Below are 57,671 nucleotides of genomic sequence, written 5' to 3'. Positions count from 1 at the left end.
CCGGGCCGGGGAGGAGTCCACTCGTTCGGAGGCAGCGGTGAGCCCCCTCCGCTTCGGAGGGGGCTCACCGGTCTGTCCCGTCAGTGCGCGTGGCCGCTCGGCGCGGGTGCCGCGTTCTTGACCGTCAGGGGCAGCAGCTTCTTGCCCGTCGGGCCGATCTGGATGTGGGTGTCCATCTGCGGACACACCCCGCAGTCGAAGCACGGCGTCCAGCGGCAGTCCTCGACCTCCGTCTCGTCGAGGGCGTCCTGCCAGTCCTCCCAGAGCCAGTCCTTGTCCAGGCCCGAGTCGAGGTGGTCCCAGGGGAGGACCTCCTCGTAGGTGCGCTCGCGGGTGGTGTACCAGTCGACGTCCACGCCGAACGGCTCCAGCGCCTTGTCCGCGCACGCCATCCAGCGGTCGTAGGAGAAGTGCTCGCGCCAGCCGTCGAAGCGGCCGCCGTCGTCGTACACCGCGCGGATGACCGCGCCGATGCGGCGGTCGCCGCGGGAGAGCAGGCCCTCGACGATGCCGGGCTTGCCGTCGTGGTAGCGGAAGCCGATGGAGCGGCCGTACTTCTTGTCGCCGCGGATCCTGTCCCGGAGCTTGGCCAGGCGGGCGTCGGTCTCCTCGGCGGAGAGCTGCGGGGCCCACTGGAAGGGCGTGTGCGGCTTGGGGACGAAACCGCCGATCGAGACCGTGCAGCGGATGTCGTTCGAGCGGGAGACCTCGCGGCCCTTGGCGATGACCTTCGTCGCCATGTCGGCGATCTGCAGGACGTCGTCGTCGGTCTCGGTGGGCAGGCCGCACATGAAGTACAGCTTCACCTGCCGCCAGCCGTTGCCGTAGGCGGTCGCGACCGTGCGGATCAGGTCCTCTTCCGAGACCATCTTGTTGATGACCTTGCGGATGCGCTCCGAGCCGCCCTCGGGGGCGAAGGTCAGGCCCGAACGGCGGCCGTTGCGGGTCAGCTCGTTGGCCAGGTCGATGTTGAAGGCGTCCACCCGGGTCGACGGCAGCGACAGGCCGATCTTGTCGTCCTCGTAGCGGTCGGCGAGGCCCTTGGCGATGTCACCGATCTCGCTGTGGTCCGCGGAGGACAGCGACAGCAGGCCGACCTCCTCGAAACCGGTCGCCTTCAGCCCCTGCTCGACCATGTCGCCGATGCCCGTGATCGAACGCTCCCGGACCGGGCGCGTGATCATGCCGGCCTGGCAGAAGCGGCAGCCCCGGGTGCAGCCGCGGAAGATCTCCACGGACATGCGCTCGTGCACCGTCTCGGCCAGCGGGACCAGCGGCTGCTTGGGGTAGGGCCACTCGTCCAGGTCCATGACGGTGTGCTTGGACACCCGCCACGGGACACCGCTGCGGTTGGGCACCACCCGGGCGATACGGCCGTCGGGCAGGTACTCGACGTCGTAGAAGCCGGGCACGTACACCCCGCCCGTCTTCGCCAGGCGGAACAGCAGTTCCTCGCGGCCCCCCGGGCGGCCCTCGGCCTTCCAGGCGCGGACGATCGCGGTGATCTCCAAGACAGCCTGCTCACCGTCGCCGATGACGGCGCAGTCGATGAAGTCCGCGATCGGCTCGGGGTTGAACGCGGCGTGCCCGCCGGCCAGGACGATCGGGTCGTCCAGGCCGCGGTCCTTGGACTCCAGCGGGATGCCCGCCAGGTCCAGGGCCGCCAGCATGTTCGTGTAGCCGAGCTCGGTGGAGAAGGACAGGCCGAGCACGTCGAACGCCTTCACCGGCCGGTGGCTGTCGACCGTGAACTGGGGGACGCCGTGCTCGCGCATCAGCTCCTCCAGGTCCGGCCACACGCTGTACGTGCGCTCGGCGAGGACGCCCTGCTGTTCGTTCAGGACCTCGTACAGGATCTGGACGCCCTGGTTGGGCAGACCGACCTCGTAGGCGTCCGGGTACATGAGCGCCCAGCGGACGTCGCAGGACTCCCAGTCCTTGACCGTGGAGTTGAGCTCTCCGCCGACGTACTGGATCGGCTTCTGCACATGCGGGAGCAGAGCTTCGAGCTGCGGGAACACCGACGCAGCGACTTCGGCAGGCATGTCGCGCACCTTCGTGAGCTGGACTTAACTGACAGGGGTGACCATCCAGCCTAACGCGGCCACGGAGCACCTCCGTACGCCGCGAGGCTCACAGGCCCGCCGCCGCGCCCCTGACCTCCTCCCACAGCCCGGGCAGCTCGGCCTCCGTGCGCAGGGCGCGCTGCTCCTCGCGCTCGTGGAGCAGGCCGTAGGTGAAGGCGCTCTCGCCCGCCGCGTGGGCGACCGCCGACAGCTCGCGCAGGGTCTGCCGGGCCATCACGCTGTCCTGGTGCTCGCCGAGCAGCTTCTGCAGCGACTTCATGGACTTGAGCACGGTCCTGGCGGGCTTGCCCAGGGCCGGCTCGGCCACCTCCGCGGCGTAGCGGGCGCGCTTGGCCTTCTTGCGGGCCTCGTGCACGGCGACGTCCCGCTCGGTGCCGGGCTCCAGCTCCAGCGCCCGCTCGACCAGCCGGGACACCTTGCGGAAGTCCTTCTTCACGGCCTCGGCGAGCGGCTTGCCGGGCTTCTTCCCGGCCGCCTTCAGCAGCGGCGGTGCGGCGATCAGCGCGTCCAGGGTGTCGAGCAGGGCGAGGTGGCGGCGGGAGTCCAGGATCCCGAGGAGCCGGCCGCGGGCCGTGTGGTGCTCGGCGCTCGACCAGTCGCGCAGCCGCTCGGCCACGGGTCCGCGGACCAGGCCGTCGGGCACCTCGTCCAGGGCCGCCGTCAGCCGTGCGGCCAGCACCTCGCGGTCACGGTCCAGGCCCAGCTCCCCGGCCAGCCATTTCAGTTCGTCGGCGATCGGGTCGGTGACGGCCCGGTCGAGGATGTCCCGGAACGACTTGAAGGTGCTGCGCAGCCGCCGGGTGGCCACGCGCATGCTGTGCACGGAGTCCTCGGCGTCGCGGCGGACGGCCGGGTCGAGCGCGACGATCGCGTCGCGCTGCTCGCGTACGTACGCGAGCACGTGGTCCGCGGCGGTCACCGGGTCCCCGGCGTCCGCGGACGGGCGCCGCTCCTCGGGTGCGGTCTCCGCCAGGGCCCGTGCCAGCTTGGACGGCGACTTCGAGGGCCGCACCCCCGCCTTGCGCAGCCGCTTCTCCACCCGGTCGAGGAAGGCCGGGTCGCCCCCGTCGGCGAGCTCGACCTCCAACTCGGTCCACTGCGCCTCGCCCCCGCCGGCCGTGAGCCGCTCGGCGTGCACGGCGTCCACGCTGACCTCGGCGAGCAGTCGTCCCCCGGCGTCCACGAGGTGCCGTACGTCGCGCTCGGAGCGCAGCCGGACCAGGGGGACCAGCTCGCCGTCGCGGACGCGGGAGCGGACGAGTCCGGCGAGTTCGCCGGGGAGGGTGTCGGAGAGCGGGGCATGGATCTCGTCCCGGGTGTCCGGGCCGACCGGGAACTTCAGGTGCCAGCCCGCGTCCGAGCCGCCGGTGCGGCGGCGCAGGGTGACGGATGTCGCGGCGAGCCGCTCGTCGGCGGTGTCGTAGTAGGTCGCGTCGAGATGGGCCACCCCCCTGTCGACCACGTTCGCGACTCCGGCCACGCCGGTCAGGTCCGGCAGCCCGCCGTCCTCGGCCTCGTACTTCCGCTCGATCTCACGCTTGGTGTCCGCCATGAACCGAATCTAGTCGGCCGGGGCGCGGGGCGGCAGAGGGCCACCCCGCGCGGTGTCATGCCGACATCGGCCGCTGCACCCGGATCGACTGCAGCAGTCCCACCGCTATCCACACGGAGAACATCGAGGAGCCGCCGTACGAGACGAACGGCAGCGGCAGGCCCGTGACCGGCATGATGCCGAGGGTCATGCCGATGTTCTCGAACGTCTGGAAGGCGAACCAGGCGACGATGCCGGCGGCCACGATCGTGCCGTACAGGTCGGTCGTCTCCCGGGCGATCCGGCAGGCCCGCCACAGCACGATGCCGAGCAGCAGGATGATCAGGCCACCGCCGAGGAAGCCCAGTTCCTCCCCCGCCACGGTGAAGACGAAGTCCGTCTGCTGCTCGGGCACGAACTGGCCGGTGGTCTGCGAGCCGTGGAAGAGGCCGGAGCCGGTCAGTCCGCCGGAGCCGATGGCGATGCGGGCCTGGTTGGTGTTGTAGCCGACGCCGGCCGGGTCCAGCTCGGGGTTGGCGAACGCGGCGAAGCGGGCGATCTGGTAGTCGTCGAGCACACCGAGCTGCCAGACGGCGATCGCGCCGGTGGCGCCCGCGCCCAGCAGGCCGAACACCCACCGGTTGGTGGCGCCGGAGGCGAGCAGCACGCCGAGCACGATGATGACCATGACCATCACCGACCCGAGGTCGGGCATGAGCATCACGATCACCATGGGCACGGCGGCCAGGCCGAGGGCCTGCACGACCGTGCGGTGGTCGGGGTACTGCTTGTCGCCCGCGTCGACCCGGGCCGCCAGCAGCATCGCCATGCCCAGGATGATCGTGACCTTCACGAACTCCGAGGGCTGGAGCGAGAAGCCGCCGGGGAGTTTGATCCAGGAGTGGGCGCCGTTGATCGTCGAGCCGAGCGGGGTGAGCACGAGCAGGATCAGCAGCACCGAGAAGCCGTACAGCATCGGCACGGCCGTGCGCAGGGCGCGGTGGCCGAGCCAGACCGTGGCGGCCATCAGCGCCAGGCCGATGCCGGTGTTCAGCAGGTGCCGGACGAGGAAGTAGTACGGGTCGCCCTGGTTGAGCTCCGTGCGGTTGCGGGTGGCCGAGTAGACCAGCAGCGTGCCCATCAGGGACAGGGCGAGGGCCGCCAGCAGGATCGGCCAGTCCAGCCGTCGTGCCACCGAGTCACGGGCCAGCAGGCGCGTCCAGCCGGAGCGCTCGGGCCCGTAGCCGGAGACCTGGAAGCTGTTCACACCGCCGGTCATGTCGGCATCCTCCGGCTTCCCCGCCGGCGCCGGCGCCTTCGGGTGTCACGGTTCTCGGGCGTCGGCGGGGCCGCCGTCGCCGGCTGGAGCGGGTCGGCCGGGGCGTTGGGGTCCTTCTTGTTCGCCTGCTGGTCCTTGGCCGGGTCCTTGGACAGCTTCGGGGAGGCGATCGTGCCGTCGACCTTGACCTTCGGGAGGCTCTTCTGCGGCGTCGGCAGCAGGGCCTTCTTCCGGTCGATGTCGCCGTCCGGGGACACGCCGTACAGCGCGTTGTAGATGTTGCGCACGGCCGGACCCGAGGCGCCGGAGCCCGTACCACCCTGGGAGATCGTCATGACGACCGCGTAGTCCTTGGTGTACGTGGCGAACCAGGAGGTCGTCTGCTTGCCGTAGACCTCGGCCGTACCCGTCTTGGCGTGCATCGGGATCTTGTCCTGCGGCCAGCCGCCGAACCTCCAGGCGGCCGTACCGCGGGTGGCGACTCCCGCGAGGGCATCGCTTATCTCGCTGCGCGTCTTCTGGCTCATGGGGAGCTTGCCGTGCGCCTGGGGCTTGATCGGCGTGACGGTCTTGCCGTCGGCGCTGATGACGGCCTTGCCGACGGAGGGCGTGTACATCGTGCCGCCGTTGGAGATGGCGGCGTAGATGGTGGCCATCTGGATCGGCGTGACGAGCGTGTCGCCCTGGCCGATGGAGTAGTTGACGGAGTCACCGGCGCGCAGGCGGTTGCCTTCGAGGCAGTTCTCGTAGGCGATCTTCTCGGCGTAACTGCCGTTGCGCTTGCCGGTGCGGCACCAGACGTCCTTGTTGGCCTTCCAGTAGTCGAGCTTCCACTGGCGGTCGGGGACGCGGCCGGTGACCTCGTTGGGCAGGTCGATGCCGGTCTCCTTGCCGAGGCCGAACTGGTGGGCGGTCTTGTAGAACCAGTCGTTGGCGTTCTTCTTCGGCTTGGTGCCGCCGTCGCGCTTCCACTCCTCGTGGGAGAGGCGGTAGAAGACCGTGTCGCAGGAGACCTCCAGGGCGCGGCCGAGGCTGATCGCCCCGTAGCCCTTGGACTCGAAGTTCTTGAAGACCTGGCCGCCGATGGAGTACGAGCTGGAGCACTCGTAGGGGCCGTTGAAGGAGTAGCCGGCGTTGACCGCGGCGGCGGTCGGGATGACCTTGAAGATGGAGCCGGGCGCCGACTGGCCCTGGATCGCGCGGTTGAGCAGCGGGTAGTTGGACTTCTTGCCGGTGAGCCTGGCGTAGTCCTTGGCGGAGATGCCGCCCACCCAGGCGTTCGGGTCGTACGTCGGGTTCGACGCCATGGCGACGACGCGGCCGGTCTTGGCCTCCATGACGACGACGGCGCCGGAGTCGGCCTTGTAGTTCGTGCCCGTGTTGCGGTCGTGCTCCTTGCGGGCCTGCTTCATGGCCTCGTTCAGCTCGTACTCGGCGATCCGCTGGACGCGGGCGTCGATGCTGGTGACGAGGTTGTCGCCGGGGTGGGCGGGGTCGGCCTCGGCCTGGCCGATGACGCGGCCGAGGTTGTCGACCTCGTAGCGCGTGACGCCGGCCTTGCCACGCAGCTGCTTGTCGTACTGGCGCTCCAGGCCGGAGCGGCCGACCTGGTCGGAGCGCAGGTACGGCGAGTCGGTGTTCTGCGCCTTCTTGATCTCCTCGTCGGTGACCGGGGAGAGGTAGCCGAGGACCTGGGCGGTGTTGGCCTTGCCCGGGCTGGGGTAGCGGCGCACGGCCTGGGGCTCGGCGGTGATGCCGGGGAAGTCCTCGGCGCGCTCGCGGATCTGCAGGGCCTGCTTGGGCGTGGCCTCGTCGGTGATGGGGATGGGCTGGTACGGCGAGCCGTTCCAGCAGGGCTGGGGTGTCTTGGCGTCGCACAGCCGGACCTTCTCCATGACCTCCTCGGGGGTCATGCCCAGGACGCCGGCGAGCTTGGTGAGGACTCCCTTGCCGTCGTCCTTCATCTTCAGCAGGTCCGTGCGGGAGGCGGAGACCACCAGGCGCGTCTCGTTGTCGGCGAGGGCCACGCCGCGGGCGTCCAGGATGGAGCCGCGGACGGCGGGCTGGACCACCTGCTGGACGTGGTTGCCCGACGCCTCCTTGGCGTAGGCCGCGCCCTCACGGATCTGGAGGTACCACAGGCGTCCGCCGAGGGTGAGCAGGAGGGACAGGACCAGGACCTGAATGACGACGAGCCGGATCTGGACCCGTGGGTTCCGCCCGGTCTCGGGAATGTTGGTCACTGCGGCTGCCTCCCCCTCTCCCTGCGTGTACGGATGTGCGAGTACGACGGTCTGTCCGGACACGTGTGTGCGGTGACATGTGGGGAACGAAGGGCCCACACGCCGGCGTTCCTGCCGGACCGCCCCGTTCCGGTGAACTTCCCCGGCTTCACAGCCGCTTGACCCCCTTGATCCGCCCGGCCCGCGCCATCCGGGCCCGGGCCGCCTTCACCCGCAGCCCGTTGCGCTGGCTGCCGATCCTCAGGCCGGTGCCGCCGGCGAGCCAGCCGGAGGAGATGTCCGTGGCCTTGGCGGCGGCCGACGTGGACTCGGCGAGCGGGTCGTTGTCGGCGCGCCGGGCCAGGGCCATCACCCCCGGCACCACGAACGGGGCGAGCAGCAGGTCGTACAGGGCGGCCGTGAACAGCAGGCTGCCCAGGCCCACGTGGCGGGCGGCGGTGTCCCCGACGAGGGCCCCGACCCCGGCGTACAGCAGGGTCGAGCCGACCGCTGCGGCGGCCACCACGACCATCGGGCCGGTCGCGGACTTCAGCTGGCCGTTCTCGGGCTTCACCAGGCCCGCGAGATAGCCGATGAGGCACAGCACCAGGGCGTACCGCCCGGCGGCGTGGTCGGCGGGCGGGGCCAGGTCGGCGAGCAGGCCCGCGCCGAAGCCGACGAGGGCCCCGCCGACGTGCCCGTACACCAGCGCCAGGCCCAGGACGGTGAGCAGCAGCAGGTCGGGCACCGCGCCCGGCAGATGCAGGCGGGCGAGGACGCTCACCTGGATCACCAGGGCGACGACGACCAGGGCGGAGGAGAGCAGGATCCGGTTGACGCGCATGGGGTGACAGCTCCTACTGCTCTTGCTGGTTCTGGCCGTCCACGGGGGCCCCGGCGGACGGCGTCACGGTCACCGTCACCGTCGGCCTCGGGGTCGGCTTGGGCTTGGGCGGGAGCACCGTGTCACGCGGGTCCTTCTTCGGGGACTGGACCACGACACCGACGATGTCGAGCTTGCTGAACGCGGCGTAGGGCGTGACGTAGAGCGTGCGGGTCAGGCCGCCGCCGGAGGGGTCGACGCGGGAGACCACGCCGACCGGGACGCCGGGCACGAACGGCCGGTCGGCCTGCGAGCCGAAGGTGACGAGCCGGTCGCCCTTCTTCACCTCGGCCTTGCCGTTGAGGAGTTCCACGCGCAGCGGGCGGTCGCCCTGCCCGGAGGCGAAGCCGAGTTCGTCGCCGGACTCCATGCGGGTGCCGACCGTGAAGTCGGGGTCGCTGGCGAGCAGCACGGTGGCGGTGTTGGGGCCGACGGTGGTGACGCGGCCGACGAGCCCGTCGCCGTTGAGGACGGTCATGTCGCGCTTGATGCCGTCGTTGGCGCCGACGTCGATGGTGATGGTCCAGGAGAAGCCCTGGGCCGCTCCGATGGCGATGACCTCGGCGCCCTTGATGCCGTACTGGCCCTGCCCGGCGACCTTCAGCAGCTTGTCGAGCTGCTTGAGGCGGCTGCGGGCGCGGTCGTCGCTGCCCAGGCGGGCCTTCAGGGCCGCGTTCTCCTCTTCCAGCGCGGCGAGCCTGTCGTGCCGTTCGCCGGAGTCGCGGATGGCGGAGACCGCGTTGCCGACCGGGTCGACCGCGGACGACACGCCGCTCTCGATCGGGCCGAAGACCGTCGCCGCGGCCTGCCGGGCACCGTCGACGGGCGAGTCCTCCCCACCGCGGATGTCCACCGTGATCAACGCGAACGCGATGGCGATCAGCAGCACCAGGAGCAGCCGGCTCTCTCGTGTGTCCCTCACGTGCGGCGGCCGTGCCCTTCCTCATAGGAATTCGGGAAGCCCCAGGGAATACCGAGGGGCTGCTTTGTGGGAGCTTATGCCTCTATATCAACGATCCGCCGTACGAGAGGAGATCGTCCCGTACGGCGGAATCGAAGAGTTATGTCATCTGCGCGGCTGGGCGTCCAGAACCTGCTGCAGCGCCTCGAACTCCTCGACGCACTTTCCGGATCCGAGCGCCACGCTGTCCAACGGGTCCTCGGCGATGTGGATCGGCATGCCCGTCTCCCGGCGCAGCCGCTCGTCCAGGCCCCGCAGCAGCGCCCCGCCGCCGGTCAGAACGATTCCTCGGTCCATGATGTCGCCGGACAGCTCCGGCGGGCACTTGTCGAGGGTCGTCTTGACGGCGTCGACGATGGCGTTGACCGGTTCCTCGATCGCCTTGCGGACTTCGGCCGCGGAGATGACGACGGTCTTCGGCAGGCCGGAGACCAGGTCCCGGCCGCGGATTTCGGTGTGCTCGTCGGTGTCGAGGTCGTACGCCGAACCGATCGTGATCTTGATCTGTTCGGCCGTCCGCTCACCCAGCAGGAGGGAGTACTCCTTCTTGATGTGCTGGATGATCGCGTTGTCCAGTTCGTCGCCGGCCACCCGGATGGACTGGGCGGTGACGATGCCGCCGAGGGAGATGACCGCGACCTCCGTCGTACCGCCGCCGATGTCGACCACCATGTTGCCCGTGGCCTCGTGGACCGGCAGGCCGGAGCCGATGGCCGCGGCCATGGGCTCCTCGATGATGTGCACCTGGCGGGCGCCGGCCTGGGACGACGCCTCGATGACGGCACGGCGCTCGACGCCCGTGATGCCCGAGGGCACACAGACGACGACCCGCGGACGAGCCAGATACCGCCGCTTGTGGATCTTCAGGATGAAGTAGCGGAGCATCCGCTCGGTGATCTCGAAGTCGGCGATCACGCCGTCCTTCAGCGGACGAACGGCAACGATGTTGCCGGGCGTGCGCCCGATCATCTTCTTCGCTTCGGCGCCGACCGCGAGGATGCCACCGGTGTTGGTGTTGATCGCGACAACGGACGGCTCGTTGAGTACGATCCCGCGACCCCTGACGTACACCAGCGTGTTGGCGGTCCCGAGGTCGACAGCCATGTCACGGCCGATGAACGACATTGAGTTCCCCATCAGGATTCGTCTGGCCTTCCCATGAGCTTTTGAGGGCTTTTCAGGTCGGCAAAGGTGGGTGCTGTGACGTGAAGGCTTCCATGGTAGACGCGCCTTCGCGAACACTGCGGGAGGGTCTCCGCCATTGTCAGCAGATGCCGTGCGCGTTCGCTTGTGGAGACGGGCGTTCGGGGGCGATCGTTCCCTCGTACGCCACGCATATGCCGCAAAGCCCGGGGGCGGCGCCCCCGGACCTGCCGTATGTGCTGATGACGTGCGGACGCTACGCCCGGCCGGGGAAGAAAATCTTCACCTCGCGTTCGGCGGACTCCTCCGAGTCGGAGGCGTGGATCAGGTTCTCCCGGACGATGACGCCGAAGTCGCCGCGGATGGAGCCGGGCGCCGCGGCGATCGGGTCGGTCGGACCGGCCAGCTGACGCACGCCCTCGATGACCCGCTCCCCCTCGACGATCATCGCCACGACCGGACCGGAGGCCATGAAATCCACCAGCGGCTCGTAGAAGGGCTTGCCCTTGTGCTCGCCGTAGTGCTGCTCCAGCGTGTCCTGGTCCAGGGTGCGCAGCTCCAGCGCGGTGATCGTCCAGCCCGCCTTGCGCTCGATGCGGCTGATGATCTCGCCGGTCAGGCCACGACGGACGGCGTCGGGCTTGAGGAGGACGAGGGTGCGCTGGGTCACGACGGGGCTCCTTATGCGTGAAGGCTGTGCGGTGATGCGGTGATGCGGTGATCCGGTGGGACGAGATTACCCGGCGTGTCGGGGCGCCTGTTACGCAGCGTCAGGTGTGGAGGAGCCGGCCTGGGCGGCGAATCGCGCCTTCGCCTCGTCCACCTTCCGCCCGTAGTGCACGGACGCCCACCACAGGGCCGCGAAGATCGCGCCGAGGAAGAACATGGTCGGCACGATGAAGCCGGACGCGATCAGCGCGATCTGCAGCGCCCAGCCGAGGGCGACCCCGCCGGGCCGCGTCACCAGGCCGCACAGCACCACGCACAGGAACATGGCGATGCCGCTGACCGTCCACACGGTGGTCATGGACAGGTCGGGATCCTTCATGGCGACCAGCCCGGCGAAGCCGATGACGAAGAACTCGCCGATCAGGGTGGAAGAACAGAGCGTACGCATGGGTTCTCAGCCCCTCCCCAGGAGCAGTCGGGCCTCGCCGACGGTGATGACCGAACCGGTGACGAGCACACCGCCGCCCGCGAACTCGCCCTCCTCCTCGGCCAGCGTGATGGCGGCCTCCAGCGCGTCGGGCAGCCGCGGCTCGACCTGGACGCGCTCCTCGCCGAACACCTCGACGGCGATGCCGGCCAGTTCGTCGGCGTCCATCGCGCGGTGGCTGGAGTTCCGCGTGACGACGATTTCGGCGAACACCGGCTCGAAGGCCTCCAGCAGCCCCCGCACGTCCTTGTCACCGCTCGCACCGACCACGCCGATGAGGCGGCTGAACTGGAAGGCCTCCCCGATCGCCTCGGCCGCCGCCCGGGCGCCCGCGGGGTTGTGGGCGGCGTCCAGCACGACCGTCGGGGAGCGCCGCACGACCTCCAGCCGGCCCGGCGAGGCCACGGCGGCGAACGCCTTGCGGACCGTGTCCAGGTCGAGCGGGTCGGGCCGCTGCGCGCCGACGCCGAAGAACGCCTCGACGGCGGCGAGCGCCACGGCCGCGTTGTGCGCCTGGTGCGCGCCGTGCAGCGGCAGGTACACCTCCCGGTACTCGCCGCCCAGCCCGCGCAGCGTCAGCAGCTGCCCGCCGACGGCCACCTGCCGGTCCACGACACCGAACTCCAGCCCTTCCCGGGCCACCGTCGCGTCCACCTCGACGGCCTTCTTCAGCAGCACCTGCGCCGCCTCGACCGGCTGCTGCGCCAGGATGACGGTGGCGTCCTGCTTGACGATGCCGGCCTTCTCCGTGGCGATCTCGGCGTGCGTGGTGCCGAGCCGGTCGGTGTGGTCGAGGTCGATGGGCGTGACGACGGCGACGTCCCCGTCGATCACGTTCGTCGCGTCCCAGGAGCCGCCCATGCCGACCTCGACGACGGCCACGTCCACCGGGGCGTCCGCGAAGGCCGCGTACCCCATGGCCGTGAGCACCTCGAAGAACGACAGCCGGTAGTCCTGCGAGGCGTCGACCATCTCCACGTACGGCTTGATGTCCCGGTACGTCTCGATGAACCGCTCGGGCGAGATGGGGGCGCCGTCCAGGCTGATGCGCTCGGTGATCGACTGCACGTGCGGCGAGGTGTAGCGGCCGGTGCGCAGCTCGAAGGCGCCCAGCAGGGCCTCGATCATGCGGGCCGTGGAGGTCTTGCCGTTGGTGCCCGTGATGTGGATCGACGGGTACGACCGCTGCGGCTCTCCGAGCACGTCCATCAGGGCGGCGATCCGGGCGACCGAGGGCTCCAGCTTGGTCTCGCCCCAGCGCGTGGCGAGCTCCGCCTCGACCTCGCGCAGGGCCTTGTCGACCTCGGGGTCGGCGGGCCGGGCCGGGATGTCGGCCTCCGGGGGGCCGCCCTGGGTGCGCAGGGTCCGGCTGCCGGCCTCGATGACCGCGAGGTCGGGGTCGCGGGTGGTCTCCTCCGCGATGATCTCGTCGAAGGCGGTGAGGGGGTCGGGCTGGTCGTCGGCGCTGTGGTCTGGAGGGAGCTCGCTCACGGGGCCAGTCTACGGAGGCGGAGTGACATCGGTCGGGGGTGGTTTGTGTCGTCGTCGGCGCGGGCCGTCCGCGGCTTGTCGCGCCCACGCGGCGGAGCCGCATACCGATGACTGCCCCGCGCCCCTGGAAAGCGGGTACGCGTAAGGCCCCGGTACCCAGTGGCACCGGGGCCTGCACTGCTGCGAACGGGCTACGCCTGCGGCAGCCTCTCCAGCTGGACCTGGATGCGGGCGATGTCCTCCTCCGCCTTGGCGAGGCGGGTGCGGATCTTGTCCACGACGTGGTCGGGGGCCTTCGCCAGGAACGCCTCGTTGCCGAGCTTGGCGCCCGCCTGGGCCTTCTCCTTCTCGGCCGCGGCGAGGTCCTTCGCCAGGCGCTTGCGCTCCGCCGCCACGTCGATCGTGCCGGAGAGGTCGAGGGCGACCTCGGCACCGGCGACCGGGAGGGTCGCCGTGGCCGTGAAGGACTCGCCCTCCGGCTGGAGGCGCAGCAGCTGGCGGATGGCCGCCTCGTGCGGCGCGAACGGCGTGCCGTCCAGGGTGAGGCGGGCCGGGACCCGCTGGCCGGGCTGGAGGCCCTGGTCGGCGCGGAAGCGGCGGACCTCGGTGATGACCGACTGGAGCGACTCGATCTCGCGCTCGGCGTCGGCGTCCCGGAAGCCGCCCGGTGCGTCAGCACCGGGAACGGCCACAGCCTTCGGCCACTCGGCGATGACGACCGACTCACCGCCGGTCAGCGTCGTCCACAGCGTCTCGGTGACGAACGGGACCACCGGGTGCAGCAGCTTCAGCGTGACGTCGAGGACCTCGCCCAGGACGCGCTTGGAGACCTCGGCCGCCTCGCCGCCCGCCTGGAACGTCGTCTTGGACAGCTCGACGTACCAGTCGAAGACCTCGTCCCACGCGAAGTGGAACAGGGCGTCGGACAGCTTCGCGAACTGGTAGTCGTCGTAGTACGCGTCGACCTCGGCGACGACCGAGTTCAGGCGGGAGAGGATCCAGCGGTCCGTCGAGGACATCTTCGACGGCTCGGGCAGCGGGCCCTCGACGGTGGCGCCGTTCATCAGCGCGAAGCGCGTGGCGTTCCAGATCTTGTTGGCGAAGTTGCGCGAGCCCTGGACCCAGTCCTCACCGATCGGCACGTCGACGCCCGGGTTGGCGCCGCGGGCGAGGGTGAAGCGCAGGGCGTCGGAGCCGTACTTGTCCATCCAGTCCAGCGGGTTGACCGCGTTGCCGAAGGACTTCGACATCTTCTTGCCGAACTGGTCGCGGACCATGCCGTGCAGGGCGATGGTGTGGAACGGCGGGGTGCCGTCCATCGCGTACAGGCCGAACATCATCATCCGGGCGACCCAGAAGAAGAGGATGTCGTAGCCGGTGACCAGGACGGAGTTCGGGTAGAACTTCGCGAGCGACTCGGTCTGCTCGGGCCAGCCGAGCGTGGAGAACGGCCACAGGCCCGAGGAGAACCAGGTGTCGAGGACGTCGGTGTCCTGGCGCCAGCCCTCGCCGCTCGGCGGCTCCTCGTCGGGGCCGACGCAGACGACCTCGCCTTCGGGGCCGTACCAGACCGGGATGCGGTGGCCCCACCACAGCTGGCGCGAGATGCACCAGTCGTGGAGGTTGTCGACCCAGTCGAAGTAGCGCTTCTCCATCTCCTGCGGGTGGATCTTGACGCGCCCGTCGCGGACGGCGTCACCGGCCGCCTTGGCGAGCGGGCCGACCTTGACCCACCACTGCATGGACAGGCGCGGCTCGATGGTGGTCTTGCAGCGCGAGCAGTGGCCGACGGAGTGGACGTACGGGCGCTTCTCGGCGACGATCCGCCCTTCGGCGCGCAGCGCGGCGACGATCGCCGAGCGGGCCTCCAGCCGGTCCTGGCCCTGGAAGGGGCCGTGCGCGGTGATGACCGCGTGCTCGTCCATGATCGTCAGGGCCGGGAGGCCGTGGCGCTGGCCGATCTCGAAGTCGTTCGGGTCGTGCGCCGGGGTGACCTTGACGGCACCCGTGCCGAACTCCGGGTCGACGTGCTCGTCCGCGACGACCGGGATGGAGCGGTCGGTCAGCGGCAGCTTGACCAGCTTGCCGACCAGGTGCTTGTAGCGCTCGTCCTCGGGGTGGACGGCGACGGCCGTGTCACCGAGCATCGTCTCGGCACGGGTGGTGGCGACGACGATGGTGTCGTCCCCGTCGCCGTACTTCATGGAGACGAGCTCGCCGTCGTCGTCCTGGTACTCGACCTCGATGTCCGAGATCGCGGTCAGGCACCGGGGGCACCAGTTGATGATGCGCTCGGCGCGGTAGATCAGCTCGTCGTCGTAGAGCCGCTTGAAGATGGTCTGGACGGCCTTGGAGAGGCCCTCGTCCATCGTGAAGCGCTCGCGCGACCAGGCGACGCCGTCGCCCAACCGCCGCATCTGGCCGCTGATCTGGCCGCCGGACTCGCCCTTCCACTGCCAGACCCGCTCGACGAAGGCCTCACGGCCCAGGTCGTGCCGGGACTTGCCCTCCTTGGCCAGCTCGCGCTCGACGACGTTCTGCGTGGCGATGCCGGCATGGTCCATGCCGGGCTGCCACAGCGTCTCGAAGCCCTGCATGCGCTTGCGGCGGGTCAGGGCGTCGATGAGGGTGTGCTCGAAGGCGTGCCCGAGGTGCAGGCTGCCCGTGACGTTCGGCGGCGGGATGACGATGGTGTACGGCGGCTTCTCGCTCTTGGCGTCCGCCTCAAAGTAACCCCGCTCCACCCAGCGCTCGTACAGCGGCCCCTCTACGTCGGCCGGCGCGTACTGGGTCGGCAGGTCGGTGCTGGGCGCTGGTGGCTGCTGCTGAGCGTTCTCGGTCACGGGGGTCAGTTTAGAGGTGTCACGACGCCGTCCCGAAACGCGTTTGTCTTGTAACGGTGGGGGGCCCGATGCCATGCACACGGCGGGGCTGCGCCAGGATGTCGGAAAGACCTGACCATCTGGAGGGGAACCCAGAAGATGAGCTACAACCAGCCGGGCCCGTACGGCGGGCAGCCCCAGCAGCCCGGACCGTACGGCCAGCCGGGCCCGTACGGCCAGCAGCCGCAGGCGCCCCAGCCCGGCTACGGCTACCCCCAGCAGGCCCCTTCGCCCCAGCCCGGTTACGGCTACCCGCAGCAGCCCCCGCAGGGCGTCCCGCCCCAGCAGGCTCCCTACGGCCAGCAGCCCCCGTACGGCCAGCAGCCGCAGCCGCCCTACGGCCAGGCCCCGTACGGCATGCCGCAGCCCCCGGCGCCGGGCGGCGGCAGGAAGAAGACGGGCATCGTGATCGGCGCGGTCGCCGTCGTCGCCGCGATCGGCGTGGGCGCGTACTTCGTGCTCGGCGGGAGCGGCGGCGCGGGCGCGCTGGAGGACGACGGGCCGCACAAGCTGGCGACACCGGCGAAGGTGCTCACCGACTACAACCGCACCACCAAGGACGGGCAGACCGCCGGCGGCGACTCGACGGCGGAGCTGGAGAAGAGCGGCGTCAAGAACGCCAAGACGGCGGCGGGCCTCTACTCCACGGTCGACCTGAGCGACTACGACCCCGACGATCCGTCGTCCGCCGCGAAGATGGCCACGGCCAAGACCCTTTCGGTGGCCGGTGCCTACGGCGAGATCTCCGACCCGGAGAAGACGCTGGACCTGTTCTTCGCCAACTTCAGGAAGTCGGCCGAGAAGGAGTCCTCCACCGGGTCCGGCAAGCCCGAACTGGTCGGCGAGCCGGAGTCGGCGGACCTCGACGGCGCGGTCATGAAGTGCCAGTCGGTCAAGGGCCAGGACCAGGTGACGAAGAAGGAGAAGACCAACTGGTTCTGCGCGTGGGCCGACTACAGCACCATCGCCCTCATCTCGCCCGGTGACGCGGCGCAGGGCGTCACCAAGGACGTGGCGATCGACCTCACCACGAAGGTCCGCAGCGAGATCCGCGTGAAGGCCTGACCCCAGGAACGACCAAGGCGCCCGGCGATGTCGCCGGGCGCCTTCTGTGTGCCGGGGGCTTCTGTGGCCGGGGGTGAGGCCTAGGCCGTCTTCTGCTCGCCCGGCCCGCGGCCCCGCGCATCGCGCGGGATCAGGGTCGGGTTGACGTTCGACTGGACGACGTCCGCCGTGATGACGACCCGGGCCACGTCCTTGCGGGACGGGACCTCGTACATCACGCCCTGGAGGACTTCCTCCATGATGGCGCGCAGGCCGCGGGCGCCGGTCTGGCGGAGGATGGCCTGGTCGGCGATGGCCTCCAGCGCCTCGCGCTCGAAGTCCAGCTCCACACCGTCGAGTTCGAACAGGCGCTGGTACTGCTTGACGAGCGCGTTGCGCGGCTCGACGAGGATCTGCAGCAGGGCCTCGCGGTCCAGGTTGTGGACCGAGGTGATGACGGGCAGGCGGCCGATGAACTCGGGAATCATGCCGAACTTGACCAGGTCCTCCGGCATGACCTCCTGGAACTGGTCCTTGGACTCCATCTCGCGCTTGGAGCGGATCTGCGCGCCGAAGCCGATGCCCTTGGCGCCGGCCCGGGACTCGATGATCTTCTCCAGACCGGCGAAGGCACCGCCCACGATGAACAGCACGTTCGTCGTGTCGATCTGGATGAACTCCTGGTGCGGGTGTTTGCGGCCGCCCTGCGGCGGGACCGACGCCGTGGTGCCCTCCAGGATCTTCAGCAGGGCCTGCTGGACACCCTCGCCCGAGACGTCGCGCGTGATGGAGGGGTTTTCACTCTTCCTCGCGACCTTGTCGATCTCGTCGATGTAGATGATCCCGGTCTCGGCCTTCTTGACGTCGTAGTCGGCGGCCTGGATCAGCTTCAGGAGGATGTTCTCGACGTCCTCGCCGACGTAGCCGGCCTCCGTCAGGGCCGTGGCGTCGGCGATCGCGAAGGGGACGTTCAGCATGCGCGCCAGGGTCTGCGCGAGGAGGGTCTTGCCGGAGCCCGTGGGGCCGAGCAGGAGGATGTTGGACTTCGCCAACTCGATGGCGTCGTCGCGGCCGCTCCCCCCGCCGTTCTCACCGGCCTGGACGCGCTTGTAGTGGTTGTACACCGCTACGGACAGGGCCTTCTTGGCGGCCTCCTGGCCCACCACGTAGCCCTCGAGGAACTCGTAGATCTCGCGCGGCTTCGGGAGTTCCTCCCAGCGGACCTCGCTGGTCTCCGCCAGCTCTTCCTCGATGATCTCGTTGCAGAGATCGATGCACTCGTCGCAGATGTAGACACCGGGCCCTGCGATGAGCTTCTTGACCTGCTTCTGGCTCTTGCCGCAGAACGAGCACTTGAGCAGATCGCCGCCGTCACCGATGCGTGCCACGGTGTGCTTCCCCTTCGCCTGGGAGACTCCTGGACGTCGACGTCCAGCGGACTCCTGGTGCTGCCTTATGTCCGACGGTACCTTGCCGGGCCCCTCGTCCGGGCCCCCCTTGGCACGGTTCGCTTTGACGTGAACCGTGCCAAACCGTGCCAAGGGGCGGCAGACGATACAGCCTCACGCCTCAACGCAGGCTCGAGTTGTCCATCTTCCGGGTGGTGATGATCTGGTCGATCAGTCCGTAGTTCAGCGCGTCCTCGGCCGTGAGGATCTTGTCGCGCTCGATGTCCTCGCGGATCTTGTCGATCGCCTGGGTGGAGTGCTTGGCCAGCATCTCCTCCAGCTGCGTCCGCATCCGCAGGATCTCGTTGGCGGCGATCTCCAGGTCGGACACCTGGCCGCGGCCGGTCTCGCTGTAGGGCTGGTGGATCAGCACGCGCGCGTTCGGCAGGGCCATGCGCTTGCCCGGCGTACCGGCGGCCAGCAGGACGGCGGCGGCGGAGGCCGCCTGGCCCATGCAGACCGTCTGGATGTCCGGCTTGACGTACTGCATCGTGTCGTAGATCGCCGTGAGCGCCGTGAAGGAGCCGCCGGGGCTGTTGATGTAGACCGAGATGTCCCGGTCGGGGTCCATCGACTCCAGGCACAGCAGCTGCGCCATGACGTCGTTGGCGGAGGCGTCGTCGATCTGGACGCCGAGGAAGATCACGCGCTCCTCGAAGAGCTTCGCGTACGGGTCGTACTCGCGAATGCCCTGGGAGGTGCGCTCGACGAAGCGCGGGATGACGTAGCGGGACTCGGCCTGCGGGCCGGTGTAGCGGCCCTGCGAGGCGCTCACGTCCTGCACGGCCTGAGTGCGGTCGTAGATCCCACTGCCGGGGAATGCGTTCACGGTGTCTCCTGAAAGGGGCTGAGGCGGTCGGCTGGGGCTGCTGGGGCGTCCCGGGGCTCCGGGGCCCGGGCGGGGTCCTACGGGGCTCGTGGAGCCGCGTAGGACCTCTCAGGCCCCGGTGCCGCCGCCGCCCGGCATACCGGCGGCCGTGGGGATCACGTCGTCGATGAGGCCGTACTCCTTGGCCTCGAAGGCGTCGAACCAGCGGTCGCGGTCCGAGTCGCGGGTGATCTGCTCGACCGTCTGGCCGGTGTGCTGAGCGGTGAGCTCGGCCATGCGCTTCTTGGTGTGCAGCAGCCGCTCGGCGTGGATCTTGATGTCCGAGGCGGAGCCCGCCAGACCCGCGGAGGGCTGGTGGATCAGGATCTCGGCGTTCGGCAGAGCGAAGCGCTTGCCGGGGGTGCCCGCGCTGAGCAGGAACTGGCCCATGGAAGCCGCGAGACCCATGGCGATGGTCACCACGTCGTTCTTGATGAACTGCATCGTGTCGTAGATCGCCATGCCGGCCGTGATCGAACCGCCGGGGCTGTTGATGTACAGGTAGATGTCCTTGTCCGGGTCGGCGGCAAGGAGCAGCAGCTGTGCGGTGATCTTGTTGGCGATGTCGTCGTCGACCGGCTGGCCGAGGAAGATGATCCGCTCGTTGAGCAGCCGGTTGTAGACCTGGTCGCCGAGGCCACCACCGATGGAAGGCTCGCCGGCGGCTGAAGGCATCAGATTCGTCACGTATCCACCTGCTCGTCTTACGACGGCGCCGGGCCGTCTCACGTGTTCCCTGCGGGGCGGGAGCCGTATCGGAGACTCCACTGCCCTGGTATTCATGGACCCTAACGCGCGGGTCCCTTCGGGGAATCCCGGAGATGGGGGTGTTCGCCGGGGGCGTAGCGCGGCGGGCTCCGCCGGGGCGGCGTGCGGTCTCGTCGTGGGTGGTGCGGCGATCGCCGGGTTGCGGGCGGGTGGGGGCATGTCGCGCAGTTCCCCGCGCCCCTGAGGTGCGCTCGCCTTTCTGGGGGGCAAGAAGGCCCTGGGGCGTGCCCCAGGGCCTTCTCAGTCGCTCGTCGCTGCCGGGGCTCAGCCCTCGGTCTTCTCCTCGGCGGACTCGGCCGGGGTCTCCTCGGCCGCGGCCTCGGCGGACTCGGTCTCGTCCTCTTCGTCGTCGAGGTCGATGATCTCGCCGTTGGTGTCCTTGACCGTGGCCTTCTCGACCACGACGGCGAGGGCCTTGCCGCGGGCGACCTCGCCGACCAGGAGCGGAACCTGGCCGCCCTCGACGACCGCCTGGGCGAACTGGTCGGGGGACATGCCGGAGGAGGCCGCGCGGCGCATGAGGTGCTCGGTGAGCTCCTCCTGGTTGACGTTCAGCTTCTCCTGCTTGACCAGCTCGTCGAGGACGAACTGGGTCTTGATGCCCTTGACCGCGGCCTCACGCGTCTCGGTCTCGAACTCCTCCTCGGTCTTGCCCTGGATCTCCAGGTACTTCGCGAGGTCGAGGCCCATCTGGCCGAGCTGGTGGTGCTCCAGGTTGTGCTTGCGGGTGTTGATCTCGTCCTCGAGCAGCTTCTCGGGGACGGGCACCTCGACGAGCTCCAGCAGCTTCTCCAGGACGCGCTCCTGGGCCTGCGTGGCCTGGTCGTACTGCTTCATGTTCTCCAGGCGCTTGCGGCTGTCGGCGCGCAGCTCCTCGAGGGTGTCGAACTCGGAGGCGAGCTGCGCGAACTCGTCGTCCAGCTCGGGCAGTTCACGCTTGGCGACCTGGGTGACCCTGACGGTGACCTCGGCCTCCTTGCCGGCGGCGGAGCCGCCCTTGAGCTCGGAGGTGAAGGTGGCCTCGCCACCGGCCTCCAGGCCCTTGACGGCGTCGTCGATGCCGTCCAGCAGCTCGCCGGAGCCGATGGTGTAGGAGACGCCGCTCGCGACGCCGTCCTCCAGGACCTCGCCGTCGACCTTGGCCTCCAGGTCGATCGTCACGACGTCGCCGTCCTCGGCGGCACGCTCGACCGGGGCGGTGGAGGCGAAGCGCTCGCGCAGCTCCTCGACGGCCTTGTCGACGTCCTCGTCGGTGACCTCGACCGCGTCGACCTCGACCTCGATGCCGGAGTAGTCCGGGATCTCGATGGCCGGGCGGATGTCGACCTCGGCGGTGAAGTTCAGCGTCTCGCCGTCCTTCAGCTCCGTGATGTCGACCTCGGGCTGGCCCAGCGGGCTGAGCTCGGCCTCGTTGACCGCGTCGGTGTAGAACTTCGGAAGCGCGTCGTTGACGGCCTCCTCCAGCACGGCACCGCGGCCGAACCGCTGGTCGATGACCCGGGCCGGGACCTTGCCCTTGCGGAAGCCCTTCACCGTGACCTGCTGGTTGATCTTCTTGTACGCCGCGTCGAGGCTGTCCTTGAGCTCCTCGAAGGGCACCTCGACAGTGAGCCGAACCCGAGTCGGGTTCAGGGTCTCCACGGCGCTCTTCACGGTTCGGTCTCCTTGTGGCTGACTTCTTGGTTTCTGCCGGCGCCAGAACGGCCCGGCGGATTTCGCCGCCCGGAGGACTTCAGACGATGAGACACACGGGCGTGCAGCTTGCATAGTAACGGCAGCGACTACACCGCCCAAAAGGCGATCACGCGAGTGATCGGGAGACGATCACCCGGGGGGGCCGGATGAGGATCACCCGAGGTGGCCGATGACTGGTCGGGGTGGCGGGATTTGAACCCACGGCCTTCCGCTCCCAAAGCGGACGCGCTACCAAGCTGCGCCACACCCCGTCTGGTGCGACACGTAGGGTACATGCCGGCAGGCGGTGCGGCCGCCGTATTTCCACGGGGGCCGGGGCCGCGTCGGCGCGGGCCGGAAACGCGGCGTGCGTGGTGCGGTCCGGACCCGCTACCATGCCTTCAGTGCCGGGGTCGCTCCGACCTGCGGCGCGTGCTGTGCGGGCGTAGCTCAATGGTAGAGCCCTAGTCTTCCAAACTAGCTACGCGGGTTCGATTCCCGTCGCCCGCTCTTCTGGCCTCGGGCCCGGTTCCTCGGAACCGGGCCCGAGGTGCTTCTCCGGCCCGGTGCGCGCACGCAGGGCGGCCGCCGGGGGGCGTCATGTACACGCAGGTGGCGGAGGCGGTCGGGAGCCCTCACGCGCCTGGGCGGGCTCGGGCCGCAGGACGCCGGGTGGTCCGGCTTCGGCTGCCTCACGGGGGTGCTGCCCGCCGTCGGGGCCGAGGCGGTCATCGGTGCGGCGGCCGCTCCCCCTCGGGGGGCGGAGTCGTGCGGGCCCGGCCCCGTACGCGCGCGGACCCGTGCCGGCCGTCAGAAGCTGATGGAGTTGATGGTCTCCGCTATCGAGTTCAGGAACCGGTTGATCGACGGGGCCATGCCGGTCGAGGCGAGGAAGAAGCCGAAGAGGATCGCCACGATCGCGGGACCTGCCTTGATGGATCCTCCTCTCAGCAACACCACAAGGATGATCGCCAACAGCAGCACCACAGACAGTGAAATGGCCACAACTGATCACACCCTCGGTCGGTCCGCTCTCCCGGCCCGGGGACGCGACCCCGCGCACCCCGCCAGAACCATCGTGCCACCAACGCGGCCTGGCTATGCGGCGGCTGACGCATCGACCGCCTCCGTGTCGCCCGGAGGCGCACACGCCGCCCGGAGGGCGAGGGCTCAACGGCGGGTACTCGTACGGCATTTCGACGCGCCACCCGTGCGGGGAATTCGAGCGCGTCGTTTCCGTCTCCACACAACGCGTTCGCCATTAATTCGAATTGTCGCCAGGACCTCATCAACGACGCTGCGAGGCAGCCCTGAAGGGCGCCGAAGCGGACATTCCGCCGGAGTCCCCTGCTGGTCTTATGCACCGCTTAGTCCGGACGTATCCCGACAAGCAGGACCCGGTCGGTGCACACGATCCGTCATCGGGTGATGTGTTGGCCATCACTCGGATGGCGATGTCAACCACCCGTAATCCGGGGTACCCGGAGCGAATAGCCAGGATTCACATCCGGCGTTTTACGAATAGCTGCAGGGAACGCTAGGGTGCCTCAGATGTTCCACGCTGCCTCGTCCCCCGTCAGCGCAGCGAGGTCCCGGACCGTCTCCCCGAGCTCCTGGTGGGAGGGTCTGTGACGAACTCGCTGCGACCGAACGGCGACCGCAAGGCGCCACTTCCCCCGGCCCAGCCACCGGCCGACGGAGTGCCGAGCCCGCGCTCGCCGCACAGCCCGCAGAAGAAGCAGAACGGCAAGCAGCGCGACGCGTTCTTCGACAACGCCAAGTACCTCGCGATCGTGCTGGTGGCCATGGGCCACGCCTGGGAACCGCTCAAGGGCGACAGCCGCATACTCGAGGCCGCGTACCAGGTCGTCTACGCGTTCCACATGCCGGCGTTCATCATCATCTCCGGCTACTTCTCCCGCAGTTTCGACATGCGGCCGGACCGGCTGAAGCGCCTGATCACCGGCGTCGCCGTGCCGTACATCGTCTTCGAGACGGCCTACCCGCTCTTCAAGCGCTGGATCGACGACGACCCGGGGCAGGACATCAGCCTCCTCGACCCCTGGTACCTGACCTGGTTCCTGGTCGCGCTGTTCGTCTGGCGGGTCACCACCCCCATCTGGAAGCTGGCCCGCTGGCCGCTGCCGCTCGCGCTCGGCCTCGCGATGCTCGCGACCATCAGCCCCTCGATCGGCGACGACCTCGACCTGCAGCGCGTCCTGCAGTTCCTGCCGTTCTTCGTGCTGGGACTGTCGATGAAGCCCGAGCACTTCCACATGGTGCGCCGCCGTTCGGTGCGCATCGCGTCGGTGCCCGTGTTCGCGGCGGCGCTGGCCGTCAGCTGGTGGGCGGTGCCGCGGATGAACACCGCGTGGTTCTACCACCGCGACTCCGCGCAGGAGCTGGGCGCCCCGTGGTGGACCGGCCCCGTGATGGTGCTCGCGCTGTTCGGCTGCTCCCTGGTGCTGACCGCGTGCTTCTTCGCCTGGGTGCCGCGCCGCCACATGTGGTTCACCGCCCTCGGCGCCGGCACGCTCTACGGTTACCTGCTGCACGGCTTCCTGGTGAAGGCCGGCGACTACCAGGGCTGGTTCGAGGCCTCCTGGCTGCACCACCCGGCCGGTGAGATCGCCGTCACCGTCCTCGCGGCCGCCGTCGTCACCGTGCTGTGCACCAAGCCGGTGCAGCGCGTGTTCCGGTTCGCGATGGAGCCGAGGATGGAGTGGGCCTTCAAGCGGGACGCGGCCGAGCTCGCCCGCGAGCGCCAGAGCGCCGAGCGGCGCGAGCGCGAGCGCGAGAAGGTCGACGCCTGACCCTCACCCGGCTCAGCCGGTCAGACCGAGAAGTGCGCGCATCCGCGCGTACTTCTCGGTCAGTCTTTCGCGAGTCGCCTCGTCGAGGACCGCGAGACGCGCCGGGTCCGCGTTGTGCGCCAGGTCCGCCTCCTTCACCAGCAGCGCGCCGGGCGTGGCGAGGATGCGGGCGGCGTACGTCTCGGGCGGCTCGCCCGTCCGCTTGGTGACCGCCCGCACGATGGCCTTCGTCCGGCTGCTCAACGCGGCCTCCCGCAGCCACCGCTCCGAGAGGGCGTCGTCCTCGACGGCGTCGTGCAGCCAGGCCGCCGCGATCTGCTCCTCGTCGCCGCCGCGCGCCCGGACGCCCTCGGCGACGGCCCGCAGGTGTTCCTCGTAGGGCCGTCCGGCCTTGTCCGTCCGGCCGGCGTGCGCGGCACGGGCGGTGGCCTCGATCCGGGCCAGGGTCAGGGGTGTTCGGGGCGTCTCGGTCACGGCTCCAGTGTGCCCCGGGCGGGCGACGGCGCGTCAGCGGGTGGCGGCGGCCGTGGGACCTTCGCGGCAGATCAGCAGCAGGGCCCGGTCGTCGTTGACGTCCTTGGCGACCGCCTCGATGAGGTGCCAGGCGGCGCCGTGGAAGCCGCCGGCCACATAGCGGTCGGCCTCGCCGGTGAGGCGGTCGATGCCCTCGACGATGTCGCGGTCGGACGTCTCCACCAGGCCGTCCGTGAACAGCATCAGCACGTCGCCGGGGCGCAGCGAGCCCTTCACCGGGTCGAACTGGGCACCGTCGTACACCCCGAGGAGCGGGCCCTCGGCGGCCTTCTCCTCCCAGCGGCCGGTGCCGGCGCTGAGTTGCAGGCCCGGCGGGTGGCCCGCGGAGTAGAGCTCGTAGTCGCCGGAGTCGAGGTCCAGGACCAGGTGGATGGAGGTGGCGAAGCCCTCGTCCCAGTCCTGGCGGAGCAGGTAACCGTTGGCGGCCGGCAGGAAGGCGTGCGGCGGGAGGGAGCCGAGCAGGCCGCCGAACGCGCCGGACAGCAGCAGCGCGCGGGAACCCGCGTCCATGCCCTTGCCGGAGACGTCGGTGAGGACGACTTCGAGCGTGCGGCCGCCGTTGGTGCGGGCCGCCACCACGAAGTCGCCCGAGAAGGACTGGCCGCCCGCCGGGCGCAGGGCCATCTCGCGGTGCCAGCCGTCCGGCAGGCCGGGCAGCTTGCTCTGCACGCGGATGCGTTCCCGCAGGTCGAACAGCATGGTGCCGCCGCGCCGCCAGGGCACACCGACCCGGCTGCGGAACTGCGCCAGCAGCAGTCCGAAGAACCCGCAGGCCGCGACCACCAGCACCACGCCCGGAGTGACCCGCGACGGGCCCTCCGTATAGGGGCCGAGCCGCACCGACTCCACGATCAGCGCCGTGGCGGCGGCCGCGTACAGGCCGAGCAGGCTCGCCGGACGCAGGAGCAGGCCGCCCACGACGACCGGCAGGACCAGCGCGGCCGGGGAGAACCACACCGAGTTGGCGAGTGTCGCCGCCGCGATCACCGGAACCATCAGGAGCAGACCGGCCAGGGCGATCCAGTCCGAGCCGTCACCGCGGAAGTAGTCCACGGCGGCCCGGCGCACGCCGACGCGGGCCCGGTGCCACTGCTTCTTCAACCGGGCCGTGAACGTCTCGGCTGCCGCGCGCCGCTCTCGTCCTGATGCCATTAGTTCGGGACCCTATCCAGCGGACCAGCCCCTTGGCACGGGAGGTCCTACTTGTCCCCCGTCCGAGGGCGCACGTCACAGTGAACTTCACAGCGCGCCGCCCCGCCCTCGGCCGGGAGAAATTCCCTCGCTCGTCCCGCATTGCCCTGGTAGGCATGGCGCATGGCGACTGACATGACCGGCTCTGCGGCCGACCTGCGGGTGCTCCGGCGGGACGAATGGGACAAGTTCTACGACGCCCTGCTCCGGGGCTTCGGCGGGGTGCCGGAGTCCGCCGAGGAACGGGAGTTGTGGAACTCGCTGACCGAGTTCGACCGTTCGCTCGGCGCGTGGGACGGGGACGAGTGCGTGGGCACGGCGGGGGCGTTCTCGTTCCGGCTGACCGTGCCCGGCGGGGCGTCGGTACCGGCCGCGGGCGTCACGATGGTGAGCGTGGCGGCGACGCACCGCCGCCGCGGGGTGCTGACGTCGATGATGCGCCGGCAGCTGGACGACGTACGCGCGTGGGGTGAGCCGCTGGCGGTGCTCACGGCCAGCGAGCCGGCGATCTACGGCCGGTTCGGATACGGCAACGCCACCTACCACTTGAACGCCGAGATCGACACCAGCCGGGTGCGGTTGTCGGTGCCGCCCGGTACGGACGACGTACGGCTGCGGTTCGCGGCTCCGGCCGACGTGCTCGACGCGTGCGAGGCGGTGTACGCCCGGCTGGTGCCGTCGCGGCCCGGGATGCTCGCGCGGCGGCCCGGCTGGGAGCGGCTCGGGGTGCTCGACCCGGAGAGCGAGCGGGGCGGGGCGTCGCCGCTGCAGTGTGTCGTCGCCGAACGGGACGGCGAGACCGTCGGATACGCCCGGTACCGCGTCAAGCCGGAGTGGGAGACCGCCGGGCCCAACGGCGCGGTGGTCGTGGAGGCTCTGGCCGCGCTGGACCCCGCGGCGGACGCGGCGCTGTGGCGCTTCCTGTTCGACATCGACCTGACGTCGAAGGTGGTGGCGCGGGGACGGCCGGTCGACGACGCGTGGCAGTACCTGGTGTCCGACATACGGCGGTGCCTGCCGCGGGTGCGGGACTCGCTGTACGTCCGGCCGGTGGAGGTGGGGGCCGCGCTGGAGGCGCGGACGTATCAGACGCCGGTGGACGTCGTGTTCGAGGTGGAGGACGCGTTCTGCCCCTGGAACGCCGGGCGTTGGCGGCTGAGCGGGGATCAGAAGGGGGCGTCCTGCGAGCGTACGGCGGATGCGGCGGATGTCGTGCTGTCGGTGCGGGAGTTGGGGGCGGCGTACCTCGGGGGCGTGTCGCTGGCCTCGCTGGGGGCGGCGGGGCGGGTGCGGGAGGTTCGGCGGGGGGCGCTGGCCGAGGCTTCGCTGGGGTTCGGGGGCGGCGGCGGTGGGCCGGCGCCCTGGCTGCCGCACGGGTTCTGATGCGGTGGGTTGCGGGCGGCTCGCGCGGGTCGGCCGGTGTTGCGTGAGGCTGCTGGCGACCGGATCGGGGGGGGCTGTCCGGGGATGTCGAGGCCGCAGTGGGTCAGGGGCGCTGGCAGGTAGGGCACCAGAAGAGGTTGCGGGCGGCGAGATCGGCGGTGCGGATCTCGCCGCCACAGATGTGGCAGGGCAGGTTGGCCCTGCGGTAGACGTACACCTCACCGCCGTGGTCGTCCACGCGGGGCGGGCGGCCCATCGCCTCCGGGGTGTGCTCCGGGCGGACCGTGTCGATGCGGTTGTTGCGGACGCCCTCGCGCATGAGGGTGACGAGGTCCGTCCAGATCGCGTGCCACTCGGTGGGGGTGATGTCCCTGCCGGGGCGGTAGGGGTCGATGCGGTGCCGGAACAGGACCTCCGCGCGGTAGACGTTCCCCACGCCGGCGATGACCTTCTGGTCCATCAGCAGAGCGGCGATCGTCGTACGGCTGCGGGCGATGCGGCGGTACGCGGTGTCCGGGTCGGCGTCGTCGCGGAGGGGGTCGGGGCCGAGACGGCCGTGTATCGCCTGCTTCTCCGGGGGTGTGATCAGGGCGCAGGTGGTGGGGCCCCGGAGGTCGACGTAGGCCGTGTCGTTGGCGAGGCGGAGGCGGACGGTGCCGGTGGGTGGGGGCGCGGGGGCCGGGCCCGCGGTGACCTTGCCGAAGAGGCCGAGGTGGATGTGGATCCAGTGGGGTTCGCGCGAGCCGCGGTAGCCGCGGAAGCCCAGGAAGAGGTGTTTGCCGTGGGCGTCCGTGGCGGTGAGTTCCGTGCCGGTGAGGAGGGTCGCGGCGGGGGTGAACTTGCCCTGGGGGCTGGTGACGTGGGGGGTGGTGCCGCGGAAGGCTGTGGCGTAGTCCTGGGCGAGGCGGTGGATGGTGTGGCCCTCCGGCACGGGGTGCTCCCTGTGGTCGTTACGGTTCTGCCCACCCGCCCACCGGCCCGCCCGACACGGTTCGCTCACAGGCCGGGGTCGACAGGCCCCCCGGGGCTCCGCCCCGGGCCCGGGCGGGGACTGCGTCGCCTGCACCCCTCAGGGCCCCGGCCTGCGGCTACGCTCCCCGTGCCCGCGTGGCCCACGGCCGCGGCTACGTCCTCCTGCCCCTCCGCGCACCTGTAGGCCGCAGCGACACTCCGCTTTCGCGAGGCCGCGTTCTGTGGACAGGGCGCGCGGGGGCTTACTGCTGGGGGTGGTGCGGGGGGATCGGGGGGAGGTCCGAGGTCGTTTCGTACGCCGACAGCATGTCGATGCGGCGGATGTGACGTTCGTCACCGGAGAACGGGGTGTTGAGGAACACCTCGACGAACTTGGTCGCCTCGTCCTGGGAGTGCATGCGGGCGCCGACGGCCACCACGTTGGCGTTGTTGTGCTGGCGGCCGAGGGACGCCGTCTCCTCGCTCCAGGCCAGGGCCGCGCGGACGCCCTTGACCTTGTTCGCGGCGATCTGCTCGCCGTTGCCGGAGCCGCCGATGACGATGCCGAGGGAGTCGGGGTCCGCGGCCGTGCGCTCCGCGGCGCGCAGGCAGAACGGCGGGTAGTCGTCCTGGGCGTCGTAGATGTGCGGGCCGCAGTCGACGGGGTCGTGACCCGCGTCCTTCAGCCACTCGACGAGGTGGTTCTTCAGTTCGTAGCCGGCATGGTCCGAGCCGAGGTACACGCGCATGGGACGAGTGTGACACGGGTGTTTCAGGGAAGGCGCGCGGGGTGGCGCTCGGTAAAACGTGAGCAGAATGTGAGCCGCATTACGGAAGCTCAGGGAAACCTCAAGTAACAATCTGGATTCAAAGGTTCTCCTCGACGTTCGCCTCCGTTTCACTGGACCGGCTTGTACACCGCTCGTACGAGCCCCCGTACACCGTCATGCCGCGACACACCCCGTTCGTACGGCGCGTGCGGTTCCGTACGGAAGTACCACTCCCCGGCGCAAAGGAAATCCGTTCCATGACCTCGCAGCCGACGATGAAGACAACCGGAAACGAACCCCAAGGCCCCGGAGATCCCGGGGTGCACGGTTCCGGGCTGCAGGCCGGACTCAAGAACCGGCATCTGTCGATGATCGCCATCGGCGGTGTGATCGGCGCCGGCCTCTTCGTGGGGTCCAGCTCCGGCATCGCCACCGCCGGCCCCGGCATCCTGCTCTCCTACGCCCTCGTCGGCACGCTCGTGGTGCTGGTGATGCGGATGCTGGGCGAGATGTCGGCCGCCAACCCGACCTCGGGTTCGTTCTCCGCCCATGCCGACCGGGCGCTCGGCCCCTGGGCCGGGTTCTCCATCGGCTGGCTGTACTGGTTCTTCTGGGTCGTGGTGCTCGCGGTCGAGGCGACCGCCGGTGCCGTGATCCTGGAGGGCTGGATACCGGCCGTGCCGCAGTGGGCCTGGGCCCTGATCGTGATGGTCGTGCTGACCGCCACCAACCTCGTCTCCGTGGGCTCCTACGGCGAGTTCGAGTTCTGGTTCGCGGGCATCAAGGTCGTCGCCATCGCCGCGTTCATCCTCATCGGCGGCCTGGCCGTGTTCGGTCTGCTGCCGGGTGTCGACAGCGAGCAGGCCGGGCTGAGCAACCTCACCGAACACGGCGGCTTCCTGCCCAACGGGGCCGGGGCCATCCTCACCGGTGTGCTGCTCGTCGTCTTCTCCTTCATGGGCAGTGAGATCGCGACCCTCGCGGCCGGCGAGTCGGAGAACCCGCAGCAGGCCGTCACCAAGGCGACCAACAGCATCATCTGGCGTGTGGCCGTCTTCTACCTCGGCTCGATCTTCGTCGTCGTCGCCCTCCTGCCGTGGGACAGCAAGTCCATCACCGAGGACGGCTCCTACGTGGCGGCGCTCGACTCGCTCGGCATTCCGCACGCCGGTCAGATCATGAACTTCATCGTGCTGACCTCGGTGCTGTCCTGCCTCAACTCGGGCCTCTACACCGCGTCCCGCATGGCGTTCTCGCTCGGCCAGCGTGGGGACGCGCCGAAGTCCTTCGCCCGCACCACCTCCAACGGCGTGCCGCGCACGGCGATCCTCGCGTCCGTCGCGTTCGGCTTCGTCGCCGTGTTCTTCAACTACAAGTTCCCGGACTCCGTCTTCCTGTTCCTGGTGAACTCCAGTGGTGCGGTCGCCCTCTTCGTGTGGCTGGTGATCTGCTTCTCGCAGCTGCGCATGCGGAAGATCATCCAGGCCGAGGCGCCGGAGAAGCTCGTCGTGAAGATGTGGCTGTACCCGTACCTGACCTGGGCGACGGCCGCGCTGATCGTGTTCATCCTCGGCTACATGCTGACGGACACCGAGCACGACGGGCGCACCACCATCTCGCTGTCGCTGCTCGTCGCGGCGGTGGTGCTCGTCATCGCCTTCGTGAAGGAGAAGGTGCGCGGCGGGCGACGGGCCGCCGGTGAGGCCGAGGCCCGGGACAAGATCTCCGCCGGCTGAGCCCTGAGGCGCTCGCCGTCCCCGTGAACGGCCGGGCCTGCGGCGCGTGTTGCTTCGGCGCACGCGCCGCAGGCCCTTTCGCTGCCCTATTTCGCTGCCGTGGAGCACCGCGAAGCTCGGAAGAACAAGGCGTTGGTCGTCGGTTTCGACGGGCTTGTCGTCAATCGGCGAGTGGGTCCAGGTCGTACGCCGTCGACGCGACGTACGGCCTGGGGGAGACCGGGTACATCTGCCTGCCCGTGCGGGCGGGCGACGGGACCAGGACGTTCCGGCAGCAGGGCCCGGTGCCGTTCGGCACGACCAACCCCCGTCGCCGGACGCGCCGGCCGCTCCCCTGCTGGGCGTGGCCGGTCCGTGGTGGTCGCAGCGGCGGCGGCCGGTGGTACGGGAGGGCTGATCCGGGCTGCTCGTGGGGCGGACACGGCAAGAGGCCCGCCGGGACGGTGTTCCCGGCGGGCCTCTGCCGACTTCCGCGAGGTCAGCGCTTGTTCGCGAACTTCCACGCCGTCGGCAGCGCGCCCATGGCCAGCGCCGCCTTCAGCGCGTCGCCGATGAGGAACGGCGTGAGGCCGGCCGCGATCGCGGCGGTGGCCGACATGCCGGTGGCGAGGGCCAGGTAGGGCACGCCGACGGCGTAGATGATCGCCTCGCCGACGAGCATCGCGCCGGCCATGCGCCACACCGAGCGGTCGGCGCCGCGGCGGGCCAGGGCGCCCACGACGGTCGCGGCGAGGATCATGCCGAGGATGTAGCCGAAGGACGGGGCGACGCCGGAGGAGGCGCCCGCGAACCACGGCACGCCGGCGAGGCCCGCCACCGCGTACAGCGCCAGGGCCAGGAAGCCGCGGCCGGCGCCGAGGGACGTGCCGACGAGCAGGGCGGCGAAGGTCTGGCCGGTCACCGGCACCGGGGAGCCCGGCACGGGCACGGAGAGCTGGGCCGCGAGGCCGGTGAGCGCGGCGCCGCCGAGCACGAGGGCCGCGTCCCGGACACGGGAGGCAGGCAGCAGGTCGGCGAGGACCTGTCCGGTGCGGGCGGATGTGGCGGCAGCGGTGCTCATGGGGACTCCGCGAGGGTGAGGGCCGGTGGGACATCGTGACGCTATCCCAGCGCCCTCGGCCCGATCACCGTCAGCGGTCGACAAAGGCGCGAACCGGCAGTTGGTCGGCTCCATACAAAGAGCGCCGGTCGCACCGAGTACGGCGTGACGCCGGTCACGGTGCTCGGGTGCCGTACGACACGGGAGGGGCACAGGAGCCGTCTGTAGGTTTCCCCCAAAGGCGCCGAGCCACCGTGCCGCGCCGGAGACGGTCACCGCATCGAGGGCGGCCCCTCGCACCACACGCCCCGGTCGCCGTGCAGACACGCTGAGCGACACGGGCGTCCACATCGTGGGATGCCTCTCCCTAGGGGCGGGGAGGCGTCCGAGACTGGCGGCGTTTTGCCCTCGCACGCCCCTCACGCATTGGACGAGTCGCGCCCATGCCCAGCAGCACCACCCAGGAGACGCCGACCGGCACGGACGGCGTCTCCCTCTCCCACGGCCTGAAGCAGCGCCATCTGTCGATGATCGCCCTCGGCGGGGTGATCGGCGCCGGCCTGTTCGTCGGCTCCGGCGCCGGCATCGCCGCGGCCGGTCCCTCGATCGTGGTCGCCTACGCCCTCTCCGGTCTCCTCGTGATGCTGGTGATGCGGATGCTGGGCGAGATGTCGGCCGCGTATCCGTCGTCGGGTTCCTTCTCGGCGCACGCCGAGCGGGCGATCGGCCCCTGGGCCGGGTTCACCGCGGGCTGGTCCTTCTGGGTGCTGCTGTGCACGGCGGTCGGCCTGGAGGGCATCGGCGCCGCGAAGATCGTCAGCGGCTGGCTGCCGGGCACGCCGGAGTGGGCGTGGGTAGCGCTGTTCATGGTCGTCTTCTGCGGCACCAACCTCGCGGCGGTGAAGAACTTCGGCGAGTTCGAGTTCTGGTTCGCGGCGCTGAAGGTCGCCGCGATCACCCTGTTCCTGGTGCTCGGCGTCCTGGCGATCCTGGGCGTCCTGCCCGGCACGGACTCGCCCGGCACGGGCAACCTCACCGACTTCCTGCCCAACGGCGGCGAGGGCCTGGTGATCGGCCTGCTCGCCTCGGTCTTCGCCTACGGCGGCCTGGAGACGGTCACCATCGCCGCGGCCGAGTCGGAGAACCCCGTCCAGGGCGTGGCGAGCGCGGTCCGCACGGCGATGTGGCGCATCGCGCTGTTCTACGTCGGCTCGATGGCGGTCATCGTCACGCTCGTGCCGTGGGACTCCGAGGAGGTCGTCGAGAAGGGCCCGTACGTCGCCGCCCTCGACGAGCTGGGCATCCCGGGCGCCGGCCAGCTGATGAACGTGGTCGTGCTGGTGGCGCTGCTGTCCGCGATGAACGCCAACATCTACGGGGCCTCCCGCATCGCCTACTCGCTGGTGGAGCGCGGGCAGGGCCCGAAGGGGCTGGGCCGGGTCTCGGGCGGGGTGCCGCGGACCGCCGTCCTGGCGTCCTGCGTGTTCGGGTTCCTGTGCGTGCTGCTGAGCTACTGGCGGCCGAACGACGTCTTCGCCTGGCTGCTGAACATGATCGGCGCGGTGATCCTCGTCGTGTGGATCTTCATCGCCGTCTCGCAGCTGCGGCTGCGCCGCCGGATGGAGCGCGAGGCGCCCGGGAAGCTGGTGGTGCGCATGTGGGCGTTCCCGTGGCTGACGTGGCTCGCCCTGGCCGGCATGGCCGCCGTGTTCGTCCTGATGGCCAGGGAGCCGGACACGCGGGTGCAGCTGTACTCCACGGGCGGGATGACCCTGGCCCTCGCGGCCGTCGGCTACGCCTGGCAGAAGGCGCGCGCCCGGCGGTAGCCGCCTCGAACGACAGGCCCCCGCGGAACACGCGGGGGCCTTTTTCTGTGCCCTGCCACCCCTCCCGGCACTCTTGCTGCTAGCGTGCAGTTGCAAGCTAGTTGCAATAAGAGGTTCGGAGGGGAACCCGCCCATGCCCGTCTACACGCTGCCCGACCTGCCGTACGACTACGCGGCACTCGCCCCCGTGATCAGCCCCGAGATCATCGAGCTGCACCACGACAAGCACCACGCGGCCTATGTGAAGGGCGCCAACGACACGCTGGAGCAGCTCGCCGAGGCGCGGGACAAGGAGGCCTGGGGGTCGATCAACGGGCTGGAGAAGAACCTGGCCTTCCACCTCTCCGGGCACATCCTGCACAGCATCTACTGGCAGAACATGACCGGCCCGAAGGACGGCGGCGGCGAGCCGCTCGCGCAGGACGGCGTGGGTGAGCTGGCGGACGCGATCACCGAGTCCTTCGGCTCCTTCGCCCGCTTCAAGGCCCAGCTGTCCAAGGCCGCCGCGACCACGCAGGGCTCCGGCTGGGGCGTGCTCGCCCACGAGCCGCTGAGTGGCCGGCTGATCGTCGAGCAGGTCTACGACCACCAGGGCAACGTCGGCCAGGGCGCGACCCCGATCCTCGTCTTCGACGCCTGGGAGCACGCGTTCTACCTGCAGTACCGCAACCAGAAGGTGGACTTCGTCGAGGCGATGTGGCAGGTCGTCAACTGGCAGGACGTGGCCCGGCGTTACGAGGCCGCCAAGTCCCGGGCGGACGTGCTGCTGCTGGCCCCCTGAGGCCGGTCGTGTGAAGCGTCCTGCCTCGTGATCGTCTTCTCACCCTTCACGAACGGCAGGCGGAAAGAGGAAGACCCCCGCGAGGACAGGACTCGCGGGGGTCTTCTGCGCAGACGCCGGTCAGGGGCGTGGGCTCATCGTGCTACGGCAGGTCCGGCTACGGCAGGTCCGGATCGCACGGCACGTTGAGGGAGAGGAGCGCGGCGGAACCGTCGGGATGCATGCGCAGTTCGCTGACCGCCGCGTTCCGCAGCCGCGGCAGCACCCTGCGGTACTCCCGCGCCGGGATCGACAGCAGGCTGCACAGCACCAGGCGCAGCAGGGTGTTGTGGGCGACGACCAGGACGCGCCCGCCGGGATGGGCGGCGGCGATCTCCCGCAGGGCACGGACCCCCCGGGCCGCTGCCGCCGCCGGGTCCTCGGCGCCGGGGAAGGAGTGCGCCACCGGGTCGGCCCGGTAGGCCGCGGCCCACTCCGGGTCCTCGGCCTCGAACTCGGCGAGCGTGCGCCCCTCGACCACGCCGAAGTCGCATTCGCGCAGGTCCGGTTCGAGCTGCGGGGGGAGGCCGAGGACGCGGCAGGCGGGGTCGGCGGTGGCGACGGCCCGGGACAGCGGGGACGTGTGGACCGCGTCCACCGGGTGGGCGGCGATCCAGCGGCCGAGGGCCTCGGCCTGGGCGCGGCCGGTGTCGGTGAGGGCGATGTCGCTGATGCCGGCGTAGCGGTTCTCGGCGTGCCAGACGGTCTGTCCGTGGCGGGCCAGCAGGAGGGTCGTGGTCATGGGCCGGTCCGTTCGCGTGCGGTGGGGTGGTCGGTGCGGGGCGGTGCCTGGCTGGTCGACACGCCGGCGCCGCGACGCACCGAGGTCCTGCTCATGATTGCCCACCGGCGCAAGGCGGCATCCGACGGACCGGCACACCGGCCCGGGGCCGCGCCAAGGTCCCGCTCATGAGTGCCCTGTCGGCGCAGGACCCGCACCAAGGTCCCGGTCATCACCGCCCCACCGCCCCAGGGCGGCGCCGGGCTGGTCGACACGCCGGCGCGCGAGGGCACACCAAGGCCCTGGTCATGATCGGTCCGTGTCCGGGTGCAGCCGGGCCCGGGCGTGGTCCGCGACGGCGGCGGGCAGCCAGCCGCGGTCCCGGAGGGCGTCGACGAGGCGCGCGTACGGCTCGGCGAAGGCCGCCGTGCGGCCGGGGCGGGGTTCGAGGACGGTCCGGACGCGGACCATGCGCTCGGCGACACCGGCGAGCGAGCCGGCCCCCGACGCCCCGAACGCGGCCAGCGCCGCCATCCCCAGGGCCGGTTCCGTCTGTTCGGGGACGCGGGCCGGGCGGCCCAGGATGTCGGCGCGCAGCTGGTTCCAGTAGGGGCTGCGCGCGCCGCCGCCGGTGAAGGTGAGCGGCCCGTCGAGGGGGGCGCCGAGGTGGTGCAGGTAGTCCAGGCACAGGCGTTCCGCGAAGCCGACGCCCTGGAGCACGGCGGCCCACCGGTCGGCGTCGTCCGCGGGGTCGCCCAGCAGGAGCGAGGTGGCCTCCGGCGCCCGGAACGGGAACCGCTCCCCCGGTGAGACCAGCGGATAGGCGACCGCGCTCGACGGCTCGAACGCCGCGGCCCGCTCGTCCATCGCGGCGGGATCGGCGTCCGGGAAGTGCGCCGCGAGCGCCCCGGCCCCCACGCTGGACGCCCCGCCGGGCAGCCAGGTGCCGTCCGGGGCGCGGTGGTTGTAGACCACGCCCGCGGGGTCCCGGACCGGGTCGCGGGCCGCGCCCTTGAGCACCAGGGTCGTGCCCAGCACCGAGTTCCACGAGCCGGGCCGCAGCGCGCCCGAGGCGATCTGGGCCGCGCAGCCGTCGGTCATCCCGGCGAGCACCGGTGTGCCGGCGGGGATGCCGGTGGCGTCGGCGGCGGCCGGGCGGACCTCGCCGAGGAGGGTGCCCGGGCGGACCACCTCGGGCAACAGGCCCTCGGGGACGCCCAGTCGGGCCAGGGCCACCTCCGGCCAGGACTCGTGCGCCACGTCGTAGCCGGTCTTGAGGGCGTGGCTGGAGTCGGCCGGGGGCGGTGCGCCGGTGAGGCGGGCGACGATCAGGTCGGGCTGGTGGGCGAGGCGCAGGCCCGGGCCGTACTCCCCGAGCAGCCACAGCGCCTTCGGCAGCGCCCAGGTGTCCTGGACCGCGAGCCCCGCCCGGCGGGCCCGGGCCGCCTCCCGTGCGGCGCGGGCGTCGTCGTACATCAGCGCCGGGCCGGCCGGCCGGCCCGAGCCGTCCGTCAGCAGCACCGTGCCGGACGTGCCGCACACGGCGAGTCCGCCGACCGGCGTGCCGGAGGGCGCGGCGCCGAGGGCCGCCCGGGACGCCGCACACAGCGCGGCCCACCAGCGCAGCGGGTCCTGCTCGTGCCGCACCCCGCGGCGCCGCCCGGTCAGCGGGGCCGAGCCGCTGCCGAGAACCGTGCCGTCGGCGGTGACGAGCAGCACGCGGACGCTCTGCGTGCCCAGGTCGACGCCCAGCCAGCCCGCATCCTCGTCCGCCATCCGGAACCTCCCACGCCGTCGCAGCCGGATCTGTGAACTTCTCACTGTGCCCCGATATTTTCCCGTGCGCGAGGGATTGACGCCCCACTTCAGCCGTTCCACCCTCTGTTAGCGAGTCGACTCGACGTGTTAACCAGGCTCCACGCGGAGGTACGGATGGACACGCACGCGCACGACCGCCGGCGCTTCCTGGCCCTCGCCGCCGGGGCCGCCGCCGCCCCGCTGCTGACGGCCTGCGGCGCCGGTTTCGGCGGGAACGACAGCAAGAGCGACGGGTCCGCCGCCGACGACATCACCGGCTCCTTCGACTGGAAGCGGGAGAAGGGCACGACGGTCAAGGCGCTGCTCAACAAGCACCCGTACACGGACGCGTTGATCGCCGACCTGAAGTCCTTCACCGCGAAGACCGGCATCGAGGTCGAGTACGACGTCTTCCCCGAGGACAACTACTTCGACAAGCTCACCGTCGACCTGTCCAGCGGGCGTGCCTCCTACGACGTCTTCATGCTCGGCGCGTACATGGTGTGGCAGTACGGGCCGCCGGGCTGGCTGGAGGACCTCGGGCCCTGGATGCGCAACTCCGCGGCCACGGGCGACGAGTGGGACCGGGCGGACTTCTTCCCGAACCTGCTCCGGGCCGACCAGTGGTCGCTGAAGGCGGGCGCGCCGCTGGGGCGGGGCGGGCAGTACGCGCTGCCGTGGGGCTGGGAGACCAACGTCGTCGCCTACAACACCGAGGTGTTCGGCAAGCTCGGCCTGAAACCGGCCGAGTCCTTCGACGAGCTGTCCGAACTCGCCGCCACCATCAAGCGGAAGGCGCCGGGCGCGGGCTTCGACGGCATGTACGGGATCGCCGTGCGCGGGTCGAGGAGCTGGGCCACCATCCACCCCGGCTTCATGACGATGTACGCGCGCAACGGCCTGAAGGACTTCACGGTCGACGGCGGGAAGCTCACACCGGCGATGAACAGCCCCGAGGCCGTCGCCTTCACCGAGGACTGGGCGCGGATGGTGAAGCGGGGCGGACCGCCGTCCTGGACCTCCTACACCTGGTACCAGTGCTCCAGCGACCTGGGCGCGAAGAAGGCCGGAATGCTGTTCGACGCCGACACGGCCGCCTACTTCCAGGCCGTGAAGGGCGCGAGCCCCGCCTCCGGGAAGATCGCCTTCCACCCGGGGCCGAAGGGACCGGACGGCTCCCTGGCCACCAACATGTGGATCTGGTCGCTCGGCATGAACGCCAGGAGCAAGAAGAAGAGCGCCAGTTGGCTGTTCCTGCAGTGGGCCACCGGCAAGGAGCACCTGCGCGAGGGCGCGATCACCCACAACCACATCGACCCGGTGCGCAGGTCGGTCGCCGAGGACGCCGCCTACAAGGACAAGATGCGGCACCTGCCCGGGTTTTTGGAGACCTTCGAGACGGTCGTCGACCGGACGAGGATCCAGTTCACCCCGCAGGCGCAGTTCTTCGACGCGACGACCAGCTGGGCCGCGGCCCTCCAGGAGATCTACGGCGGCAAGGGCGCGCAGTCGGTGCTGGACGGGCTGGCGGACGACCTCGCCGGCAAGGTGGGCTAGCCATGCGGCTCGCGCTGCGCCCGTACCTCCTGATCGTCCCGGCCCTGCTGCTCACCTGCGGGATCCTGTACCCCTTCGGGCTCGGGCTGTACTACACGCTGTTCGACTTCTCGGCGAGCAAACCGCAGCCGGACATGGTGGGGTTGGAGAACTACCGAGCCGTCTTCACGCAGGAGGCGTTCTGGAACTCGGCGTGGGTGACGGTGCTGTACGCGGTCGGGGCGGCGCTCGCGGAGACCGTGCTCGGGGTGGCCGTCGCCCTGCTGCTGCACCGGTCGACCCTGGTGGGCCGGGTGCTGGAGAAGATCCTGATCCTGCCGCTGATGATCGCCCCGGTGATCGCGGCGATCATCTGGAAGCTGATGCTCCAGCCGTCGGTCGGGGTGGTCAACCACCTGCTCGGGCCCTTCGGCCTGGGCGGGGTGCAGTGGACCGACACCCCTGCGGGCGCCCTCCTGTCGTCGATCGCCGTGGACGTGTGGGTGTACACCCCGTTCGTGGCGATCCTCGCCCTGGCCGGTCTGCGGTCGCTGCCCGCCTCCCCGTTCGAGGCGGCGGCCGTGGACGGCGCGGGGTGGTGGTACACGTTCCGGCGGCTGACCCTGCCGATGCTGTGGCCGTACGTGCTGGTCGCGGTGATCTTCCGGTTCATGGACTCGCTGAAGGTGTTCGACATCATCTACGCCCTGACCGAGGGCGGGCCGGGCGACTCGACGATGGTGCTCCAGATCCGGGCGTATCTCGAAGCCATCCGCTTCCAGCGCTACTCCTTCGGGATCTCCTACACGATCGTGCTGTGGGCCGTGGTGTACCTGGCCGCGATGGTGCTGGTGAAGCACCTGGGGAAGATCCAGCGGAAGGCCGCGGAGGTCACCACATGAGCAGACGCGTCCTGGGATGGCTGGGCGACGCCGCCCTGATCCTCTACTTCGTCTTCGCGCTGTTCCCGATCGCCTGGATGGTGATCCTGTCGCTGAAGCCGGCGGACCAGCTGTTCTCCACCTACTTCGCCTTCTCCCCCACCCTCGACGGCTACCGCACGGTGCTCGGCGACAGCGAGGGCATCCCGTTCGTGCGGTTCTTCGTCAACAGCCTGGTGGTGTCGGTGGGGGCGGTCGCGCTGTCACTGGTGGTCGGGCTCCCGGCCGCGTACGCCTCGGCCCGGTGGCGGTTCAAGGGCTCCGAGAACCTGATGTTCACGCTGCTGTCGTTCCGTTTCGCCCCCGAACTGACCGTGATCATCCCGCTGTTCGTGCTGTACCAGAAGCTCGGCCTTTTCGACACGTACGTCGGCATGGTGTGGGTGCTGCAGCTGGTGACGCTGCCGCTGATCGTGTGGATCATGCGGTCCTACTTCGCCGACCTCACCCCCGAGCTGGAGCAGGCGGCCCTGCTGGACGGCTACACCCGCAAGCAGGCCTTCTTCAAGGTGGCCCTGCCGCTGGTGAAGCCGGGCATCGCCGCCGTGTCGCTGCTGGCGTTCATCTTCGCCTGGAACAACTTCGTCTTCCCGCTGATCCTCACCTCCAACGAGGCCCAGACGGTGACCGTCGGCGCCCTGTCCTTCCTCGGCGGGGACCGGCCCAAGTACAACCTCACGGCCGCCGCCGCGCTCGTCTCCGTCGTCCCGCCGCTGCTGCTGGCGCTGACCATCCAGCGCTATCTGGTGCGGGGCCTGTCGTTCGGGGCGGTGAAGTCGTGATCCGGCTCAGCGGGATACGCAAGGCCTACGGACGGACCGTCGCGCTGGACGCGCTCGAACTGGAGGTCCGCGAGGGCGAGTTCTTCTGCCTGCTCGGCCCGTCCGGCGCGGGCAAGACCACGACCCTGAAGACCGTCGCCGGACTCGAACAGCCCGACTCGGGCACGGTCGTGCTCGGCGGCGAGGACATGCGCGGTGTCGAACCGTACGACCGGGGCGTGGCGATGTGCTTCGAGAGTTACGCCCTCTACCCGCACCGCTCCGCCTACGACAACCTCGCCTCGCCCCTGCGCTCGCCCCGGCACCGGCTGCCCGCCGCCGAGGCCCGGCAGCGCATCGGCGCGATCGCCGAGCTGCTCGGGATCTCGGGGCTGCTGGACCGGCCCGTCGGGCAGCTGTCCAACGGCCAGCGGCAGCGCGTCGCCCTCGGCCGGGTGCTGGTCCGCCCCGCCCGGGCGTTCCTGCTCGACGAGCCGCTCTCCCACCTCGACGCCAAGCTCCGCCAGCAGATGCGGGCCGAGCTGAAGGCCATCGGGGCCGTGCAGCGCACCACCACCCTCTACGTCACCCACGACTCGGTCGAGGCGCTGGCGCTGGGCGACCGGATCGGGGTGATCCGAAAGGGGCGGATCGTGCAGACGGGCACGCGGGAGGAGATCTGGTACCGGCCGCACGACACGGAGGTCGCGCGGGCCTTCGGCCGGCCCCGGATCAACCTGCTGCCGGGGGTGGTGACGGAGGGCGGGGTGCGGTCGGACGGCGGGGTGGAGCTGCCGGTCCGCGCGCGGACCGCGCCGGGCACGGACGTCCTCGTCGGCATCCGTCCCCGGGACATCGCCCTGCACGGCGGCGAGGGCCACGAACTGTCCGGGACCGTGTACGTCACCGAGGTGCTCGGCCGGTCCGTCGAGGTCACCGTCCGGCTCGGCACCGGGGAGCGGCGGGTGTCCCTGGTGGCCCCCCGGGCGGACGCGGCGCGCCTTCGTCCGGACGATGCGGTACGGCTCGTGGTCCGGCCTGAGAACCTGCTGCTGTTCGAGGCCGACCGGCCGGAACGACCGGGACGACGGATAGAGACACAGCGATGAGCAACAGCAGTGGGGGACAGCAGGGGCCCGCGGCGCGGCAGGCCGCCATGGCCGAGCAGGTGCTGGCCGACGGCTCGGCCACGGCGGCGGAGCTGGCCGAGCGGTTCGGAGTGAGCCTGATGACCATCCACCGGGACCTGGACGAGCTCGAACGGCAGGGCGTCGTACGGAAGTTCCGCGGCGGGGTGACCGCGCAGCCGTCGGGGGTCTTCGAGTCGAACGTGCAGTACCGGCTGAAGACCATGCGCGCCGAGAAGGCCGCCGTCGCCGAACACGCCCTGCGGATGGTCGAGCCCGGCATGGCGGTCCTGCTGGACGACTCCACGTCCACCCTGGAGATAGCCAGGCGGCTGCGCACGGGCGAGATCACGCCCCTGACGGTCGTCACCAACTTCCTGGAGGCGATCAACCTCCTGGCCGACCAGCGGGGCATCCACCTGATGGCCCTCGGCGGCGACTACGACCCGCTGCACTCCTCGTTCCTCGGGGTGTCGTGCGTGGAGGCGGTCGAGCAGCTGCGGGTGGACGTGTGCTTCGCGTCGACGTCCGCCGTGCACGGGGGTTACGCGTACCACCAGGAGCAGCACATCGTGTCCGTGAAGCGGGCGATGCTCGACGCGGCCGCCCGGAACGTCCTGCTGATCGACCACACCAAGCTCGGCCGGGTCGCCCTGCACCGGGTCGTCCCGCTGTCCCGCTTCGACACCGTCCTCGTGGACGACGGGGCGTCGCCGGAGGCACTGCGGGACCTGGACGAGCACAAGGTCCGTTACGAGGTTTGCGCGACGAAGGGCGGCCATGACGGGACTGGAGCTACGTGAGCTGCGCAAGACCTACCGGTCGCGTGGGCGGCCCTCCGTGGACGCCGTCCGCGGGATCGACCTGAGCCTGCGGTCCGGGGAACTGCTCGGGCTGCTCGGGCCGTCCGGCTGCGGCAAGTCGACCACGTTACGGATGATCGCCGGGCTGGAGTCCGTCACCGGCGGGGACATCCTGGTCGGCGGGGCGTCGGTGGTGGAGCGGCCCGCGCGGCGGCGCAACATCGGGGTCGCGTTCGAGAACTACGCGCTGTATCCGCCGCTGTCGGTCGCGGAGAACCTGGCGTTCGGGCTGAAGGCCCGGCGCAGGTCCGCCCGGGGCGATGTCGACCGCAAGGTGAAGGAGATCGCCGAACGGGTCGGCCTGACCGAGCTGCTGGACGCCCGCCCGGCCGGTCTGTCCAGCGGCCAGAAACAGCGCGTCTCGCTGGCCCGGGCCCTGATCCGCGAACCGGACGTGCTGCTCCTCGACGAGCCCCTCTCCCACCTCGACGCGGCCCAGCGCGACACCACCCGCCGCGAACTCAAGCGCATCCAGAAGGACCTCGGCCACACCACCATCCTGGTCACCCACGACCAGGAGGAGGCCCTCTCCCTCGCCGACCGGATCGCCGTCATGAAGGACGGCGTCATCCAGCAGCTCGGCACCCCCTACGAGATCTACGACAGCCCGGCCGACGTCTTCGTCGCCGACTTCGTCGGCGAGCCCGCGATCACCCTGCTGCCCGGCATCGCCGGCGGCGACGGCCACGCCCGCCTGTCCGACACGGTCCGCATCGCCCTGCCCGTGCCGGTGGAGCGGGGCCGCGAGGTGGTGGTCGGCATCCGCCCCGAGGACGTCCGGCTCACCGCCGGGGACGGCCTGCCCGCCCGGGTCGTCGCGCACGAACCGCTCCTTGAGTCGGGCCTGGCGACCCTCGCCCTGGACGGTGTGGAGCGGCACCTGCTCGTCCTCACCGATCCCGAAGCACGGCTCGCCCACGACGACCGGGTCCGGGTCGCCGCCGACCTCGCACACACCCATGTCTTCGACGCCGAGACAGGAGCCTCACTGCGATGACTGCCGAGAACAGCGTGCGTGTCGTGGCCGCCGGTGACCACTTCGTCCTGCCGTCGCTCATCACCCGGGCGGTGGCGCACGAGGTGGAGCGGGCGCAGGTGCGGGAACTGCGGCTGGGCTGGCCGCTGGAGCCGTTCGGGCCGGTCGCCGAGGTGCGGGAGGCCAGTGACGCCGAGGACGAGCTGATCGAGGCGCTGGCCGGGGCGCAGGTGCTGGTCACGCAGATGGGTCCGGTCACCGAGCGGGTCCTGGCCGCCTGCCCGGACCTGCGGCTGGTCGTGGTCTGCCGGGGCGGGCCGGTCAACGTCAACCTGGACGCGGCGAAGCGGCGGGACGTGCGGGTGTGCTTCGCGCCCGGCCGCAACGCCGCCGCCACCGCCGAGTTCACCCTCGCCCTGATGCTCTGCGCCCTGCGCCGCATCCCCCAGGCCCACGAGCCGCTGGTCCGGCGGGGCAGCTGGGAGGGGGCGACGTACTACACGTACGAGGAGAGCGGCCACGAGCTGGAGGACCTGCCCGTCGGACTGATCGGGTACGGGGCCGTCGGCAGCAGGGTCGCACGCGTGCTGTGCGCGTTCGGGGCACGGGTGATGGTGTACGACCCGTATGTGCACGGCGAGATCCACGGCCTGCGCGTCACCTCGCTCGACGACCTCCTGCGCCGCTCCCGGGTGATCACCCTGCACGCCCGGCTCACCGCTCAGACGCGGGGGCTGGTCGGCGCCCGGGAGCTGGGCCTGCTGCCGCACGGGGCGGTGGTGGTGAACGTGGCCCGGGGTCCGCTGCTGGACGAGGACGCGCTGTGCGACGCGCTGGACAGCGGCAGGGTGTCGGCGGCGGCGCTCGACACCTACGAGCGGGAGCCGCTGCCGGTGGAGTCCCGGCTGCGGGGATTCGCCGAACGCGTGGTGCTCACACCCCACCTGGGCGGCGCCTCGCGCGCGGTGGCGGAGAAGGCCGCACGGATCGCCGCCGAGGAGGTGGGCCGCTGGGTGCGGGGAGAGCCGCTCGCGCACTGTCTGACCTGAGGACCCTGAGGAGAGCCGCATGTACGTCGGTATCGATGTGGGCACGTCCATGGTCAAGGCGGCGGCCTTCGACACGGCGGGCCGCCAACTGGCCGTGGAGGCGAGGCCGGTGGGCCTGTCGCTGCACGGCGGGGTCGTCGAGCAGGACATGGAGGAGGTGTACGCGGCGGTCGTCGGCGTGCTCGGCGCGCTGACCGCCGCGGTGGCGGAGCCGGTGGAGTTCGCCGGGCTGACCGGGCAGGGCGACGGGGTGTGGCTGGTCGACGCCGAGGGGCGGCCTGTGCGGGCGGCGGCCTCCTGGATGGACGGGCGCGCACACGAACTGGTCGACCGGTGGCTGGCGGACGGCACGTTCGAGACGGTGTTCCGGCGGACCGGGAGCGCGCTGTTCCCCGGCTGCCCGGGGCCGCTGCTGGCCTGGCTGGACCGCCACGAGCCGAAGGCGCTGGACACCGCGCGGGCCGCCCTGTACTGCAAGGACGTGGTGTTCCAGCGGCTGACCGGAGCCGGCCCGACCACGGACGTGTCGGACGCGTCCATGCCGTTCCTCGACCCGCGGAGTCGGGCGTACGACGACCGGGTCGTCGAACTGCTCGGGCTGAGCCACCGGCGGGGCCTGCTCGCCCCGGTCAGCGACCCGGTCGCCACGGCCGGGGCACGCGGCGAGGGCCTGCCGGCCGGCACCCGGATCGCCAACGGCCCCTACGATCTGCCGGCCTGCGCGCTGGGCGCCGGTGTGACGTCCCCGGGCGACGGGCTGCTGATCGTCGGCACCTGCCTGGCCAGCCTGGTCGCCACGGCCGAACTCGACCTGACCGGCGAACCGGCCGGGCTGTACATCTCCACGGACCGGCCCGGGCACTGGCTGCGCGCCATGCCCGCGATGGTCGGCACGGCCGCGCTGGACTGGGTGCTGTCCACGACCGGCGTGCGGCACGACGAGGTGGACGGGCTGCTGGCGCAGGCCCCGCCCGGCGCGCACGGCGTACGCGTGCTGCCCTACTTCGCGCCCTCCGGGGAACGCGCCCCCTTCGTGGAGCCGCGGCTGCGCGCCGAACTCACCGGTGTGTCCCTGGAGTCGACCCGGGGTGATGTGGTCCGTGCCACCTGCGAGGGCATCGGGTACGCGGCCCGGCACTGCCTGGAGGCGGCCGGCCTGACGGGGAGCCTCGCCGTCTGCGGCGGGGGCACGCGCAGCCCCGCCTGGATGCGGCTGCTGGCGGACGTGCTCGGGCGGCCCCTGCGGGTCGTCGAGGGCGAGGTGGGGGCGCGGGGGGCGGTGCTGGCGGCGGCCGAGCGGTTCGGGGCCGGGCTGGACGCACCGGCGTGGACGAGGCCGACGGCGGTCGTCGAGCCGGACCCGGGCCGGGCCGCGTTCTACACGGAGGGCTATGCGGAGCACCTGGAGCGGCTGGCCGGGGCACGGGCCCGGGCCCGGGCCCGGGCCTGAACATCCCATCCATGAAGGGGAGTCGCATGCAGCTCGGACGGAGATGCCTCCTGCTCGCGGCGGCCGCGGGGACGGCCACGGTGACCGCCGGCGCCCCGGCGGTGGCCGGACCGGGTGCACGCGGCCCGGTCGTCATCGGCCATCGCGGCGCGGCCGGCTGGCGCCCGGAGCACACGGCGGCCTCGTACATCCACGCGGTGGAGACGGGCGCCGACTGGATCGAACCGGACCTGGTGCCGACGAAGGACCACGAGCTGGTGGTCCGGCACGAGAACGAGATCTCGCAGACGACCGACGTGGCCCTGCGGCCGGAGTTCGCCGGCCGGCGCACGACGAAGACGGTCGACGGCCGCCAGGTCACCGGATGGTTCACGGAGGACTTCACCCTGGCCGAGCTGAGGACGCTGCGGGCGGTGGAGCGGCTGCCGGCGGTGCGCAACCGCAACACCGTCTTCGACGGGCGTGCTCGGATCCTGACGTTCCAGGAGGTCGTGGACCTGGCGCGGCGGCTGTCGAAGGCGCACCGCCGCACGGTCGCCGTCTTCCCCGAGACCAAGCACCCCACGTACTTCCGTTCGATCGGGCTGCCGCTGGAGCCGAGGCTGGCCTCGGCGATCCGCCGCAACCGGCTCGGGCCGCGCGAGTGCGTCGTGCAGTCCTTCGAGCCGACGAGCCTCAGCCGGATCGCCGCGGAACGGCTGGGCGTGCCGCTGTGGCAGGCGCTGGGGACGACGGGCGGGCCGTACGACCTGGTCTCGGCCGGTGATCCCACGACGTACCGGGACATGATGAGTCCGGCCGGGCTCGCCCGGATCGCCGCGTACGCCGACTGGATCGGGCCGGACAAGTCCTCGGTCGCCGGCACGTCGCTCGTGGCGGACGCGCACGCGGCGGGGCTGCGGATCGGGCCGTACACCTTCCGCGCGGAGAACCAGTTCCTGCCGGCCCGGTTCCGGCGCGGGAGCGGACCCGCCGATTTCGGGGACGCGTTGGCGGAATACGCGCTGTACTACGACATGGGGGTCGATGCGGTCGTCACCGACTTCCCGGACCTGGCGGTCAGCGCGAGGAGGGGCTGATGTTCTTCAGGGACAAGCACTGCCCGACCTGTCCCGGCAGCGGCACACAGGTGTTCGTGCCGCTCAAGCCCGAGGAGAGGAAGGCCATCGGGACACGGCGCGCGGACCTGTGGCGCTGCACCGCACCGGGCTGCCGGTGGTACCAGCCCTGGGACCACCGGGCTGCCGGGGGCCGGCTCCCGGAGGAACTGCGGAACCCGGGAGCCGACGCCTCGGCGTGAGCCTCAGAGATTGGAGAAGTCCGGGCCCTTGGTGCGCGTGCGCTTGATCTCGTAGAAGCCCGGCACCGAGGCCACGGCGAGGGTGCCGTCCCACAGGCGGGCGGCCTCCTCACCCTTGGGCGCCGGGGTGACGACCGGTCCGAAGAAGGCGATCTGCTCGCCGTCGGCGCCGGGCACGGCGATGACGGGCGTGCCGACGTCCTGGCCGACCTTGTCGATGCCCTCCTTGTGGGAGGCGCGCAGCTCGGCCTCGTACGGGGTGGCGTCCCAGTGCTCCATGAGGGAGTCGGGCAGGCCCACGTCCTTCAGGGCCGCGGCGACGGTCTCCTTGCCGTGGCCCTCGCCCTGGTTGTGGATGCGGGTGCCGAGCGCGGTGTAGAGGTCGCCGAGCACCTCGGCGCCGTGTTCCTGCTGGGCGGCTATGACGACCCGGACCGGGCCCCAGCCCGTCTCCAGCAGCTCGCGGTACCGCTCGGGCAGCTCGTCCAGCTTGTCCTCGTTGAGCACGGAGAGGCTCATGACATGCCAGCGGACCTTGATGTCCCTGACCTTCTCCACCTCCAGCACCCAACGGGAGGTCATCCACGCCCAGGGGCACAGCGGGTCGAACCAGAAGTCGACGGGGGTCTTGTCCGACATGTCTCTCCTCGTGAGGAAGCCGTTTCCCCGGGGAAACGCCTCGGCGGTCCCCGGCCATTCCCGGCTGACCCGTGTCAGGGGCGCGTGGCAGGATCGGTGCTGTTCAGCCGTATTCCACGACGCTTGAGGAGTTCCGCCCGTGCCCGGTGAGAATCTGTCCCGCGACGAGGCCCGCGAGCGGGCCGCCCTGCTGAGCGTCGACGGGTACGAGGTGTCCCTCGACCTGCGGTCCGCGGTCGGCGAGGACAGCGGCGACGGGCCCCGCACGTTCCGCTCGGTCACGACGATCCGCTTCCGCTGCAACGAGCCCGGTGCGAGCAGCTTCGCCGATCTGATCGCCCCGAGTGTGACGTCCGTCTCGCTCAACGGCCGCGACCTGGACCCCGGAGAGGTCTTCGACGGCTGCCGGATCACGCTGGAGGACCTGGCCGCGGACAACGAGCTGGTGGTCGACGCCCGGTGCGCCTACTCCCGCACCGGCGAGGGCCTGCACCGCTTCGTCGACCCGGAGGACGGCGAGGTGTACCTGTACACGCAGTACGAGCCGGCCGACTCCCGCCGTGTCTTCGCCAACTTCGAGCAGCCCGACCTCAAGGCCCCGTTCCGCTTCGAGGTGCGGGCCCCCGAGGGCTGGACGGTGTGGAGCAACGGCGCCGGTGAGCGGTCCGACGGGGTGTGGCGGTTCGCGGAGACCAAGCCGATCTCGACGTACATCACCTGCGTGGTGGCGGGCCCGTACCACCACGTGACGGACTCCTACTCCCGCACCTTCGCGGACGGCACGACGCTGGAGATCCCGCTCGGCGCCCTGTGCCGCAAGGCCCTCGCGCCCCACTTCGACGCCGACGACGTCTTCCTGGTCACCAAGCAGGGCCTGGACTTCTTCCACGACCACTTCGACTACCCGTACCCGTTCGGCAAGTACGACCAGGCGTTCGTGCCGGAGTACAACCTGGGCGCGATGGAGAACCCGGGACTCGTGACGTTCCGGGAGGAGTTCGTCTTCCGCGGCAAGGTGACCCAGGCGTCCTACGAGGGCCGGGCCAACGTCGTGCTGCACGAGATGGCGCACATGTGGTTCGGCGACCTGGTCACCATGGAGTGGTGGGACGACCTGTGGCTGAAGGAGTCCTTCGCGGACTTCATGGGCGCGTACTCCCTGGTCGGCGCGACCCGCTTCAGCGAGGGCTGGATCACCTTCGCCAACCGCCGCAAGGCCTGGGCCTACCGCGCGGACCAGCTGCCCTCCACGCACCCGATCACGGCGGACATCCGCGACCTGCAGGACGCCAAGCTGAACTTCGACGGCATCACGTACGCCAAGGGCGCGTCGGTGCTCAAGCAGCTCGTGGCGTACGTCGGCGAGGAGGCGTTCCTGGAGGGCGCCCGGCGCTACTTCAAGCGGCACGCCTACGGCAACACGCGCCTCGGCGACCTGCTGTCGGTGCTGGAGGAGACCAGTGGCCGGGACATGAGCGCCTGGTCGCGGTCCTGGCTGGAGACGGCCGGGGTGAACGCGCTGACGCCGCAGGTGCTGCTGGACGCCGACGGCCGCGTCGAGGAGCTGGCGGTGGTGCAGGAGGCCGCCGAGTCGCACCCGGAACTGCGCCCGCACCGGGTCGCGGTGGGCCTGTACCGGGTGGCGGACGGGACGCTGGAGCGGTACGCGCGCGCGGAGACCGACGTCGAGGGCGCCCGGACGGTGGTCGCGGAGCTGGCCGGCGCCGACGCCCCGGACCTGGTCCTGGTCAACGACGACGACCTGACCTACTGCAAGAGCCGCTTCGACGAGACGTCGCTGGCCACGCTGCGCGAGCACCTCGGGTCGGTCACCGACCCGCTCGCCCGCGCCCTGTGCTGGTCGGCGCTGTGGAACATGACGCGGGACGCGCTGCTGCCGGCGCGGGAGTTCGTGGACCTGGTGCTGCGGTTCGCGGGGCGCGAGTCCGAGATCGGCGTCCTGCAGATGCTGCACGCGTGGGCCGAGTCGGCGCTCACGCACTACTGCGCGCCGGCCCGGCGCGCGACGACCGCCCTGCTGCTCGCCGAGGGCGCGCGCCGCGAGCTGTACGCGGCCGGGGCCGGCAGCGAGCACCAGCTGGCGTGGGCGCGCTTCTTCGCCCGGACGGCCACCGCCCAAGCCGACTTCGACCTGCTGCGCGACCTGCTGGCGGGCACCGCGACGGTCGAGGGGCTGGAGCTGGACCAGGAGCTGCGGTGGGTCTTCCTGGAGCCGCTGGCCGCGCATGGGGCGGTGGACGAGAAGGCGCTGGCCGAGGAGCTGGCCCGGGACGACACGGCCTCCGGCAAGCGGCACCAGGTGCGCTGCCTGGCCGCGCGCCCCTCACAGGCGGTCAAGGCCCAGGCGTGGGCGCAGGTCGTGGAGTCCGACGCGCTGTCCAACGCGATGGTCGAGGCGACCATCGCGGGCTTCTCCCAGGGCTCCCAGCGGGAGCTGCTCGCACCGTACGCGGAGAAGTACTTCGCGGCGCTCGAGCGGGTCTGGGCCGAGCGGTCGATCCAGATCGCCATGCACGTGGTGCAGGGCCTGTTCCCGTCGCTGCAGCAGTCGAAGGAGACGCTGGACGCCGCGGACGCCTGGCTGGACGCCCACCGCGAGGCGGCCCCGGCGCTGCGCCGGCTGGTCCTGGAGTCCCGGGACGATCTGGCACGCGCGTTGCGTGGACAGGCGTGCGACCAGGCTGCTGACCAGTAGCTTTGGCCTGAGATCCGGGCGTTCCCGCTCTGTTACGAGATGCGTGCCCGATGAGCCGTAACCCCTGGTCCACCCCCGAACGGACCAGGGGGTTTCGGCATCCGAACACTCGTCCTTTAGCGCTTGGTTGTCCGCATTTGTCGACGGACCTGTAACAGCGGTTCAAGGACGCCCCGGACGCGGGAAATTGCGGGTCATGACCCAGAACACGCCGCTCTCCCCCCGCCCCCTGCACGACCTGTCCGGCGCCGGCCGGCCCCGCGTGACGACGACGGCCCGGCTCCGCTCGCACGGGGTCTCCACGGCCGAGACGAACGAGCAGTGCCGCCCCGGCGGCCCCTGGCAGCAGCTCCTGCCGGGCGTGGTCCTGCTCCACCCGGGCCCGCCGACCAGCGAGGAGCGGCTGCACGCGGCGCTGATGTACGCGGCACGGGAGCGCGGCACCGGTGTTCCGGCCCAGCCCGGCGCGAGCACGGCACACACCCCGGCCTACGCGGAGGTGATGATCACCGGGCTGGCCGCCCTCACCCTGCACGGCTTCTCCTCGACGCCCCCGCTGCCGTCCCTGGACGCGTTCGACGTCCTGGTCCCGCGCATGCGGCGGCTGCGCTCGACGGGGTGCGCGCGGATCGTGCGCACCCCCGCGCTGCCCGTCCCGGAGCAGGTCACGGGCGTACCCGTGGCCCCGGTGGCCCGGGCGCTGGCCGACGCCGTCGCCGAGCTGGCGGACGCGGGCGTGGTGCGCCGGCTGCTGACGGAGGCGGTACGCGGCGGCCACTGCGACCCGGCCTCCGTGGTGCGCGAGCTGAACCAGGCGCGGCTGCTGAGCCGCCCGCACGTGGTGGACGCGGTGGACTCGCTGCTGGCCGAGGGCCGCGCCATCGCCGAGGACCGTCTGTACCGGATGGTCCGTGAGCACGGCCTGCCCGACCCGGTCTGGAACGTGGACCTGCGCCTGCCCGGCGGCCCCTACCTCGGCGGCCTCGACGCCTACTGGCCCGACCAGGCGGTGGCGGTCGAGCTGGACACCCGGGCGCCCCGCCAGGACGACGACGCCGTGTGGTCGGAGTACGCCCGCAAGCGCGAGCACCTGGAGCGGCTCGGGATCACGGTCGTCCACATCACGCCCAGGAAGCTGCGCGACTGTCCGGAACAGCAGGCGACGGTGGTCCGTACAGCGCTGATGGCGTCGGCCGACCGCGAACCGGCCGCGTATGTCGTGGTGCTGCCCCGGTAGTGACGGACCGAAGCGGAACCAGGAGGGGGGAGGAGGGGCCGCCGGGCGCACCGGCGGCCCCTCCTCGCGTCCGGGCGCCGCTCCTGGTGTCCGGGGCGTCAGCCCTTCTTCAGGACCAGTTCGGTGTTGCGGTCCTTGGGGTTGCCGCCGAGGGTCGTGCTCGCTCCCGGGGCGTTGAGGGACAGTTCGCGGTAGAGGGCCGCGAGGCCGGTCTGGGAGAGGTCGGAGAAGTCCGTGCGGTGCGGGGCCGAGGACTCCACCAGCGTGGTGAACAGGGAGATCGTGCCGTCCTTGTTGTCGGCCAGTTCGATGACCCGGGCCAGCTGCGGGAAGTCGACGTGGGAGGCGGTGGAGATCTCCCAGAAGGAGCGGCCGCCGGGCGCGGAGTGCGGCGTGATGACGTTCTTGTGGATGTGGCCGTTCACCCAGGCCAGCACGTTGCGGTGGCTGCCGAGCAGCGCCAGCACCTCCTGGCCGCCCCGGCGCCGCTCCTGGGGCCGGGCCGGGTCGGGGCGGGTGTTCGTCATGGTCTTGCTCGTGTGGTGGCTGAAGACCACCGCGTAGGAGTCCTTGTTCTCCCGCAGGGTCCGGTCGAGCCACCTCAGCTGGGCCGAGCCGATGGAGCCCTCGTAGTGGCCGCCCGCGTCGGTGGTGTCCAGGCTGATGCCGATGACGTCGTCGGAGATGCGGAAGGCGTAGTACTGGGTGCCCGCGTCCAGGTTGGCCGAGGAGTAGCCGTGGCCGACCGGACCGACGCCCCGGAAGGCCGGGTCCAGGTGCGCCTCGATGTACTCGGCGGGCGTGAAGGGGGCGCGCCTCTCGTCCGGGGTGACCGAACGCATGGCGCGGGCGTGGGACTTCAGGAAGTCGTGGTAGCGCACGCCCCGGGGGTCGCGGGCCTTCTTGATGAGCGTCTGGAGCCGCTTCGCCTCAGCGGCCGGCACGTCCATCAGCTTCCTGCCGCCGACGGCCAGGTCCGTGAGGTAGGAGTCGCGGTGCGAGGCGTAGCAGCCCATCGGCAGGGAGTCGTGGTTGCCGACCGTCGAGTACCAGGGCAGGTTCAGGCCCGGGCTCTGCACCTCGCGGATCGCGGCCTGGAGGAAGCCGTCGAGGCGGGGGAAGCCGGCCTGCTTGTCGGCGTCGCGGAGCGCGGCGTCCGGCTGCCAGTACTGCTTGAGGCCGCTGTTCTGGACGCCCTCGTAGCGGCGCGGGTCGCCGGTGTTGGGCGTGATGCGCCCGCCGCTCATGATCTTCAGGAACCACTCCAGCTCGGACCTGGCGTTGTTGTCCGTGTTGTCGCCGGTGGTCATGGCGAAGTGCAGCGGGGCACCGGTGACGGGGGCGCCGCGCAGCGCGTTGATCCGCTCCACCAGGGAGATCGCGCCCTGCACGGTGAGCGCCTCGTGCGGCCGCCAGGCGTGCACGTCGGCCGAGCGCAGGTACTCCAGGCGCAGCGGGTGCTGCGCGTCGATGATGTGCAGGTCGGTGAGCTGCACGAACGCCGCGAGCGCGGTGCGGCGCCCGGCGCGGCCGGAGTGGGGCGCGGCCAGCTCGGAGCGCACCACCCGCTGCCAGCCTGGCCCGTCGCCCAGGCGCCGGTACCCGGAGCCGGCGCGCGGGGTGGCGACGGACGCCACCGTCGTGCCCTTGGTGTAGGGGGCCAGGGGCGCGGCCGGGGCCTGGCGCGAGGAGGCGGCGACGGCCTCGGTGGCCTCCTTGGTGGTGGCGGCCTGGCTGTCGCTGGGCCGCAGGGCGTAGCCGGCGCCCGCGGAGAGGGCGACCGCGCCGGTGGCGGCGAGGACGGAACGGCGGTGGATGCCCTGGCCGGAGCCGGCGACTGAGCGTGTGCGCGACATGCGCTTCTCTCCCCGAGTGCGAACGCGTCGGCAGTGGTCACGGGGCGTTCGTGACGCGAACACCCCGCTCGTACTGGATGGTTGGCAGCGGGGATGACCTGCGTGTGAACAAGGCGGCAACGCGCAGCGCCGATCACCGTACGTGGATCTTGGACTACCCGGCGCGTCGACGACCGCTCCGGGAACGGCCCGGAGCCGGTCACGCGGCGTTCACCTGCCGGGGTACTGGATCTACTCCGGGGCGCCGGCCAGCCGTCCGGTCACCGGCCGCTCCCGCCACATGCGCAGGGCGGTGTCCACCATCGGCACGCGGGCCAGGCCGGACACCGCGCCCAGGTCCTGCCAGGCGGCGAGGTCGGTGGAGCCGTTCACCTCGTGGCTCAGTTCGCCGCCGGTGACCCGGCCCTCGTAGACGAACCGGACGGCGTGGTGGTCGACGGCGCGTCCGAACCGGTCGCGGAGGGTGCGGCGGGAGGAGTCCACGCCGAGCAGCCCGGTCACCTCGATGGTGTAGCCGGTCTCCTCCTCGACCTCGCGCCGGACGGTGTCGTAGGGATCCTCGCCGTGTTCCATGCCGCCGCCGGGCACGACCCACTCGGGGGTGCCGTCCTGGGCGGGGGAGCGGGCGAGCAGGATCTGTCCGTCACGGACGCATATGGCGTAGGCCGCCACCCTCAACTTCTGTCGCACTCCGGGACGTTAACCGATTTCACCGCCTTCGGGACTGATACCCGCAAAACGCATCGGGGGTTTTCCCCATACATCCATTTCGTTTCGGTCAACCCTCCCCAAAGAACTCCCCCTTGCGTAAGGCTGTGCGATCGTCCGGGCTTGCCGTTCCGGACCCGTGGCGACCAGGGCCGATCGACCCCGGTCGTTCCCGCTCGTTCCTTTACCTCCAAGGGATGCCGATGACCCTCACCCCCCAGCGTGACCCGATATCGGGCCGGAGACGCGTGGCGCGCATCGCCGTGGCCGCCGGACTCGTCGCCGCGCTCTCCGCGGCCGGGCCGGTCCCCCTGGTCCTCGCCGCGGACGGCCCCGGCGCCGCCGCCCCGGCCGACCGGGACGTCAAGTCCGCCCACCACAAGCTCGGTTCGGACGACGCGGACCTGCTCGCCGAGGCCAAGGCCGACGGCGACAAGAACGTCACGATGATGATCGCCACCGCGCCCGGGCAGACCGAGCAGGTCTCCGGGCAGCTGGACGCGGTCAAGGGCGGCTCGGTGGGCCGGGCCGACGACAAGCTGGGCTACGTCCGCGCCACCGTCCCGACGGCCAAGGCCGACTCGGCGATCGCCGCCGCCGCCAAGCTGTCCTCCGTGCACGGCATCGACCTGCGCGAGGAGATCCCGCTGGACGACCCGACGCCGAGCGCGGACGCCGCCAAGGGCGCCAAGGGCACGGCGACGTACCCGGCCCCGGGCAAGCGGACCCCGGCGGAGAACCCGTACAACCCGTCCTTCGAGACGGGCGCGGTCGACTTCGTCGAGGACCACCCGAAGGCGGACGGCCGCGGCATCACCATCGGCATCCTGGACTCCGGCGTGGACCTCGGCCACCCGGCCCTGCAGAAGACCACGACCGGTGAGCGGAAGATCGTCGACTGGGTGACGGCGACCGACCCGATCATCGACAACGACAACACCTGGCGCCCGATGGTCACGGCCGTGTCCGGCCCGGCCTTCACCTACCAGGGCCAGTCGTACAAGGCCCCGGCGGGCTCCTACGCCGTCAGCCTGTTCAAGGAGTCGTACACCACCGGCGGCGACGCGGCGGGCGACGCCAACCGCGACGGCGACACCACCGACGTCTGGGGCGTGCTCTACGACGCGGCGGCCGGCACGGTCCGGGTCGACCTGAACAACAACAACGACTTCGGCGACGACGCCCCGATGAAGCCGTACAAGGACGGTCACCAGATCGGGTACTTCGGCACCGACGACCCGGCCACCGACATCGCCGAGCGGCAGCCGTTCGTCGTGGAGGTCCGCGAGGACGTCCCGATGGACCCGCTGGGCGGCTCCTGGGTCGGCAAGAAGTCCGACTTCGTCAACATCGGCGTCATCGAGTCCGAGCACGGCACGCACGTCGCCGGCATCACCGCCGCCAACGGCCTGTTCGGCGGGAAGATGGACGGCGCGGCGCCCGGCGCCAAGCTGGTCTCCTCGCGCGCCTGCACCTGGTCCGGCGGCTGCACCAACGTGGCGCTGACCGAGGGCATGATCGACCTCGTCACCAAGCGCGGTGTCGACATCGTCAACATGTCCATCGGCGGCCTGCCGGCGCTGAACGACGGCAACAACGCGCGCGCCGAGCTGTACACCCGGCTCATCGACACCTACGGCGTGCAGCTGGTGATCTCCGCGGGCAACTCCGGCCCCGGCGCCAACACCATCGGCGACCCGGCCCTGGCCGACAAGGTCATCTCGGTCGGCGCGTCCGTCTCCAAGGAGACCTGGGCCGCCAACTACGGCTCGGTCGTGGAGAAGAAGTACGCGATGATGCCGTTCTCCTCGCGCGGCCCGCGTGAGGACGGCGGCTTCACCCCGACCCTGGTCGCCCCGGGTGCCGCGATCAACACCATCCAGACCTGGATGCCGGGCGCCCCGGTCGCCGAGGCGGGCTACTCCCTGCCGGCCGGCTACGGCATGCTGCAGGGCACCTCGATGGCATCCCCGCAGGCCGCCGGTGCCGCCGCGCTGCTGCTGTCCGCCGCGAAGCAGAAGAGCATCGACCTCACCCCGGCCACCCTGCGCACGGCCCTCACCTCGACCGCCGACCACATCAAGGGTGTGCAGGCGTACGAGGAGGGCGCGGGCCTGATGAACATCGAGGACGCCTGGGAGGCGATCCGTGACGGCGCCACCTCGCACGCCTACACGGTCAAGGCCCCGGTCGACACCGCGATCGACCAGTTCCTTGAGACCCCCGGCTACGGCACGGGCCTGTACGACCGCGAGGGCGGCCTGAAGGCGGGTCAGAAGAAGACCTACGAGGTCACCCTCACCCGCACGTCCGGCGCCGACAAGCCGATCCGGCACGAGCTGCACTTCGAGAACAACGCGGGCGGCACGTTCCGCATCGTCGGCTCCGACGAGGTGCGGCTGCCGCTGAACCAGCCGGTGACCGTCAAGGTCCAGGCCGCCCCGAAGTCCGCGGGCATCAAGAGCGCGATCCTGGAGGTCGACGACCCGCGCACCGAGGGCATCGACAAGCAGGTCCTGCACACCGTGGTCGTCTCGCAGCCGCTGAAGTACACCTTCTCCGCGGCCGGCACGGTGCAGCGCAACAGCTCGCAGCACTACTTCGTCACCGTCCCCGAGGGCGCCAAGACGCTCGAGGTCGCGATGAGCGGGCTGAAGGACAAGAGCCAGACCCGCTTCATCTCCATCCACCCGTACGGCGTCCCGGCCGACCCGACGTCGACGATCAACTGCTACCCGAACTACTCGAACCCGGCCAACACCTGCCGACCCGACCTGCGTTCGTACGCGGACCCGCAGCCGGGCGTCTGGGAGATCGAGGTCGAGTCGCGCCGTACGTCGCCGCTGCTGGACAACCCGTACAAGCTGGACGTCGCCGTCCTCGGCGCGGCCTTCGAGCCGGAGACCGTGACCGTGCCCGAGGCGAAGGTCGGCACCCCGGCCACCGCCACCTGGAAGGTGACCAACGGTTTCGCGGCGATCGACGGCAAGCTGGCCGGCGGCCCGCTGGGCTCGGCCAAGACGGCCCGCCCGTCGATCAAGCAGGGTGAGACGCAGACCACCACGGTCGAGGTGCCCGCGGGTGCCAAGTCCCTGGACGTCGTCATCGGCAACGTCTCGGACGCCGCCGCCGACCTGGACCTGGCCGTCTACGACGCGGCCGGCAAGCAGGTCGGCAGCTCCGCCGACGGCGACTCGGAGGAGTCGGTCTCCGTGCCCTCCCCGGCCGCCGGCACCTACACGATCGAGGTCGTCGGCTACGGCGTGCCGTCCGGCACCACCGCCTACGACTACCAGGACGTGTTCTTCTCCGCCTCCCTCGGCAGCGTGAGCGTCGACGGTTCCGCGGTGAAGCTCGGCACGGGTGGCTCGGCGACGGTCTCCGGCAGCGTCACCGCCGCCGCGGCCGCCCCCGAGGGCCGTGAGTTCTTCGGCCAGGTCCAGCTGGTCAACGCCCGCGGCACGGTCGCGGGCCTGGGCAGCGTGAAGATCGAG

The 57,671-nt window shown here is 71.1% G+C and carries 45 protein-coding genes, 2 tRNA genes and 1 pseudogene; 21 read left to right on the top strand and 27 right to left on the bottom strand.

Features of this window, described 5'->3' with window-relative positions; genetic code table 11:
- Positions 1–80 precede the first annotated feature (80 nt).
- The 11 genes from RIN80_RS03085 to RIN80_RS03035 form a co-directional block, all read right to left on the bottom strand.
- Positions 81–2,045, bottom strand: coding sequence for a TIGR03960 family B12-binding radical SAM protein (locus tag RIN80_RS03085; protein WP_309093898.1), 1,965 nt, complete (start codon positions 2,043–2,045; stop codon positions 81–83).
- An 88-nt stretch (positions 2,046–2,133) separates the two neighbouring features.
- The gene (locus RIN80_RS03080) at positions 2,134–3,639 is read right to left on the bottom strand and encodes a CYTH and CHAD domain-containing protein (RefSeq protein ID WP_309093897.1); all 1,506 of its coding nucleotides are present in this window, start codon (positions 3,637–3,639) and stop codon (positions 2,134–2,136) included.
- A gap of 55 nt (positions 3,640–3,694) precedes the next feature.
- Complete coding sequence (gene rodA / locus RIN80_RS03075; protein WP_309093896.1) at positions 3,695–4,897, bottom strand: rod shape-determining protein RodA; 1,203 nt, start codon at positions 4,895–4,897, stop codon at positions 3,695–3,697.
- Positions 4,894–7,140, bottom strand: a complete 2,247-nt coding sequence (gene mrdA, locus RIN80_RS03070; RefSeq protein WP_309093895.1) for a penicillin-binding protein 2 — start codon at positions 7,138–7,140, stop codon at positions 4,894–4,896. The genes rodA and mrdA overlap by 4 nt, the downstream gene beginning before the upstream one ends.
- Before the next feature lie 148 nt (positions 7,141–7,288).
- Complete coding sequence (gene mreD / locus RIN80_RS03065) at positions 7,289–7,963, bottom strand: rod shape-determining protein MreD (RefSeq protein ID WP_309093894.1); 675 nt, start codon at positions 7,961–7,963, stop codon at positions 7,289–7,291.
- Between the two features lie 13 nt (positions 7,964–7,976).
- The gene (gene mreC / locus RIN80_RS03060; RefSeq protein ID WP_309093893.1) at positions 7,977–8,924 is read right to left on the bottom strand and encodes a rod shape-determining protein MreC; all 948 of its coding nucleotides are present in this window, start codon (positions 8,922–8,924) and stop codon (positions 7,977–7,979) included.
- Between the two features lie 144 nt (positions 8,925–9,068).
- Complete coding sequence (locus RIN80_RS03055; protein ID WP_006133575.1) at positions 9,069–10,088, bottom strand: rod shape-determining protein; 1,020 nt, start codon at positions 10,086–10,088, stop codon at positions 9,069–9,071.
- A 274-nt stretch (positions 10,089–10,362) separates the two neighbouring features.
- Positions 10,363–10,776: a nucleoside-diphosphate kinase gene (gene ndk, locus RIN80_RS03050; RefSeq protein WP_309093892.1), complete on the bottom strand. Its 414-nt coding sequence runs from the start codon at positions 10,774–10,776 to the stop codon at positions 10,363–10,365.
- 90 nt (positions 10,777–10,866) lie between these two features.
- Positions 10,867–11,223, bottom strand: a complete 357-nt coding sequence (locus RIN80_RS03045) for a DUF4233 domain-containing protein (protein ID WP_309093891.1) — start codon at positions 11,221–11,223, stop codon at positions 10,867–10,869.
- A gap of 6 nt (positions 11,224–11,229) precedes the next feature.
- Positions 11,230–12,753 carry a folylpolyglutamate synthase/dihydrofolate synthase family protein gene (locus RIN80_RS03040; protein WP_309093890.1) on the bottom strand — a complete coding sequence of 508 codons (1,524 nt, stop codon included), beginning with the start codon at positions 12,751–12,753 and terminating at the stop codon, positions 11,230–11,232.
- A 191-nt stretch (positions 12,754–12,944) separates the two neighbouring features.
- Positions 12,945–15,596, bottom strand: coding sequence for a valine--tRNA ligase (locus RIN80_RS03035; protein WP_309093889.1), 2,652 nt, complete (start codon positions 15,594–15,596; stop codon positions 12,945–12,947).
- Positions 15,597–15,734: 138 nt separating this feature from the next.
- On the opposite strand from RIN80_RS03035, the gene RIN80_RS03030 reads away from it, so the two are divergent.
- Positions 15,735–16,700 carry a hypothetical protein gene (locus RIN80_RS03030; RefSeq protein WP_309093888.1) on the top strand — a complete coding sequence of 322 codons (966 nt, stop codon included), beginning with the start codon at positions 15,735–15,737 and terminating at the stop codon, positions 16,698–16,700.
- A gap of 80 nt (positions 16,701–16,780) precedes the next feature.
- On the opposite strand, the gene clpX is transcribed toward RIN80_RS03030, so the two are convergent.
- The 5 genes from clpX to RIN80_RS03005 all read right to left on the bottom strand — a co-directional run bounded on the left by clpX (position 16,781) and on the right by RIN80_RS03005 (position 21,709).
- Positions 16,781–18,067, bottom strand: coding sequence for an ATP-dependent Clp protease ATP-binding subunit ClpX (clpX, locus tag RIN80_RS03025; RefSeq protein WP_086603933.1), 1,287 nt, complete (start codon positions 18,065–18,067; stop codon positions 16,781–16,783).
- 181 nt (positions 18,068–18,248) lie between these two features.
- Complete coding sequence (locus RIN80_RS03020) at positions 18,249–18,956, bottom strand: ATP-dependent Clp protease proteolytic subunit (protein WP_309093887.1); 708 nt, start codon at positions 18,954–18,956, stop codon at positions 18,249–18,251.
- 108 nt (positions 18,957–19,064) lie between these two features.
- Complete coding sequence (locus RIN80_RS03015) at positions 19,065–19,670, bottom strand: ATP-dependent Clp protease proteolytic subunit (protein ID WP_030240055.1); 606 nt, start codon at positions 19,668–19,670, stop codon at positions 19,065–19,067.
- A 357-nt stretch (positions 19,671–20,027) separates the two neighbouring features.
- Positions 20,028–21,416, bottom strand: coding sequence for a trigger factor (gene tig, locus RIN80_RS03010; protein ID WP_309093886.1), 1,389 nt, complete (start codon positions 21,414–21,416; stop codon positions 20,028–20,030).
- Between the two features lie 216 nt (positions 21,417–21,632).
- A tRNA-Pro gene (locus RIN80_RS03005) sits at positions 21,633–21,709 on the bottom strand.
- A 167-nt stretch (positions 21,710–21,876) separates the two neighbouring features.
- Between RIN80_RS03005 and RIN80_RS03000 the strand changes: the two genes are divergently transcribed.
- Positions 21,877–21,947: transfer RNA gene (locus RIN80_RS03000), tRNA-Gly, on the top strand.
- Between the two features lie 300 nt (positions 21,948–22,247).
- Here the strand turns inward: RIN80_RS03000 and RIN80_RS02995 are convergent.
- Entirely contained in the window at positions 22,248–22,442 is a 195-nt protein-coding gene (locus RIN80_RS02995) for a hypothetical protein (protein WP_010041885.1), read from the bottom strand.
- A 623-nt stretch (positions 22,443–23,065) separates the two neighbouring features.
- Between RIN80_RS02995 and RIN80_RS02990 the strand changes: the two genes are divergently transcribed.
- Complete coding sequence (locus RIN80_RS02990; RefSeq protein WP_309093885.1) at positions 23,066–24,250, top strand: acyltransferase family protein; 1,185 nt, start codon at positions 23,066–23,068, stop codon at positions 24,248–24,250.
- A gap of 12 nt (positions 24,251–24,262) precedes the next feature.
- On the opposite strand, the gene RIN80_RS02985 is transcribed toward RIN80_RS02990, so the two are convergent.
- Together RIN80_RS02985 and RIN80_RS02980 are read right to left on the bottom strand one after the other, a co-directional pair.
- Positions 24,263–24,724, bottom strand: a complete 462-nt coding sequence (locus RIN80_RS02985; RefSeq protein ID WP_309093884.1) for an HD domain-containing protein — start codon at positions 24,722–24,724, stop codon at positions 24,263–24,265.
- Positions 24,725–24,757: 33 nt separating this feature from the next.
- Complete coding sequence (locus RIN80_RS02980; RefSeq protein ID WP_309093883.1) at positions 24,758–25,936, bottom strand: PP2C family protein-serine/threonine phosphatase; 1,179 nt, start codon at positions 25,934–25,936, stop codon at positions 24,758–24,760.
- A 162-nt stretch (positions 25,937–26,098) separates the two neighbouring features.
- Here RIN80_RS02980 and RIN80_RS02975 point away from each other — a divergent pair, with 162 nt between their 5' ends.
- Positions 26,099–27,358, top strand: coding sequence for a GNAT family N-acetyltransferase (locus RIN80_RS02975; protein ID WP_309093882.1), 1,260 nt, complete (start codon positions 26,099–26,101; stop codon positions 27,356–27,358).
- A gap of 103 nt (positions 27,359–27,461) precedes the next feature.
- On the opposite strand, the gene RIN80_RS02970 is transcribed toward RIN80_RS02975, so the two are convergent.
- Both RIN80_RS02970 and RIN80_RS02965 read right to left on the bottom strand, forming a co-directional pair.
- Positions 27,462–28,289 carry a DNA-formamidopyrimidine glycosylase family protein gene (locus RIN80_RS02970; RefSeq protein WP_309093881.1) on the bottom strand — a complete coding sequence of 276 codons (828 nt, stop codon included), beginning with the start codon at positions 28,287–28,289 and terminating at the stop codon, positions 27,462–27,464.
- 283 nt (positions 28,290–28,572) lie between these two features.
- The gene (locus RIN80_RS02965; protein WP_309093880.1) at positions 28,573–29,058 is read right to left on the bottom strand and encodes a ribose-5-phosphate isomerase; all 486 of its coding nucleotides are present in this window, start codon (positions 29,056–29,058) and stop codon (positions 28,573–28,575) included.
- Positions 29,059–29,336: 278 nt separating this feature from the next.
- Here RIN80_RS02965 and RIN80_RS02960 point away from each other — a divergent pair, with 278 nt between their 5' ends.
- A complete protein-coding gene (locus tag RIN80_RS02960; protein WP_309093879.1) occupies positions 29,337–30,815 on the top strand; it encodes an amino acid permease in 1,479 nt (492 codons plus the stop codon).
- A gap of 164 nt (positions 30,816–30,979) precedes the next feature.
- A pseudogene (locus RIN80_RS02955) lies at positions 30,980–31,212 on the top strand (hypothetical protein); the annotation flags it as partial.
- An 81-nt stretch (positions 31,213–31,293) separates the two neighbouring features.
- Here RIN80_RS02955 and RIN80_RS02950 read toward each other — a convergent pair.
- Entirely contained in the window at positions 31,294–31,875 is a 582-nt protein-coding gene (locus RIN80_RS02950; RefSeq protein WP_309093878.1) for a biotin transporter BioY, read from the bottom strand.
- A gap of 422 nt (positions 31,876–32,297) precedes the next feature.
- On the opposite strand from RIN80_RS02950, the gene RIN80_RS02945 reads away from it, so the two are divergent.
- Together RIN80_RS02945 and RIN80_RS02940 are read left to right on the top strand one after the other, a co-directional pair.
- Entirely contained in the window at positions 32,298–33,680 is a 1,383-nt protein-coding gene (locus RIN80_RS02945) for an amino acid permease (RefSeq protein WP_309093877.1), read from the top strand.
- Between the two features lie 133 nt (positions 33,681–33,813).
- Positions 33,814–34,461, top strand: a complete 648-nt coding sequence (locus tag RIN80_RS02940; RefSeq protein ID WP_309093876.1) for a superoxide dismutase — start codon at positions 33,814–33,816, stop codon at positions 34,459–34,461.
- 157 nt (positions 34,462–34,618) lie between these two features.
- On the opposite strand, the gene RIN80_RS02935 is transcribed toward RIN80_RS02940, so the two are convergent.
- Together RIN80_RS02935 and RIN80_RS02930 are read right to left on the bottom strand one after the other, a co-directional pair.
- Complete coding sequence (locus tag RIN80_RS02935; protein WP_309093875.1) at positions 34,619–35,242, bottom strand: histidine phosphatase family protein; 624 nt, start codon at positions 35,240–35,242, stop codon at positions 34,619–34,621.
- 285 nt (positions 35,243–35,527) lie between these two features.
- On the bottom strand, positions 35,528–36,997 hold the full coding sequence (locus RIN80_RS02930) for an FGGY family carbohydrate kinase (RefSeq protein WP_309093874.1): 1,470 nt from the start codon (positions 36,995–36,997) through the stop codon (positions 35,528–35,530).
- A 156-nt stretch (positions 36,998–37,153) separates the two neighbouring features.
- Here RIN80_RS02930 and RIN80_RS02925 point away from each other — a divergent pair, with 156 nt between their 5' ends.
- Genes RIN80_RS02925 through RIN80_RS02880 form a run of 10 tightly spaced genes read left to right on the top strand, consistent with a single transcriptional unit; the run spans position 37,154 to position 47,021 of the window.
- Positions 37,154–38,575 carry a sugar ABC transporter substrate-binding protein gene (locus RIN80_RS02925; RefSeq protein ID WP_309093873.1) on the top strand — a complete coding sequence of 474 codons (1,422 nt, stop codon included), beginning with the start codon at positions 37,154–37,156 and terminating at the stop codon, positions 38,573–38,575.
- 2 nt (positions 38,576–38,577) lie between these two features.
- On the top strand, positions 38,578–39,456 hold the full coding sequence (locus tag RIN80_RS02920; protein ID WP_309093872.1) for a sugar ABC transporter permease: 879 nt from the start codon (positions 38,578–38,580) through the stop codon (positions 39,454–39,456).
- On the top strand, positions 39,453–40,277 hold the full coding sequence (locus tag RIN80_RS02915) for a carbohydrate ABC transporter permease (RefSeq protein WP_309093871.1): 825 nt from the start codon (positions 39,453–39,455) through the stop codon (positions 40,275–40,277). The genes RIN80_RS02920 and RIN80_RS02915 overlap by 4 nt, the downstream gene beginning before the upstream one ends.
- A complete protein-coding gene (locus RIN80_RS02910; RefSeq protein WP_309093870.1) occupies positions 40,274–41,365 on the top strand; it encodes an ABC transporter ATP-binding protein in 1,092 nt (363 codons plus the stop codon). Before RIN80_RS02915 ends, RIN80_RS02910 begins: the two co-directional genes overlap by 4 nt.
- Positions 41,362–42,186: a DeoR/GlpR family DNA-binding transcription regulator gene (locus tag RIN80_RS02905; RefSeq protein ID WP_309093869.1), complete on the top strand. Its 825-nt coding sequence runs from the start codon at positions 41,362–41,364 to the stop codon at positions 42,184–42,186. Before RIN80_RS02910 ends, RIN80_RS02905 begins: the two co-directional genes overlap by 4 nt.
- Positions 42,164–43,243, top strand: a complete 1,080-nt coding sequence (locus RIN80_RS02900; protein ID WP_309093868.1) for an ABC transporter ATP-binding protein — start codon at positions 42,164–42,166, stop codon at positions 43,241–43,243. Before RIN80_RS02905 ends, RIN80_RS02900 begins: the two co-directional genes overlap by 23 nt.
- Entirely contained in the window at positions 43,240–44,271 is a 1,032-nt protein-coding gene (locus tag RIN80_RS02895; protein ID WP_309093867.1) for a 2-hydroxyacid dehydrogenase, read from the top strand. The genes RIN80_RS02900 and RIN80_RS02895 overlap by 4 nt, the downstream gene beginning before the upstream one ends.
- A 19-nt stretch (positions 44,272–44,290) precedes the next feature.
- On the top strand, positions 44,291–45,721 hold the full coding sequence (locus tag RIN80_RS02890) for an FGGY-family carbohydrate kinase (RefSeq protein ID WP_309093866.1): 1,431 nt from the start codon (positions 44,291–44,293) through the stop codon (positions 45,719–45,721).
- 26 nt (positions 45,722–45,747) lie between these two features.
- Entirely contained in the window at positions 45,748–46,800 is a 1,053-nt protein-coding gene (locus RIN80_RS02885; protein WP_309093865.1) for a glycerophosphodiester phosphodiesterase family protein, read from the top strand.
- On the top strand, positions 46,800–47,021 hold the full coding sequence (locus RIN80_RS02880; protein WP_309093864.1) for a hypothetical protein: 222 nt from the start codon (positions 46,800–46,802) through the stop codon (positions 47,019–47,021). The genes RIN80_RS02885 and RIN80_RS02880 overlap by 1 nt, the downstream gene beginning before the upstream one ends.
- A gap of 3 nt (positions 47,022–47,024) precedes the next feature.
- On the opposite strand, the gene RIN80_RS02875 is transcribed toward RIN80_RS02880, so the two are convergent.
- On the bottom strand, positions 47,025–47,660 hold the full coding sequence (locus tag RIN80_RS02875; protein WP_309093863.1) for a DsbA family protein: 636 nt from the start codon (positions 47,658–47,660) through the stop codon (positions 47,025–47,027).
- 139 nt (positions 47,661–47,799) lie between these two features.
- Here RIN80_RS02875 and pepN point away from each other — a divergent pair, with 139 nt between their 5' ends.
- Both pepN and RIN80_RS02865 read left to right on the top strand, forming a co-directional pair.
- The gene (gene pepN, locus RIN80_RS02870; protein WP_309093862.1) at positions 47,800–50,376 is read left to right on the top strand and encodes an aminopeptidase N; all 2,577 of its coding nucleotides are present in this window, start codon (positions 47,800–47,802) and stop codon (positions 50,374–50,376) included.
- A 196-nt stretch (positions 50,377–50,572) separates the two neighbouring features.
- Positions 50,573–51,613 carry a hypothetical protein gene (locus tag RIN80_RS02865; protein WP_309093861.1) on the top strand — a complete coding sequence of 347 codons (1,041 nt, stop codon included), beginning with the start codon at positions 50,573–50,575 and terminating at the stop codon, positions 51,611–51,613.
- A 98-nt stretch (positions 51,614–51,711) separates the two neighbouring features.
- On the opposite strand, the gene RIN80_RS02860 is transcribed toward RIN80_RS02865, so the two are convergent.
- The gene (locus tag RIN80_RS02860; RefSeq protein WP_309093860.1) at positions 51,712–53,469 is read right to left on the bottom strand and encodes a TIGR03767 family metallophosphoesterase; all 1,758 of its coding nucleotides are present in this window, start codon (positions 53,467–53,469) and stop codon (positions 51,712–51,714) included.
- 231 nt (positions 53,470–53,700) lie between these two features.
- Positions 53,701–54,141, bottom strand: coding sequence for an NUDIX hydrolase (locus RIN80_RS02855; protein WP_309093910.1), 441 nt, complete (start codon positions 54,139–54,141; stop codon positions 53,701–53,703).
- Between the two features lie 239 nt (positions 54,142–54,380).
- Between RIN80_RS02855 and RIN80_RS02850 the strand changes: the two genes are divergently transcribed.
- Positions 54,381–57,671 (top strand): S8 family serine peptidase (locus tag RIN80_RS02850; RefSeq protein WP_309093859.1); only part of this gene is annotated, 3,291 nt, incomplete at its 3' end.

The organism is Streptomyces sp., from assembly GCF_031181705.1.
In the GTDB taxonomy this organism is placed as follows: Bacteria; Actinomycetota; Actinomycetes; order Streptomycetales; family Streptomycetaceae; genus Streptomyces.
Note: the sequence above shows the minus strand (reverse complement) of the source record. Positions and strands in the feature narration are given on the sequence as shown.

What these genes read in the sequence shown, in the direction of transcription:
- RIN80_RS03085 (WP_309093898.1), bottom strand. Translation starts at nt 2,045, where the DNA reads ATGCCTGCCGAAGTCGCTGCGTCGGTGTTCCCGCAGCTCGAAGCTCTG.
- RIN80_RS03080 (WP_309093897.1), bottom strand. Translation starts at nt 3,639, where the DNA reads ATGGCGGACACCAAGCGTGAGATCGAGCGGAAGTACGAGGCCGAGGAC.
- rodA (WP_309093896.1), bottom strand. Translation starts at nt 4,897, where the DNA reads ATGACCGGCGGTGTGAACAGCTTCCAGGTCTCCGGCTACGGGCCCGAG.
- mreD (WP_309093894.1), bottom strand. Translation starts at nt 7,963, where the DNA reads ATGCGCGTCAACCGGATCCTGCTCTCCTCCGCCCTGGTCGTCGTCGCC.
- RIN80_RS03055 (WP_006133575.1), bottom strand. Translation starts at nt 10,088, where the DNA reads ATGTCGTTCATCGGCCGTGACATGGCTGTCGACCTCGGGACCGCCAAC.
- RIN80_RS03045 (WP_309093891.1), bottom strand. Translation starts at nt 11,223, where the DNA reads ATGCGTACGCTCTGTTCTTCCACCCTGATCGGCGAGTTCTTCGTCATC.
- RIN80_RS03030 (WP_309093888.1), top strand. Translation starts at nt 15,735, where the DNA reads ATGAGCTACAACCAGCCGGGCCCGTACGGCGGGCAGCCCCAGCAGCCC.
- RIN80_RS03015 (WP_030240055.1), bottom strand. Translation starts at nt 19,670, where the DNA reads ATGCCTTCAGCCGCCGGCGAGCCTTCCATCGGTGGTGGCCTCGGCGAC.
- RIN80_RS02980 (WP_309093883.1), bottom strand. Translation starts at nt 25,936, where the DNA reads ATGGCATCAGGACGAGAGCGGCGCGCGGCAGCCGAGACGTTCACGGCC.
- RIN80_RS02975 (WP_309093882.1), top strand. Translation starts at nt 26,099, where the DNA reads ATGGCGACTGACATGACCGGCTCTGCGGCCGACCTGCGGGTGCTCCGG.
- RIN80_RS02965 (WP_309093880.1), bottom strand. Translation starts at nt 29,058, where the DNA reads ATGCGCGTGTACCTCGGCTCGGACCATGCCGGCTACGAACTGAAGAAC.
- RIN80_RS02960 (WP_309093879.1), top strand. Translation starts at nt 29,337, where the DNA reads ATGACCTCGCAGCCGACGATGAAGACAACCGGAAACGAACCCCAAGGC.
- RIN80_RS02950 (WP_309093878.1), bottom strand. Translation starts at nt 31,875, where the DNA reads ATGAGCACCGCTGCCGCCACATCCGCCCGCACCGGACAGGTCCTCGCC.
- RIN80_RS02945 (WP_309093877.1), top strand. Translation starts at nt 32,298, where the DNA reads ATGCCCAGCAGCACCACCCAGGAGACGCCGACCGGCACGGACGGCGTC.
- RIN80_RS02940 (WP_309093876.1), top strand. Translation starts at nt 33,814, where the DNA reads ATGCCCGTCTACACGCTGCCCGACCTGCCGTACGACTACGCGGCACTC.
- RIN80_RS02935 (WP_309093875.1), bottom strand. Translation starts at nt 35,242, where the DNA reads ATGACCACGACCCTCCTGCTGGCCCGCCACGGACAGACCGTCTGGCAC.
- RIN80_RS02930 (WP_309093874.1), bottom strand. Translation starts at nt 36,997, where the DNA reads ATGGCGGACGAGGATGCGGGCTGGCTGGGCGTCGACCTGGGCACGCAG.
- RIN80_RS02925 (WP_309093873.1), top strand. Translation starts at nt 37,154, where the DNA reads ATGGACACGCACGCGCACGACCGCCGGCGCTTCCTGGCCCTCGCCGCC.
- RIN80_RS02920 (WP_309093872.1), top strand. Translation starts at nt 38,578, where the DNA reads ATGCGGCTCGCGCTGCGCCCGTACCTCCTGATCGTCCCGGCCCTGCTG.
- RIN80_RS02915 (WP_309093871.1), top strand. Translation starts at nt 39,453, where the DNA reads ATGAGCAGACGCGTCCTGGGATGGCTGGGCGACGCCGCCCTGATCCTC.
- RIN80_RS02905 (WP_309093869.1), top strand. Translation starts at nt 41,362, where the DNA reads ATGAGCAACAGCAGTGGGGGACAGCAGGGGCCCGCGGCGCGGCAGGCC.
- RIN80_RS02900 (WP_309093868.1), top strand. Translation starts at nt 42,164, where the DNA reads ATGACGGGACTGGAGCTACGTGAGCTGCGCAAGACCTACCGGTCGCGT.
- RIN80_RS02895 (WP_309093867.1), top strand. Translation starts at nt 43,240, where the DNA reads ATGACTGCCGAGAACAGCGTGCGTGTCGTGGCCGCCGGTGACCACTTC.
- RIN80_RS02890 (WP_309093866.1), top strand. Translation starts at nt 44,291, where the DNA reads ATGTACGTCGGTATCGATGTGGGCACGTCCATGGTCAAGGCGGCGGCC.
- RIN80_RS02885 (WP_309093865.1), top strand. Translation starts at nt 45,748, where the DNA reads ATGCAGCTCGGACGGAGATGCCTCCTGCTCGCGGCGGCCGCGGGGACG.
- RIN80_RS02880 (WP_309093864.1), top strand. Translation starts at nt 46,800, where the DNA reads ATGTTCTTCAGGGACAAGCACTGCCCGACCTGTCCCGGCAGCGGCACA.
- RIN80_RS02875 (WP_309093863.1), bottom strand. Translation starts at nt 47,660, where the DNA reads ATGTCGGACAAGACCCCCGTCGACTTCTGGTTCGACCCGCTGTGCCCC.
- RIN80_RS02865 (WP_309093861.1), top strand. Translation starts at nt 50,573, where the DNA reads ATGACCCAGAACACGCCGCTCTCCCCCCGCCCCCTGCACGACCTGTCC.
- RIN80_RS02860 (WP_309093860.1), bottom strand. Translation starts at nt 53,469, where the DNA reads ATGTCGCGCACACGCTCAGTCGCCGGCTCCGGCCAGGGCATCCACCGC.